The organism is Pseudemcibacter sp. (genome assembly GCF_965661635.1).
Lineage (GTDB): Bacteria > Pseudomonadota > Alphaproteobacteria > Sphingomonadales > Emcibacteraceae > Pseudemcibacter.
Genome location: NZ_CBFIEP010000100.1, coordinates 1 through 43,556 on the forward strand (window position 1 = coordinate 1; position 43,556 = coordinate 43,556).

42 protein-coding genes, 1 tRNA gene and 1 other RNA gene are annotated in these 43,556 nt (G+C 39.1%); 13 read left to right on the forward strand and 31 right to left on the reverse strand.

Features of this window, described 5'->3' with window-relative positions:
* Nucleotides 1–117: 117 nt before the first annotated feature.
* From mraY to ACTF6W_RS06895, 12 genes are all read right to left on the reverse strand, one after another.
* Nucleotides 118–1,206 (reverse strand): phospho-N-acetylmuramoyl-pentapeptide-transferase, encoded by a 1,089-nt coding sequence (mraY, locus tag ACTF6W_RS06840; RefSeq protein ID WP_438993796.1) that lies wholly within the window; start codon nt 1,204–1,206, stop codon nt 118–120.
* Between the two features lie 15 nt (nt 1,207–1,221).
* Nucleotides 1,222–2,664, reverse strand: coding sequence for a UDP-N-acetylmuramoyl-tripeptide--D-alanyl-D-alanine ligase (locus tag ACTF6W_RS06845; RefSeq protein ID WP_438993797.1), 1,443 nt, complete (start codon nt 2,662–2,664; stop codon nt 1,222–1,224).
* 14 nt (nt 2,665–2,678) lie between these two features.
* Complete coding sequence (locus tag ACTF6W_RS06850; RefSeq protein ID WP_438993798.1) at nt 2,679–4,151, reverse strand: UDP-N-acetylmuramoyl-L-alanyl-D-glutamate--2,6-diaminopimelate ligase; 1,473 nt, start codon at nt 4,149–4,151, stop codon at nt 2,679–2,681.
* Nucleotides 4,148–5,857 carry a peptidoglycan D,D-transpeptidase FtsI family protein gene (locus ACTF6W_RS06855; protein WP_438993799.1) on the reverse strand — a complete coding sequence of 570 codons (1,710 nt, stop codon included), beginning with the start codon at nt 5,855–5,857 and terminating at the stop codon, nt 4,148–4,150. Before ACTF6W_RS06855 ends, ACTF6W_RS06850 begins: the two co-directional genes overlap by 4 nt.
* 13 nt (nt 5,858–5,870) lie before the next feature.
* On the reverse strand, nt 5,871–6,371 hold the full coding sequence (gene ftsL / locus ACTF6W_RS06860) for a cell division protein FtsL (RefSeq protein ID WP_438993800.1): 501 nt from the start codon (nt 6,369–6,371) through the stop codon (nt 5,871–5,873).
* Nucleotides 6,368–7,378 (reverse strand): 16S rRNA (cytosine(1402)-N(4))-methyltransferase RsmH, encoded by a 1,011-nt coding sequence (gene rsmH, locus ACTF6W_RS06865; protein WP_438993801.1) that lies wholly within the window; start codon nt 7,376–7,378, stop codon nt 6,368–6,370. The genes ftsL and rsmH overlap by 4 nt, the downstream gene beginning before the upstream one ends.
* A complete protein-coding gene (locus ACTF6W_RS06870) occupies nt 7,365–7,847 on the reverse strand; it encodes a division/cell wall cluster transcriptional repressor MraZ (RefSeq protein ID WP_438993802.1) in 483 nt (160 codons plus the stop codon). The genes rsmH and ACTF6W_RS06870 overlap by 14 nt, the downstream gene beginning before the upstream one ends.
* Nucleotides 7,848–8,208: 361 nt before the next feature.
* Nucleotides 8,209–8,511 carry a PilZ domain-containing protein gene (locus ACTF6W_RS06875; RefSeq protein ID WP_438993835.1) on the reverse strand — a complete coding sequence of 101 codons (303 nt, stop codon included), beginning with the start codon at nt 8,509–8,511 and terminating at the stop codon, nt 8,209–8,211.
* A 95-nt stretch (nt 8,512–8,606) separates the two neighbouring features.
* On the reverse strand, nt 8,607–8,924 hold the full coding sequence (locus ACTF6W_RS06880; protein WP_438993803.1) for a PilZ domain-containing protein: 318 nt from the start codon (nt 8,922–8,924) through the stop codon (nt 8,607–8,609).
* Between the two features lie 75 nt (nt 8,925–8,999).
* Complete coding sequence (locus ACTF6W_RS06885; RefSeq protein WP_438993804.1) at nt 9,000–11,228, reverse strand: DPP IV N-terminal domain-containing protein; 2,229 nt, start codon at nt 11,226–11,228, stop codon at nt 9,000–9,002.
* Between the two features lie 86 nt (nt 11,229–11,314).
* An RNA gene (gene rnpB, locus ACTF6W_RS06890) (RNase P RNA component class A) lies at nt 11,315–11,678 on the reverse strand.
* 58 nt (nt 11,679–11,736) lie between these two features.
* The gene (locus tag ACTF6W_RS06895; RefSeq protein ID WP_438993805.1) at nt 11,737–12,135 is read right to left on the reverse strand and encodes a PilZ domain-containing protein; all 399 of its coding nucleotides are present in this window, start codon (nt 12,133–12,135) and stop codon (nt 11,737–11,739) included.
* Between the two features lie 134 nt (nt 12,136–12,269).
* Between ACTF6W_RS06895 and ACTF6W_RS06900 the strand changes: the two genes are divergently transcribed.
* Nucleotides 12,270–12,479: a hypothetical protein gene (locus ACTF6W_RS06900; protein WP_438993806.1), complete on the forward strand. Its 210-nt coding sequence runs from the start codon at nt 12,270–12,272 to the stop codon at nt 12,477–12,479.
* On the opposite strand, the gene ACTF6W_RS06905 is transcribed toward ACTF6W_RS06900, so the two are convergent.
* Genes ACTF6W_RS06905 through ACTF6W_RS06915 form a run of 3 tightly spaced genes read right to left on the reverse strand, consistent with a single transcriptional unit; the run spans nt 12,469 to nt 14,800 of the window.
* Nucleotides 12,469–13,179, reverse strand: a complete 711-nt coding sequence (locus ACTF6W_RS06905; protein ID WP_438993807.1) for an N-acetylmuramoyl-L-alanine amidase — start codon at nt 13,177–13,179, stop codon at nt 12,469–12,471. The genes ACTF6W_RS06900 and ACTF6W_RS06905 overlap by 11 nt on opposite strands.
* Nucleotides 13,166–14,056, reverse strand: coding sequence for a DMT family transporter (locus ACTF6W_RS06910; RefSeq protein WP_438993808.1), 891 nt, complete (start codon nt 14,054–14,056; stop codon nt 13,166–13,168). The genes ACTF6W_RS06905 and ACTF6W_RS06910 overlap by 14 nt, the downstream gene beginning before the upstream one ends.
* A gap of 12 nt (nt 14,057–14,068) precedes the next feature.
* Entirely contained in the window at nt 14,069–14,800 is a 732-nt protein-coding gene (locus ACTF6W_RS06915; RefSeq protein WP_438993809.1) for a TerB family tellurite resistance protein, read from the reverse strand.
* 217 nt (nt 14,801–15,017) lie between these two features.
* Here ACTF6W_RS06915 and ACTF6W_RS06920 point away from each other — a divergent pair, with 217 nt between their 5' ends.
* Nucleotides 15,018–18,590, forward strand: a complete 3,573-nt coding sequence (locus ACTF6W_RS06920; protein WP_438993810.1) for a hydantoinase B/oxoprolinase family protein — start codon at nt 15,018–15,020, stop codon at nt 18,588–18,590.
* 22 nt (nt 18,591–18,612) lie between these two features.
* Here ACTF6W_RS06920 and ACTF6W_RS06925 read toward each other — a convergent pair whose 3' ends face one another.
* On the reverse strand, nt 18,613–19,242 hold the full coding sequence (locus ACTF6W_RS06925) for a transglycosylase SLT domain-containing protein (protein WP_438993811.1): 630 nt from the start codon (nt 19,240–19,242) through the stop codon (nt 18,613–18,615).
* Nucleotides 19,243–19,290: 48 nt separating this feature from the next.
* Entirely contained in the window at nt 19,291–20,439 is a 1,149-nt protein-coding gene (locus ACTF6W_RS06930; protein ID WP_438993812.1) for a DNA recombination protein RmuC, read from the reverse strand.
* 85 nt (nt 20,440–20,524) lie between these two features.
* Here ACTF6W_RS06930 and def point away from each other — a divergent pair, with 85 nt between their 5' ends.
* From def to truA, 3 genes are read left to right on the forward strand one after another with little or no spacing between them, the layout of a single operon-like run.
* On the forward strand, nt 20,525–21,040 hold the full coding sequence (def, locus tag ACTF6W_RS06935; protein WP_438993813.1) for a peptide deformylase: 516 nt from the start codon (nt 20,525–20,527) through the stop codon (nt 21,038–21,040).
* Nucleotides 21,041–21,051: 11 nt separating this feature from the next.
* Nucleotides 21,052–21,960: a methionyl-tRNA formyltransferase gene (gene fmt / locus ACTF6W_RS06940; RefSeq protein ID WP_438993814.1), complete on the forward strand. Its 909-nt coding sequence runs from the start codon at nt 21,052–21,054 to the stop codon at nt 21,958–21,960.
* A complete protein-coding gene (gene truA, locus ACTF6W_RS06945; protein WP_438993815.1) occupies nt 21,957–22,694 on the forward strand; it encodes a tRNA pseudouridine(38-40) synthase TruA in 738 nt (245 codons plus the stop codon). Before fmt ends, truA begins: the two co-directional genes overlap by 4 nt.
* On the opposite strand, the gene ACTF6W_RS06950 is transcribed toward truA, so the two are convergent.
* Together ACTF6W_RS06950 and ACTF6W_RS06955 are read right to left on the reverse strand one after the other, a co-directional pair.
* A complete protein-coding gene (locus tag ACTF6W_RS06950) occupies nt 22,675–23,325 on the reverse strand; it encodes a hypothetical protein (RefSeq protein ID WP_438993816.1) in 651 nt (216 codons plus the stop codon). The two genes, truA and ACTF6W_RS06950, sit on opposite strands and share 20 nt — an antisense overlap.
* A 4-nt stretch (nt 23,326–23,329) precedes the next feature.
* The gene (locus tag ACTF6W_RS06955) at nt 23,330–24,019 is read right to left on the reverse strand and encodes a pyrimidine 5'-nucleotidase (protein WP_438993817.1); all 690 of its coding nucleotides are present in this window, start codon (nt 24,017–24,019) and stop codon (nt 23,330–23,332) included.
* Between the two features lie 115 nt (nt 24,020–24,134).
* Between ACTF6W_RS06955 and ACTF6W_RS06960 the strand changes: the two genes are divergently transcribed.
* Both ACTF6W_RS06960 and ACTF6W_RS06965 read left to right on the forward strand, forming a co-directional pair.
* Nucleotides 24,135–25,877, forward strand: a complete 1,743-nt coding sequence (locus ACTF6W_RS06960) for a sensor domain-containing diguanylate cyclase (RefSeq protein ID WP_438993818.1) — start codon at nt 24,135–24,137, stop codon at nt 25,875–25,877.
* Nucleotides 25,878–25,936: 59 nt separating this feature from the next.
* Nucleotides 25,937–27,193, forward strand: a complete 1,257-nt coding sequence (locus ACTF6W_RS06965; RefSeq protein ID WP_438993819.1) for a DUF2336 domain-containing protein — start codon at nt 25,937–25,939, stop codon at nt 27,191–27,193.
* Between the two features lie 6 nt (nt 27,194–27,199).
* Here the strand turns inward: ACTF6W_RS06965 and ACTF6W_RS06970 are convergent, their stop codons facing one another.
* Both ACTF6W_RS06970 and ACTF6W_RS06975 read right to left on the reverse strand, forming a co-directional pair.
* A complete protein-coding gene (locus ACTF6W_RS06970; RefSeq protein ID WP_438993820.1) occupies nt 27,200–27,673 on the reverse strand; it encodes a YbhB/YbcL family Raf kinase inhibitor-like protein in 474 nt (157 codons plus the stop codon).
* 126 nt (nt 27,674–27,799) lie between these two features.
* A complete protein-coding gene (locus ACTF6W_RS06975; RefSeq protein ID WP_438993821.1) occupies nt 27,800–28,813 on the reverse strand; it encodes a 1-aminocyclopropane-1-carboxylate deaminase in 1,014 nt (337 codons plus the stop codon).
* 155 nt (nt 28,814–28,968) lie between these two features.
* Here ACTF6W_RS06975 and ACTF6W_RS06980 point away from each other — a divergent pair, with 155 nt between their 5' ends.
* Together ACTF6W_RS06980 and ACTF6W_RS06985 are read left to right on the forward strand one after the other, a co-directional pair.
* The gene (locus tag ACTF6W_RS06980; protein ID WP_438993822.1) at nt 28,969–29,433 is read left to right on the forward strand and encodes an Lrp/AsnC family transcriptional regulator; all 465 of its coding nucleotides are present in this window, start codon (nt 28,969–28,971) and stop codon (nt 29,431–29,433) included.
* Between the two features lie 113 nt (nt 29,434–29,546).
* Nucleotides 29,547–30,404 (forward strand): hypothetical protein, encoded by an 858-nt coding sequence (locus tag ACTF6W_RS06985; protein ID WP_438993823.1) that lies wholly within the window; start codon nt 29,547–29,549, stop codon nt 30,402–30,404.
* 57 nt (nt 30,405–30,461) lie between these two features.
* Here ACTF6W_RS06985 and ACTF6W_RS06990 read toward each other — a convergent pair whose 3' ends face one another.
* From ACTF6W_RS06990 to rpmH, 8 genes are all read right to left on the reverse strand, one after another.
* Nucleotides 30,462–31,697 (reverse strand): NRAMP family divalent metal transporter, encoded by a 1,236-nt coding sequence (locus ACTF6W_RS06990; protein WP_438993824.1) that lies wholly within the window; start codon nt 31,695–31,697, stop codon nt 30,462–30,464.
* 60 nt (nt 31,698–31,757) lie between these two features.
* Nucleotides 31,758–32,606 carry a YncE family protein gene (locus ACTF6W_RS06995; protein ID WP_438993825.1) on the reverse strand — a complete coding sequence of 283 codons (849 nt, stop codon included), beginning with the start codon at nt 32,604–32,606 and terminating at the stop codon, nt 31,758–31,760.
* Between the two features lie 10 nt (nt 32,607–32,616).
* Nucleotides 32,617–33,519 (reverse strand): acetylglutamate kinase, encoded by a 903-nt coding sequence (argB, locus tag ACTF6W_RS07000; protein WP_438993826.1) that lies wholly within the window; start codon nt 33,517–33,519, stop codon nt 32,617–32,619.
* Nucleotides 33,520–33,533: 14 nt separating this feature from the next.
* Complete coding sequence (gene yihA, locus ACTF6W_RS07005) at nt 33,534–34,196, reverse strand: ribosome biogenesis GTP-binding protein YihA/YsxC (protein WP_438993836.1); 663 nt, start codon at nt 34,194–34,196, stop codon at nt 33,534–33,536.
* 9 nt (nt 34,197–34,205) lie between these two features.
* On the reverse strand, nt 34,206–35,945 hold the full coding sequence (yidC, locus tag ACTF6W_RS07010; protein ID WP_438993827.1) for a membrane protein insertase YidC: 1,740 nt from the start codon (nt 35,943–35,945) through the stop codon (nt 34,206–34,208).
* A 1-nt stretch (nt 35,946) separates the two neighbouring features.
* Nucleotides 35,947–36,264, reverse strand: coding sequence for a membrane protein insertion efficiency factor YidD (yidD, locus tag ACTF6W_RS07015; protein WP_438993828.1), 318 nt, complete (start codon nt 36,262–36,264; stop codon nt 35,947–35,949).
* Nucleotides 36,261–36,653 (reverse strand): ribonuclease P protein component, encoded by a 393-nt coding sequence (gene rnpA, locus ACTF6W_RS07020; protein WP_438993829.1) that lies wholly within the window; start codon nt 36,651–36,653, stop codon nt 36,261–36,263. The genes yidD and rnpA overlap by 4 nt, the downstream gene beginning before the upstream one ends.
* A gap of 80 nt (nt 36,654–36,733) precedes the next feature.
* On the reverse strand, nt 36,734–36,868 hold the full coding sequence (gene rpmH / locus ACTF6W_RS07025) for a 50S ribosomal protein L34 (RefSeq protein WP_249035898.1): 135 nt from the start codon (nt 36,866–36,868) through the stop codon (nt 36,734–36,736).
* A gap of 303 nt (nt 36,869–37,171) precedes the next feature.
* On the opposite strand from rpmH, the gene ACTF6W_RS07030 reads away from it, so the two are divergent.
* From ACTF6W_RS07030 to ACTF6W_RS07040, 3 genes are read left to right on the forward strand one after another with little or no spacing between them, the layout of a single operon-like run.
* Nucleotides 37,172–37,870 carry a TVP38/TMEM64 family protein gene (locus tag ACTF6W_RS07030; RefSeq protein WP_438993830.1) on the forward strand — a complete coding sequence of 233 codons (699 nt, stop codon included), beginning with the start codon at nt 37,172–37,174 and terminating at the stop codon, nt 37,868–37,870.
* Nucleotides 37,867–39,282 carry a dihydrolipoyl dehydrogenase family protein gene (locus ACTF6W_RS07035; protein WP_438993831.1) on the forward strand — a complete coding sequence of 472 codons (1,416 nt, stop codon included), beginning with the start codon at nt 37,867–37,869 and terminating at the stop codon, nt 39,280–39,282. The genes ACTF6W_RS07030 and ACTF6W_RS07035 overlap by 4 nt, the downstream gene beginning before the upstream one ends.
* 4 nt (nt 39,283–39,286) lie before the next feature.
* The gene (locus ACTF6W_RS07040) at nt 39,287–40,690 is read left to right on the forward strand and encodes an ATP-binding protein (RefSeq protein WP_438993832.1); all 1,404 of its coding nucleotides are present in this window, start codon (nt 39,287–39,289) and stop codon (nt 40,688–40,690) included.
* A gap of 6 nt (nt 40,691–40,696) precedes the next feature.
* On the opposite strand, the gene ACTF6W_RS07045 is transcribed toward ACTF6W_RS07040, so the two are convergent.
* Nucleotides 40,697–41,089 carry a cupin domain-containing protein gene (locus ACTF6W_RS07045; RefSeq protein ID WP_438993833.1) on the reverse strand — a complete coding sequence of 131 codons (393 nt, stop codon included), beginning with the start codon at nt 41,087–41,089 and terminating at the stop codon, nt 40,697–40,699.
* Nucleotides 41,086–43,299, reverse strand: coding sequence for a gamma-glutamyltransferase (ggt, locus tag ACTF6W_RS07050; RefSeq protein WP_438993834.1), 2,214 nt, complete (start codon nt 43,297–43,299; stop codon nt 41,086–41,088). The genes ACTF6W_RS07045 and ggt overlap by 4 nt, the downstream gene beginning before the upstream one ends.
* A 176-nt stretch (nt 43,300–43,475) precedes the next feature.
* Here ggt and ACTF6W_RS07055 point away from each other — a divergent pair.
* A tRNA-Arg gene (locus ACTF6W_RS07055) sits at nt 43,476–43,552 on the forward strand.
* Nucleotides 43,553–43,556 lie beyond the last annotated feature (4 nt).

Here is a 43,556-nt window from a genome sequence, read left to right on the forward strand (position 1 = left end):
AACAATTCCGATTGTAATAAGTAATGCAATCGACATTAAAAGCCATCTATCGACTGTCCACCACCATGTGCTCAATACACTATTATCTGTCCTTGAAAATGTTGACATTTTTCCCTCTTATCTCAACTTCAATGTTGCGAGCCCAACAAGCGCAAGCAAAACTGCAATGATCCAAAACCGAATAACAATTGTCGGTTCTGCCCATCCTTTTTTCTCATAATGATGATGTATTGGCGCCATTCTGAAAACACGCTTTCCAGTCAGTTTGAATGACGCAACTTGAACAATGACGGAAACCGTTTCTAAAACAAAAAGCCCCCCGACGATCGCTAATACAATTTCATGTTTTGTAATGACACTAACGGCACCTAATGCACCACCGAGTGACAGGCTTCCAGTGTCACCCATAAATACCATCGCGGGCGGAGCGTTATACCAAAGAAAGCCTAATCCTGCGCCAATGGTAGCAGCCAAAAATACTGCAAGTTCACCCGTTCCCTGAATATAGGTCAGATTTAAATAATCTGTATAAACAACATTTCCGACGACATACGCAATAATTGCAAAGGTTCCAGAAGCAATAATCACAGGAACAATAGCAAGACCATCAAGGCCATCCGTTAAATTGACGCTATTGGATGCGCCAACCAAAACGAATATTGCAAATGGTATCATAAACCACCCAAGATCAACCATCACGTCTTTTAAGAATGGTAATGCAAGTTTACTGCCATATTCTTCACCAGCCGTATTCATAATAATCAAAACAGCCCCTAAAGATATTGCAATTTCCAATAATAATTTAACCTTACCTGAAACACCTGCTGTGCTTGAACGCGTTATTTTTGCATAATCGTCAAGAAACCCTATAAAACCAAGACCCGTTGTCACCAACAAACAGGCCCAAATATAAGGGTTTGATAAATCAGCCCATAAAAGCGTCCCTGCACTTAAGCCTAGCAATATCAAAAAACCACCCATCGTTGGCGTGCCTTGCTTAGTCAAAATGTGACTTTCAGGGCCATCATCACGAATGGGTTGGCCTTTTTTTTGTTTGGCTTTCAACATAAATATAACGCGCGGCCCAAGCAGAAAACTTATAAGAAAGGCAGTAAATAACGATATCCCGGTTCTGAATGTTAAATAATTAAACACATTCAGAGTACCGTAATCATCACTCATAGATGTTAGTAATTCATAGAGCATCTATTTTACCTTTTCTTATCCGTTCATTGCCTGTTTATCTTGGTTGATATCCAAGCATTTTAATTTTTTGACAACATCAAACATTCCACTTGAATTTGACCCTTTAACCATAATGATATCGTGATCATGCAAATCACTTAATAAAGCACGCTCTAGGGCCGCCTTATCATTAAAATAACTCACATAGATTTCTGGATATTGATTATTAACCTGATCAGCCAATTTCTTCATGTGACTGCCGACAAGAAATATACGGTCAACTTCTGCTTCATATAATGTAGATGCTAAACCAATATGCATTTCATCAGCCTGTTCACCAAGCTCTGCCATATCACCAAGAACAGCGATTTTACGCCCTTCCTCGGAACTTTCGCATTCACCAAGTGTTTTAATGGCTGCCTTCATACTTGCTGGATTGGCGTTATAGCTTTCATCTATAAGTAATAATGAAGCATCCGTTGCAATATCATAATAAATACGGTCCCGACGACCACGTCCCGCGAGTGGTGTCAATTCAGCAAGTCCAAGCCCACTTAAACCAAGGTCGGCACCAACCGCATCAACTGCAGCCAATACGGCCATTGAATTCATTACCCAATGATATCCAAGCATGCCAACTTTATAACTCATCGTTCTGCCAGAAATGTCCGCAATAACGCAGCTGCAAGTATCATGAAAATAATGACGCAATACTTTTACATCTGCTTCCTTATGGCTACCAAATGAAATAATCTCACCCACATTTGCCTCAATGGCTCTTGTTTTCAATCTTTCATAATGTGGGTTGTCACGATTAATGATCGCGGTGCCTTTACCATTCAATGTCGTGAATATCTCGGCTTTCGCGTCGGCAATTTCCTCCACATTTTCAAAAAATTCACTATGCGCAAGTTCTACCGTTGTTATAATGCATACGTCCGGACGGACAAGCTTGACGAGTTCACGGATTTCACCGCTATGGTTCATTCCGAGTTCAAAAATACCATATTCCACGTCATAAGGCATACGGGCCAATGACAACGGAACACCAACATCATTGTTGTAACTTAATACGCTCGCATGAGTTTTTTTATAACGTGACAATGCAGCCTTTAAAGCTTCTTTTGTACCAGTTTTACCTACGCTACCTGTTACAGCGATAATCGGAACATCTACACGCGCACGTCCCGCTTTACCAAGGGCAACAAGCGCCTCCATTACATCTGAAACAATGACAAGTTTATCAGGGTCTACACCTTCAACTTTTTTGCTGACGATGGCGCCAGCAGCACCAGAATCAAGTGCGACCTTTACATAAGCATGACCATCAAAATTATCCCCCGTTAACCCAAAAAAGAGATCCCCTTTTTCTATAGAACGACTATCAATGGAAACCCCGTATGAATTCCAACGCGCATTAATGCTCACGTTGAAAACGGCTTCCAATTCTTGTGATGTCCATAGTGGCAATAAACTCATGCCTGACTGCCTTTCTAATTTGCTCTTCTGGTTTCTAAATTATTCTGCTGTTCAGCGGCGACAATCGCCGATCTTACGACGGTGACGTCATCGAATTCATATACGGTATCGCCAATGGTTTGCCCTTGTTCATGACCTTTACCGGCGACCAATAAAATGTCGCCTTCTTCCATTTCAAGTACAGCCCGACGAATGGCGCCAGCACGCTCGCCTGCGTCAATACCTTTAGGGCAGCCCTTCATAATCTCTCGTCTAATTTCAATTGGAAATTCTGAACGAGGGTTGTCGTCTGTTACATAAGCTTTATCGGCAAATTTTTCTGCGATCTCACCCATCACTTTTCTCTTGGCTCGATCACGATCGCCACCGCAGCCAAAGACAACAGATAAATTCCCTCTCACATGGGGTTTCAATGATTTTAACACCGTTTCAAGTGCATCTGGTGTATGGGCATAATCCACATAAATGCGTCCGCCATTCGGATGACGACCAGCTTGTTCCATTCGGCCTCGCACAGGCCTTAAATAAGCTAGCGCCTTAAATGCTTCTTTAACATTGCCACCGCATCCTATAACAAGCCCTAAAGCCATCAGAGCGTTGGATGCTTGAAAATTGCCCACGAGCGGCAGCAAAATATCATGTATTTCTGACTTATAACTCACTGTTATTTCTTGACCTGATGGTGATGATCTTTGATCAAGCAATCTAATATCACCATCATGTCGCCCAACCGTGATAATACGATGGCCACGTTCTTCACAAATTTGCTGCACATCTTTTACCAGTGGGCAATCTACATTAAGAACAGCGGTTCTTTGAGAAGGAAGCAGTTCCGAAAATAAACGTTTTTTTGCCTTAAAATATTCTTCAACCGTTTCATGATAGTCAAGATGGTCATGTGTTAAGTTGGTAAATGCCGCCGCAGAAATATCCACACCTTCAAGTCTATATTGATCTAATCCATGACTTGATGCTTCAAAAACCACATGACTAACATCAAGATCACTTAATTCTTTTAACGCTTGATGAATGACAACAGGATCTGGTGTCGTAAGTCCAGTTCTTTGATCATATCCATCCGCATGGATCCCCAATGTTCCAACGGAGGCCGCCTTAATGCCCATATGGCTCCAAATTTGCTGCGTGAAGAATGCAACCGATGTTTTACCATTCGTACCTGTAACAGCAGCAATATTTGACGGTTGGTCTTGGAAAAAACGAGAAACATATTTTGGGAAGACTTGTGCCGGATTTTCGTGGGTTAACCAAATAACATCTTGATTTTGGGTTCTTGCGTCTTCAATGCAAAGTATTGCAATCGCTCCCGCTGCGATGGCATTATCGATGAAATCCGCACCATTAAATTTTAATCCAGGCAGCGCAACGAACATAAACCCTTTTTCAACCTTACGGCTATCAGCAGTAATGCCTTTAATATCGACATCATAGAGTTCATCATTATTATTTAAAATTTCTTTTAAATTCATTCTTCCGTTCCGGACACTAGCATCATTTCTTCAAATTCAATGTCGTTCGTTTGTGCTGGCTTAATCCCCATTAATGGGCCTACTTTTCTGATAATATTGCCAACCATGGGTGCGGCGGTCCAACCGCCAGACGCCATATTAAATGTCTCTTTAATGCCGTGAGGTTCATCAAGCATTGCAAAAATTACATACTGCGGATCATTAATTGGAAAGGCCGCAACAAAAGAAGAAATAATCTCTTTTTTATAACCTCTAAAGCCATCGCCTTTTTCAGCTGCTTTATTGGCTGTTCCCGTTTTACCGCCAATCAAATATCCGTCTACTTTTGCGCTTTTTCCGGTACCAAACTCCACCACCAAATGCATAAGGTTTCTCATAACTTCACTAGTTTCTGGTGAAATGACCTGGAACTCATCCTGCTCATAAGACACTGTTTGAACTTGTTTTGCATCTTTTCTGATTAAGGTGGCAGGATTAAGGCGTCCGCCATTAATCATGGCCGCAACACCACTGGCTAAATGAAGTGGCGTAACCGCTATACCGTGCCCATAAGACGTGGTAACAAGCTCTGTAGGGCCCCATTGGTAAGGTAGTATGGGGTTCCCTTTTTCATGAATTTCAATATCAGTTTTTCTAAATAAACCTAATTTCTCGAAGAATTCTTTTTGCCCATCCACACCAATTTCTTGTGCCATTTTGAGTGTACCAATGTTAGATGAATAAACATAAATTTCAGGTACGCTTAACCATCTATTTTTAGCATGGTCATCATGGATGGTAAAACCTGATACGCGCACAGGTTTTGACGCATCATAACCACCCCCTAAGTCAACAACATTACTTTCTAGTCCAGATGCAATAGTAAAGGTTTTAAAACCGGAACCTAATTCATAAACCCCTTGCAGGATTTGATTAAACCGACTTGGGTCAGTCGGGTCATTATTTTCATTTGGATCAAAATCAGGCAATGACGACAGGGCCAAAACTTCACCCGTTTTTGCATCTAAGATTAATCCCGCTCCGCCTTTGGCAGAGAATTTTTCCATATAATTATTTAGTTCCTGATTTAAAATATGTTGAAGTCTAATATCAATCGAAAGCTCTAATGGCTCTTCGGAACATAGCGGATCAGAAAGACGTTCATTAAAATACAATTCTACACCCGCAGAAGGCTGATTATCAACACCAACAGAACCTAAAACGTGTGATACAAGACTTCCATGAGGGTAAATTCTTTTTTCTGCATCCGAAAATACTAAACCAGGCTCACCAAGCTTATTGATTTCAAACATTTGCTTCGGCGTTAGTTTTCTTTTTATCCAGGCATGGCGGCGTTCGGAAGTTAATGTTGCTAGAATATCATCGCGTTTAAGGCTCGGAAGCACCTCTTTTATCCGATATGATAATAATTCTGGATCATTAATTTTATGAGGATTAACACCTAATGATGGCGTCTTTAAATTTGTAGCAAGAACAACACCATTTCTATCAACAATATCTGCTCTCGCCATCAACAGGGCATTATTCGCACTAGCTGTTCTGTAGCCAATTTCTTTATTTGCTTGAAAAACACCGACTGAAACCAACTTGAAACTTAATGTGACAAAGCCAAGCGCAAATAAAGCCATCACAATAATCATGCGATTTCGAACAACCTCTATTGCTCCCTGGCGTACGCCTTCCACTCGCAAGTCAATTGGTTTCACTTTTCTTATCCTTTTAATTACCTATTTTGGCTAAAATTCGATCATAGAGACTCAATGTCTCAGGCACATCTCTCTTAACTTCTTCTTTTTCTTTTGTTGCATCAAAATCTATCGCCACAACTTGCTCACCATTTGACGGGTAAATAGGAGCTTTACTTACAGCAGAAGGGTCTGGTTTTGGGCGCGGTAAAAATGGTTTAAAGTTATCTATAGGCAAGCTAACCAATTGAACATTTTCTCTTTCGCTTAATTCCTTAACATCAGAAACCATTTGTTCATTCGTTGTGGATGCAAGAACCAGATGTCTTTTGCTTAAACGTTCTATACGTTCTGGCCGTGACAAATATGCCATCTCGGCCTTCAGAACTTTTATTGCCTCTCGGTCTTTAAGTATTTTAGAGCTAATTGTGCGCTTTTCTTCTTCAAGGTCGTATGTTCCCTGCTTTAAATTATAAACAGCAGCTGTAGAAATAATGACTGTCAAAACTGTAAATAGTGCGAATAATTTTATCATGCCGCAAATTCCTTTTGCCAAACTGGCGCATCTGTTCTGATGGCCGCTCTTAATTTTGCTGAACGGGAACGTGTATTATTTTTGATTTCTTCTTGAGATGCTTTTTTTCCACCGCGGAACAACATTTCAAATGAAGGTGGGTTTTGCTCCAATTCCCCTGCCGGCATATGACGTGAACCTCGCGATGCTTCACCACTTCTAATTTTGAAAAATTCTTTTACTATTCGGTCCTCTAATGAATGAAATGTAACAACACATAAACGACCGCCCGGTGATAAAATATTTTCAGCTGCAACTAGCGCCCTCTTTAATTCACCAAGCTCATCATTGACAAAAATTCTTAACGCTTGAAATGTTCTAGTTGCGCCATGAATTTGCTTTTTACCTTTTTTATACTTAGGTCCACCAACCGCAGCTTCAACCACTTTTGAAAGTTCTAAAGTTCTTGTGAAATTCTTCTCTTCACGAGCTTTAACGATTGCTTTTGCTACACGTCTTGACGCTCTTTCTTCACCATATTGATAAATTATATTGGCCAACTCTTCTTCTTCAGTATTGTTAACAACATCTGCTGCCGTCATGCCATGGTCACTCATGCGCATATCAAGAGGTCCATCTTGCATGAATGAAAAACCACGCTCCGCCTGGTCAAGCTGCATTGAAGAAACGCCAATATCCAATACTATGCCGTCCACATAATTTTGACCTTGTGCTTCAAGTAAAGATTTCATTTCCGAAAAACACCCTTGAAGAAGATCAAACTTTCCAGGGTACATGCTTTTTAATTTATTTGCAGTCGCAACAACATTTGAATCTCTGTCTATTGCCCAAAGCATTGAAACATTTTTTTCTAAGATCGCTCGACTATACCCCCCTGCACCAAATGTGCCGTCAACATATGTCTTATCTTTTTCAAGTGAAAGCGCCTCTAACACTTCATTAAGCATTACAGATATATGATCAGAACTTTGATAATCGCGCAGAGCATCATGCTTATCGGCGACCATGATCTCCTCCATCATCCTTATCCACACGAAAACGTAACATAGATCTTTTTTCTTTGACCTTATGACGCGCTTTATCCAATTCTTGCTTGAACGCTTCCGGTTCCCAAATTTGAAAAGTTTTTCCTTTGCCGGCAAAAGTGGCATATTCTGTAATGCCCGCAAACTCCATTAATTCTTGTGGCAATATAATTCTGCCATTTCCATCGAACGTTAATTCAACCAACCCTGACATAAGGGCAAGACTAAATTCTTCATGTTCATCTGAATAAGGAGCAAATCCATCTAAGCTATCATTTACTTTTTCTATGTGAAGAAGGTCACAACACTCAATCGCATCGTGATTAACGGCCTGATAAGCGACAATCGATTTCTGAAACCCACTAGGAAGAGCTGCGCGGAATTGTGCAGGCACAGAAACGCGCCCTTTCCGGTCCACCTTATTGGTGTATTTAGACATAAATAATGGCATTTAGTCGTCCAGCAAATCTTAATTTGTTTTTAATTTGATTGCAGTGGAAATTTCGCCCCATTGCTACCCTTAAATGGAATATCATGGGATATTATGCCCGTCAATGGGATTTAATATGAATTAAATGGGATTAAAAAATTATTAATTGCGGAAATTAAATATAAAAGTACTTATTTTTCAAATACTTAAATAAATATACGCCCTCGCATATAAACGTAAATGCAAACACAACAAAAATGCCATAAATGGGTTTTTATGGGATAAAGGATAAAAAAGCACTTAAATGTGCATAAAATAGGACTAAGACTCGGGTTTTCATAGAGAATCGGGGAAAGTGGGAAAATATTTGATGTGACTTAAATTATAATCGGTCGCCGAGCGATCCAAAGATCGTTTTCACGCGGTCAGGTGGGTATTTAAATTCTAAGCCGATAAAGCCATTCTCAGCCCAAGATACTTTAGAAGGTATTTTAGGGTTACCTTTAATTTCAATGTCAAAATCTGCCCCTCTTTCGAGAGGAATGTTTAATTTAATTTTAGCACCATAAAGTGAAAGGTCATAAGTAACAGCATCAAATAAGTAGCTGCCTACATCAATACTTGATTTCAAAAGAACATTTTGTCTTTTGCTTTTACGCTGCTTAAATTCAGAATTATCGTTAATAACTAAATTCCCATCTTCTTAACCATTTTTAACCCCTTACTTTTTTATAAGACAATCTTTTTAAAAGTCATAGCAAAAAAGTAAGCGCTACTATCTTATGATAAATTTGTTGTGATGCCGCTTAGATGCTCTTTTATTTTTTGCGGTCTATCATTGAAATTTAATCCAACGTATCCAGCTGAAACCCATACGACCTTCGCTATGTGTTGAAGGTTATCTTCGAAATTAATACTTACATTTTCATTTTCAAATATTGGAGCATCAACTTTCAAACGCACACCACCTAATGAAACATCATATGCAGTACAAGAAAATAATTTACCGTTCACATCAACTGAAACATTAAGCTTAACAGCACGTCTTTTATGCTTACGAACGGCCTTAGACGCTTTTTTCATATCATCAAAAGTCATACTAATCCTTTTCAGGTTTTACCCTTTAAGGATATATTCAATCCGTTAACAAAAATTTAACGTTTTTTTTCAGCACTATTTTAGATGGTCATCAAAATAACGTTTCATCGTTTCATAGACATGCCTGCGGCGCATTCGGTCGCTTCCCAAACGATGTGTTTGACCAGGGTACGCCATAAAGTCAAACTGGATTGCTTTTTGCTGCATTTCATCAAGTAACATACTGGTATGGTTAAATAAAACATTATCATCCGCCATACCATGAAGGACTAAAAGTTTACCTTTTAAACCTTCTACATATGGGAAGACGCTGCTTTTATCATAGACATCTTTCCCACCTTCAGTATGACCTAGAAAACGTTCAGTATAATGCGTATCATATAAACGCCAATCGGTAACAGGAGCACCAGAAACACCCGCCTTAAATACATTGGGTGCCGTAAACATGCTCATTAAAACCATATATCCACCGTAACTATGTCCCTGCACACCGACATTTTCCATATCAATAAAATCAAGTGTTTTTAAATACTCTGCACCCGCAACTTGATCTTCAACTTCGTATTTACCCATATGACGATACACTGCCCCAGCAAACTTAGTTCCCTTGTTCGACGTCCCTCTATTATCAAGTGTGAAGACAACATATCCATCCTGCGCCCATACTTGATGTAATAAATTTCCCCAAGATTTCCGAACCAGTTGCGATCCAGGACCACCATATAGCGCAAAGATAACCGGGTATTTCTTACCCTTTTCCATATTCGCAGGTTTATACATTTGGTAATGTAGTTCATCTCCATCATTATTTTCGATTACGCCAAACTCAGGATAAATATGACTTTGCTTGTACGCATAATATGGGTGCCCTTGCTTCAATTGATTTTCTTCAATCCACATCAACCGAGAGCCATCCATATTGTGGATAGACACTTGAGGTGGCGTTTCTGGATTAGAAAAATTATCAATATAACTCTGACCACCCCCGGCGATAGAAACTGTATGCCAGCCCGCTCTTTTTGAAATCTTTTTAGGTTTTTTTTCCTTATTACTATTTAAAGGCACACTATATAAATGCCTTTCAAGATAATCGGTGGCGTTACCAATAAAATAAACCTCACCCTTTTCTTCATTCGCAGCGATAGACCCATTAACAACCCAATCACCATCGGTTAATTGGTTAATTAATGACCCATCGTTCTTATAGTGATAAATGTGGCTAAAGCCGCTGCGCTCAGATTGCCATAAGAACTCATAACCATTTTTTAAAAATGTTAAGCCATGATTTAAATTTATCCAAGTATCAGATGTTTCCATTATCACTGAGCGCGTACTTGCCGTGTTCGCATCAGCAAAAATAAGCTCTAGCTTTGTTTGTCCTCTATTTTCTTTCTGAAAAAAAACTCCACTACTATCAGGTACCCATTTCACTCGCGGTAAATAAACATCTTCTTCATCACCAAGGTCCACCCATTTCGTTTCACCCGATGAAAGCTCAAGGATACCCAATTTAACGGTTACGTTTTTACTACCTGCACGTGGATAACGTTCCCTAAGAACATTAAACCCGTCACGCACTATTTCATATCTGCCACGCTCATCGATATTTTTTTCATCAAATTGAATATAAGCGATATACTTTTCATCATTTGACCACCAATAACCAGTGTCACGGTCCATTTCTTCCATTGCAATAAACTCAGCAACACCATTTTTTATGGTCGGAGAATTAGACATAGTTAAGGTTTTGTGGGACTTCGTTTTTACATCAACAACGTGAATATTATCGTTTTCAATGTAAGACACATAATTTCCATTAGGTGAAAAACGACTGTCTAATTCATATTCTGGATTGTTCGTTAGCCTGTTTGTTTTTCTATCATTTAAGGAATATTCATATAAATCACCACCAAGCGGGAAAAGCAATTTATCGCCCTCTCTAGACCATGAAAAATCTACGATTCCTAAATTTGTGATCCGCATTCTTTCACGGCGCCCGCGTTCTTCTTCGGAAAGTTCTTCTTCTCCCCCTGTTATGTCACTCGCCTTTACAAGTAACTGTGCTTTTTTCTCGGCTAGATTATATTCCCATAAATCTAACACACGAGCATCTTCATCACTGCTTTTTAAAAATGTAACTCGTGCGCCGTCCGGTGAAAATTTTAAGCCTCTAGGAACAGAGCCATTTAAACTACCGTTTTCAGTAATTTCTTTAATCGTAAGACCATCACTCGCTTTTGCAGAAAAAGCAGCGAATGAAGCTGAAATAAATACGATTTTTAAAAATATTCTCATGGCTGACATCAGTTGTTCCCTATTAATTGATTAAAACTCATGGATGTTAGCAATGATAAAAAATCAAATCCACTGAAATAAATAAGAAAAAGAAAAATGTCAGATGGCCTATAAGCCGGGTTCTGTCCAATGGTTGCCCATTTGTAAGATCATTCATCTAGAACTTTTGTTACCAAAAGCTTCATGCAATCAACCCGAACGACACTTCAGAAGAAAGCGGCCGAAGCCTGTCGTTCCTATTCGATTTTGCACCTGGTGGGGTTTACCATGCCCTTTTTGTCACCAAAAAGGCGGTGCGCTCTTACCGCACCCTTTCACCCTTACCTGCCGAGCAGGCGGTTTACTTTCTGTGGCACTATCCCTGAAGTTACCTTCGCTGGCCATTAACCAGCACCATTCTTCTGTGGTGCCCGGACTTTCCTCTCCTGCTCATGCAGCAGCGATCTTCCAGCCATCTGACAGGTACTTCTATCCTTTTTTTGATTAAACATGCAAGAGAAACGACTTAAAAAGTCATCTATTTCAGTCTCTCCGCATAATCCCCAAACATATTTTCAATATATGAAACGTCTTCTACGAACTTTAATCCAACAAATGCATCCGCATGCCAAGATACAAGTGCTTCGGTAAATTCAAAATCTTTAATTTTAATATTTACTTTGGCCCCTGTCGCTAAAGGCAGATCAAGCTTTAATCTTACGCCACCAAGTGAAATATCATAAAGCATACACTTGAATTCAAACTCATTCACAATCAATACGGCAGGCCACACAACAGTGCGCCTTTTAAACGATCGCAATGATACCAAACCGTCCTTGACATTATTAGCATTAGCGGCTTTCGTTTCCTTGGCTTTTTTATTTTTACGTGCCATTTTTCGAGCTTCCATTTTCTCTAACTCTCTACGATCACTCACTTGTTTACTGAAAACTTACTCGATTATATTCAAATAAAGTTACTAAAATATCAATATTTAATATTTTTTTACTGGAAATTACCTTACATCTCGGGCAGATTGGGCAAAATTAGTCTTTAAATAGAAGAAATCCTATGAATAAAAGAAATATTTTCCTAATTCCAATGATTACAATATGCTCATTATTTTTAATCAGCGGTTGTGGAAAAAAAGGGATTGTTATTAAAAATGGTCCCGCTGGCCCTAACACTGGCGATTTAATTGACCCTTTGCCGGATAGTTTAGTAGGTGATAAAGAAAACTCTCGTCATAGCAACGAAACACTAAAGCCAGTTATAAATTAGATTTCTGCTCTAGTAAATTTTCTAATATTTTATATGTTTCTCTATCGATATTACCATCAATGTTGCTTGGACGAAAATGACGCTGAAAAGCAGTCGTTATTTCACTTGTGTTTCCGTCAACACCATCAATATCATAACCATATTTCGACAAGTTTTTAAGAAAATCATTTGCATTTTCTTTTTCAATTAATATGTCTTTATCTTTGGTAACCCAAACGCCAATGCCTTCCTTAGACAAGCTCTCCCAATCAAATAACTCACCTGGATCGATTTTTCTTCGCCACGCAATGTCGCTGTGGCCCAAAACATGCCAGGGTTTAATTTGATGTCTTTTTATAATGTCCTTTGAAAGCGATATAACGGATTTCATTTGCGCTTCTGGGAAAGGCTTATAAACACTCTCATATCCCGGATAAGGGTGCCCCGAATTAACAATTTCAATCCCAATGGAAAGATCGTTTAGTCCAACATCATCTTCCCATTTGGATATCCCCGCATGCCATGCTCTTTTTTCTTCATTAACCAATAAGAATATTTCACCATCTTCTTCTATAAGATAATGTGCACTTACCTTTGCTTCTTTTGAACAAAGCCTCTCTAATGCTTCTTTACCGGTTGCCATTCCCGTATAATGCAGTATCAAATATTTGATTTTACCATTCTGACGTTCATCGAAATTTGGTGATTTAACAACCTTCATTTGCTATCACCTTTGAACGTCTTTTTAATTGCCAATCACGATAATGAATTATACCTAATCCGCTAAGTGTAACCGCAGCTCCCGCAATAAATTTAAGTGTTATGACTTCATCTAAGAAAATCACGGCTGAAATCGTTGCAAAAACAGGAACGCTGACCATAGAGGGGGAAATCAATGTTACAGGATACCGTCTTAATAAATAATTCATTCCGCCATATCCAACAATTGTCGAAAGAATTGACGTATATAAGACCATGGAAATACCAACAATATCAAGATTTTCAATTTGTGAGATATGGTTTTCTTCAAAAATTAATGTCATGAGCAAAAACACCGGTACGCTATAAAATGAAACCCAAGCTTGTGTTTGAAAAACCGGAATAGCTGTCATTTTTCGCATTAGAATAACACCTAATGAATATAATATCGTGGCGGCTAATATGACTAATACGGCCGACCCTTCTTCTAAAATTGCGGGCTCTAATGTTATAATCAAGACACCTATAAATGAAACAACAACCCCACCGGAACGCCAGTAGCTCATCTTTTCAGATAAGAAAAAATGAGCCAGAATTAACGTTATTGGAATATTCATTTGAACCACAACAGACATTGCAGAAACATGATTGGTTAAATCCATACCCAAAAATACAAGAGCAAATTGAAACCCACCAATAAAATTACCAAGTACGAATAATTTGAACATAGAACCGGGTAATATTTTTAACCACGGCAATAAGCATACCAAAACAATCGCAAACCTAATGAGACCGAAAAGATATGGGTCCAGCTGCTCTAATCCGATTTTCATCACGGCGAAATTCACGCCCCATATAAAGCAAACAAATAATGCAAATAGTGCAAATCGGATTGGCATCAAATATTTCCTTTAGTTAATACCGCGAATTTTACAAATCTTATCATACGCATCATTGATCGCCGACATTTTCTCATTTGCCACGTCAATTAATTCTTCCGGCACACCTTGAGCCATCAATAAATCGGGATGATGTTCTTTAATTTGTTTACGGTAAGCGGCCTTTACGGCGGCATCATCGGCATTGTGATCAATACCAAGAATAGTATATGGGTCGCTCTGATCAGGACCCATATGGCTTTCGCGAATACGTACAAATTCATTTTCAGGAAAATTGAAAATTTTTGCAACCTGCTGCAAATATTCCATCTCTGCCGGATGCATGACACCATCGGCCATCGCAATATGAAAAAGCAAGTCAATGACCTGCTCCAGAACTGCCGGTTGATTATGAAATTGTCTATAAAGTTGTGTCGCATATCCTTCAAAGCCGGTGACTTCTTTTTTCGCCATATCAAAGAACCAACCGACTTTTTTTGCTTCACTTGGAGAAACATGAAATGATTTTTTAAAAACATCAATTTCATCGCGTGTGACAACGCCATCGGCCTTGGCCATTTTTGCACATAATGCAATAAATCCAGCTGCAAAAACAGCCTGCTCTTGCGAGGCCCCTATTTGTTCTCGGGTTGCCTTACTCGCTTTGCCAGCATAATGAACAGCAGCAGCCCCTAGTAAAGCACCAATTGGCCCTCCTAAGGCCATGCCTGCAGCACCGCCTAGAATTGTTCCCCATATAGACATTTTTAATTCCTTGAATTTAATACTTGAAAGACAGTATCAACATATGTGCCATTTGATAAAAGTCACATATAAGTCGATAATTCAACATAATTCTGCGATGAAATGAAAAAAAGAAAATGAAGTGAAAATCTATATTTAAAATTGGCATTATAATTTGATTGAAAATCATTATGATGTAAACTTAATATCTTTAGCATTTACAAAAATTAATTTTCCTATGAATGATAACAATAAATGGCAGTTTTGGATTGATCGAGGGGGTACTTTTACGGATGTTGTGGCCCGTGACCCTAATGCTCAAGTAGCATCCTTAAAATTACTTTCCGAAAATACGGCTCAATATGATGATGCCGCCGTAGAAGCAATAAAAAGGCTTACAGGAACTGACGCGGATCAACAAATTGATCCTAATAATATTGAATCAATCAAAATGGGAACAACTGTCGCCACCAACGCTTTATTGGAACGAAAAGGTGATCCTACCTTACTCTTGATAACAAAAGGATTTAAAGACGCTTTAAGAATTGGCTATCAAGCGCGACCCCGCCTATTTGATTTAAATGTCGAACTTCCAGAACAGCTATACGAGCAGGTCATAGAAGTTGATGAAAGAATTGGACCGGATGGTGACATCATCACGCCTTTAAACCTTGAAAATATCCGTAAAGATTTAGAAACGGCCTTACGCAACGGAATAACATCAATTGCAATCGTGACCATGCATGGATATCGATATCCAAACCATGAAAATAAGCTCGCTGATTTAGCGGAAGAAATTGGCTTTAAGCAAATTTCTACGAGCCATAAAACAAGCCCGCTTATGAAATTGGTGGGGCGCGGCGATACAACTGTGGTAGATGCCTATTTAAGTCCAATTTTAAAAAGGTACATTGAAAAGATAGAAGATAAAGTCGGAAATATCCCCCTTTATTTTATGCAATCAAATGGCGGCTTAGCAAATTCAAAACATTTCCATGGCAAGGATGCCATACTTTCTGGTCCAGCCGGCGGTATTGTCGGTGCCGTTAGAACAGCAAGCCACAGTGGATATGATAAAATCATCGGTTTTGATATGGGCGGCACATCAACAGATGTTAGCCATTATAACGGTGAATATGAACGTGCCTATGAAACCGTCGTTGCAGGTGTTCGAATGCGAACCCCTATGATGAATATTCATACTGTGGCCGCCGGCGGCGGATCCATTTTGCATTATGATGATCAGCGTTTTCGCGTTGGACCGGATAGCGCGGGTGCATATCCAGGGCCGGCCTGTTACCGAAATGATGGACCACTAACTGTAACTGATTGCAATCTTTTACTTGGGTTTATTCTGTCTGAATATTTTCCAAAATCATTTGGTGAAAATTCTGACCAAGGTGTCGATATTGATATTGTTAAAGCGAAATTTAATGAGTTCAAAAGCGCGACTGATAACAATATTGAAGAAGTCGCCGATGGGTTTCTTAATATCGCTATAGAGAATATGGCAGCAGCAATCAAAAAAATATCTACGGAAAAAGGATATGATGTACGTGATTATACACTTGTCAGCTTCGGAGGTGCAGGGGGCCAGCATGCCTGTAAAATTGCCGACACCCTTGGGATCAAAAGAATATTCCTCCACCGTTTTGCCGGTGTTTTAAGTGCTTTTGGCATGGGGCTCGCTGACTTACGCACCATTAAAGAAGAAACGATCGAAAAAAGACTTTCCGATGAAAGTGAAAAAATCATTGAAGAAACAGCGACACGATTAACAAGAGAAACGAAAGCAAAACTAATTGATCAAAATGTGAAAGAAATAAATTTCTCAAGCAAAGCTCACATTAAATATAACGGTAGTGATAGTACAATTGAAGTGGACATCGCATCGACACAATCGATGAAAGCACAATTCGAGAACCTCCATAAAAAACAATTTGGGTTTATATCACCAGATAAAGAATTAATAATTGAAAAATTGACTATAGAAGCATTTGGTGGCGCCAGTGATGTTAAACTTGAAAAGCAAAACCCAGATGGAAAACTTAGCATTGAAAGAACAAAAGTTTACAGTAAAGGAGAATGGCTGGAAGCCAGTGTTATTCATAGAAATGAAATAGGTACACGATTAAAAGAAATTACAGGTCCAGCCATCATTCGTGAAGATCATGGTACTAACTATCTCGAGTTAGGATGGAAAGCCCATAATGATCAGGAAAATAATCTTATATTTGAAAGAGTAGAAGAATTAGAAAGAAATCATGCCATTGGGACCGATGTTGATCCCATACAATTAGAAATATTCAATAATTTATTTATGTCAATTGCCGAACAAATGGGGGCAGTTTTAGAAAATGTTGCCCATTCCGTTAATATGAAAGAACGTCTTGATTTTTCGTGCGCCTTATTTGATAAAAATGGAAACCTTGTCGCCAACGCCCCACATATGCCTGTACACCTTGGATCTATGGGTAAGAGTATACAAACCATAATTCATAACCGAAATGGTGTTATGTCGCGTGGTGATGTTTATATGTTAAATGACCCATATAACGGAGGAACCCATTTACCGGATATTACAGTGATATCTCCTTGGTTTGAAAAAGATGCAGATTTTCCCTCGTATTATGTTGCCACTCGAGGGCATCATGCAGATATTGGCGGAATAACGCCCGGGTCGATGCCGCCCACGTCCAAAAATATTAATGAAGAAGGCATTTTATTTGACGACTTTCTACTTGCCGAAAATGGTGTCTTTAAAGAAAAAGAATTAAAAGATGCTTTACTGTCATCCGAATATCCTGCACGAAATCCTGAACAAAATATTGCAGATTTAAAAGGACAAATTGCCGCCAACGAAAAGGGGTTAAGTGAGCTTGACCGCATCACAAGTCATTACGGCGAAGAAACCGTCACAGCTTATATGAACCATGTACAAAATAATGCGGAAGAAGCCGTAAGGCGTGTCATCTATAAATTAAATAATGCCGAATATGATTATCCATTAGATAACGGTGCCCACATTCGAGTAAAAGTGACGGTTGATAAAACCAATAGAAGCGCAAAATTAAATTTTAACGGCACCAGCCCAGAACTTGATAATAATTTTAATGCCCCATTGGCCATCTGTCACGCCGCCGTTCTATATGTATTAAGATGCATGGTTGACGATGATATTCCATTAAATCAGGGATGCTTAAAACCAGTTGAAATAATTGTGCCTGATAAAACACTTTTAAATCCATCACCTCCCCATGCCGTTGTCGCTGGAAACGTTGAAACGTCACAGGCAATTGTCAATTGTCTGTTCCTTGCCTTTGGTGCTATGGCGGCATCACAAGGAACAATGAATAATTTTACATTTGGCAATGATGATATCCAATATTATGAAACCATTGCCGGTGGCATGGGCGCAACCGACAAAAACAATGGCGCAAGCGCCATTCAAAGTCATATGACAAATAGTCGTTTAACTGACCCTGAAGTGTTAGAATGGCGATATCCTGTTATTTTGAAAGAGTTTAAAATCAGAGAGAATAGTGGTGGCAAGGGTAATTTTAATGGTGGTGATGGCGTTGAACGTCGAATTCAATTTTTAGAAGATATGCAGGCAGCCATTATTTCAAACAACCGTAACATATCACCAATGGGCCTTAACGGAGGCGAAGATGCCGCACGCGGTGAAAATTGGCTTTATACAGCAGACGGTAATATTAAATCACTCGGCAGTGCAGAAGAAGTTACTGTCAATAAAGGTGATGTATTTATTATTAAAACGCCCGGCGGTGGGGGCTATGGTAGTTCATAAAAAGTAAAATGAATGACTATTATTAAAACGGCCAAAGAGAGAAACCACTACCTAAATCTTCTTCGCAACCTTGAAGCTGTGCGGCGTAGGTTTTAGAATAACCATCTACTTTTTTTGCCACACCCATCAACCATTTTTTCTTTAAATATGTTTTACGTTTAAAACCGCCATGTCCTTCGTGATAAGCAAGATATTGATTATAGGCATCCCATTTGGAAATTCCGAGTGTACGCTGGGAAATAGTACTATACCAGCCAACAAAATCTGCCGCATCTTCAAAACGGTCACGGTCGGCGCCATGATTGCCAGTTTGATCCATATACCATTCCCATGTGGAATCTTTCACTTGAGCATATCCGTAGGCGCTGGACTTACGGCCCCATGGAATTACCCATAAAAGATAATTACGGCCCGGTTTAGCATCATGCTGAAAACTACTTTCCTGACGTATTATTGCCAGTTGCACATGAATTGGCGTACCGTATTTTTCACGAACACGTTTAGTTGCTTTATACCAGTCGCTTTTTTCATCAAGAATAGAGCAACTATTGGCAACATTTTTAGGGGGCGTGGTCGCACATCCCGCCACGGCGAGTATCACTGCCGCTATGATCGCTTTGCTTTTCATAGTGTCTAAAGAATCAAAAGTCATAATAGAAGTCAAGTTATATAACCATTAAGCCGAAATAATGACGCTAAATTAATCAATCAACAATTTGATCTGTGGTGCTGATTTTGGTTCGATCGAATCTTCGACATCATCTATATCTTCAAGCTGTATTTTTTCAATAATATCAGCTTTTGATTGAATTTTACGGCTTGATGTTTCAATTAAATCGATATCTTTTTCCGCTTGGGAAAAATGATTACGAAGACTGGAAACACGTTTATCCAAACGGTCCATATCATCCGATAACGTTGAAACATGTTTTTGAATGACCCCTGCTTGATCACGAATACGTGCATCTTTTAGCACAGCACGAACCGTATTTAAGGTTGCCATCAAAGTGGTCGGGCTGACAATCCAAACTTTTGCTTTATATGATTTTTCAACAACATCTGTAAAATTACTATGGAGTTCCGCATAAACCGCTTCGCTCGGCAAAAACATAAGTGCAGATTCAGCCGTAACACCCGGTAAAATATATTTTGCTGCGATATCATTCACATGTTTCATCATATCGGTTTTAAAAGCGGCTTTCGCTTGCTTTTTATCATTATCAGTTTCAGCGGCTCCTAATCGATGATAACTTTCAAGCGGAAACTTCGCATCAACAACAATTGACCCTGGTGGATTTGGAAGTTTGATTAAACAGTCCGCTCTGCTTTTATTTTCCAGAGTAGCTTGAAATTCATAAGCATTCGGCGGAAGGATCGAAGATACAAGATCGTTAAGCTGTATTTCACCAAAAGCACCACGCGCTTGTTTGTTTGATAAAATATCCTGCAAACCAACCATCTGTCCTGATAAATCTGTGATGTTTTTTTGTGCCTCATCAATAACAGCTAGACGTTCTTTTAATTTCTCTAGGCTTTCGCCTGTTTTTTCATTGGATTGAACCAAACTATCGCCAACACGTTTACTAACCGCATCAAGTCTTTCATGCATGGTTCGTTTCATTTCTTCTTGTTGTAAAGAATGGCTTTCAGACATGGTTTTAATGCGGGCTTCAAGTCCAGCATTCATTTGCAATACCGATAGAAGGTGCCGCTCAGCATTATCCGCCGCAATCTGCCTCTCTTCACTATCCATACGAGCACGATTATTAATGAAGTAAAGAACCGCACATAATAATAAGGCAATCACGCCCATACCGGCTAATATTACGACATTTTGATCGATGATCACGTTTTCCGTCTCCTTATGGTCTTGACCTTATCGTCAACACATATTACCTACCATTTGTAAGATTAAAAGGATAAGATGAAAAATTATGGCTATTTTACCGATTGTAACAGTTCCGGACCCGCTTCTTAAAAAAGTGTCTGAACCCGTTGAAAAAGTGGATGACAAGGTACGCGCCTTTTTGGATGATATGCTTGAAACCATGTATGCTGCGCCAGGTATCGGACTTGCCGCCGTTCAAGTTGGTAAATTATGGCGCATTTTGGTCATTGATATAGCATCAGACGATGAAGAGCCAAACCCAATGTATTTCATCAATCCAGTTATCACGTGGACTTCAGAAGAATTCAACACCTATAACGAAGGATGTCTTTCAATACCAGAGCAATATGCAGATGTTGAGCGGCCCGCAGAATGTAAAGTCGATTTCATCGATTATAATGGTGATGAAAAGGAAATTCATGCGGACGGTCTTCTAGCGACCTGTATTCAACACGAAATGGACCATTTAAACGGCGTGGTTTTTATTGATTATCTTTCCAAAATCAAACGCGGTATCTATGTCCGAAAAGTCAAGAAGCTCGTAAGAGAAAAAGAAGAGTAAGGGATAACAATATGCGCATTGCTTTTATGGGGACACCTGATTTTTCGGTCAGTGCGCTTAAATCCATTATTAAAGCAGGCCACGAGGTTGTTGCCGTCTATAGCCAACCACCCCGCCCCGCAGGAAGAGGGAAAAAAGAACGTCCCTCGCCTGTGCACGCATATGCACTTGCGCAGAATATCCCCGTTCACACCCCGCTAAATTTTAAAGAAGAAAAAGACCGTGTTGATTTTAACAATTTAAATTTGGATGTGGCCATAGTTGTTGCCTATGGATTGATTCTCCCTCAAGAAATTTTAGACACACCAAAATTTGGCTGTCTTAATATTCATGCATCACTTCTTCCGCGCTGGCGAGGAGCGGCACCAATCCACCGCGCCATTATGGCAGGTGATAGTGAAACTGGTGTAGGTATTATGCAAATGGAAGCAGGACTTGATACGGGGCCAGTTCATCTTGAAAAAAGAATTCCCATTGAACACTCTGATACCACGGGAACCCTTCATAATAAACTTAGTTTGTTAGGTGCGGATGCAATAGTCGAAGTCTTAAAAAATATAGAAACGAGCTCTCCTGCCCCACAATCATTCGAGGGCGTTACTTATGCAAAAAAAATTGATAAATCTGAAGCGCATATTGATTGGCAAAAATCAGCACGTGATTTAAGAAATCATATCCATGGCCTGTCACCTTTCCCAGGTGCTTGGTGCGAAATGAATGGGGAACGAATAAAAATTCATAATGTCGGCATCTCAGAGAATAACGGTAATCCGGGCATTATGATAGGCACTCCACTTACCATCGCATGTGGTGATGGTTCAATAGAAGTAAAACGTGCACAACGTGCAGGAAAAGGCCCGATGGATATAATGGCATTAATGAACGGTTTTGATGTCAAAATCGGGACCAAATTTTCATGAACCGCTTCAAACTAACCATCGAATATAATGGTGCTAATTACCATGGTTGGCAATTGCAAAATAGTGCTCCTAGCATCCAAGAAGAGCTTGAAATGGCTGCATTTAAACTTTGTCAAACGGAATGCCGTTTCTTTGCGGCAGGAAGAACCGACGCGGGCGTTCACGCAAAAGGAATGGTCGCTCACGTTGACATCCCACGCGACATGGAAGCCTTCAAATTCATGGAAGCTATGAATTATCATTTAAAAGATGTTCCAATATCTATTTTACATTCAGAAGAAGTAGATGAAGATTTTCATGCACGTTTTTCCGCAAAGAAAAGATATTACCGTTATCACATTATCAATCGCCGCGCGAAATTAAGCTTACAGCGCGGACTTGCTTGGCAAATCAAAGAACCACTTGATGTTCAGGCAATGCAAGATGCCGCACAAGTGTTAGTCGGCAAACATGATTTTACCACATTTAGAAGTGTTCAATGCCAATCAAAATCGCCTTTAAAGACATTAGAGAGCTTGAATGTCAGCCGAGAAGGTGAAAGTATTTATGTTGATACTTCTGCTATCTCATATCTTCACCATCAAGTACGCTCAATGGTCGGTTGCCTTTATTATGTGGGCAAAGGGAAATGGACTAAAGATGATATGAAAAATGCTTTAAAGGCAGCTGATCGACATGCTCTTGGCTTTAATGCACCACCTGATGGATTATATTTTATGAAGGTTGAGTATTAAAAGCCTGCATCATCATTTCAAAATATTCAGGATCAAATATTTTAAACAATATAACGATTAATGACGCATCAAGAAGTTTAACAAAGATAAGTACCCCAATAGCCAATGCACCACTTATTTGCAAACCGACTTTAAACGTAAACCAATGAATATAAATACTAAAATAAAACCCAATTACGGTTAAAATTATACCAGAAATATTATTACTAAAAAGCCCTGACCCTAAAATCACTGTCATCACGGCCATAATTAAATATACAAGTGCACTCATCCAATTATATGCAACTACCATCGGCGCATAGTGCTGTTCAATTTTCATAAACTTCGTAAAATAAGCCATTACAAATGCTGTAAAGGGTAACGCTAAAAAGAAAAAAACAACATTTGATAAAAAAGGGTACGCCAATGTTTCATCGGGTGATGCGCCATCAACAATACCTTGATACTGGAAAACGGAAACCAGAATTAATCCGGGAACCATAACAGCAATAGCCAAAAAACTTTTCCAAAATCCATCTGATGATAGATCAAAATATTCCATAGAATTCGGATTAAGTTTAACGAGCTTTAAAGCAGCCTTTAACGAGTATTGGATATAAGGAACAATTGTTATTTGATTATCATTGGACATAAAATTATTCCATATTCTTTGTAACATGCGAAAGCCATGACGATAAATCAGGCGCTGTGTGATCAATTCTCGTCTCTTTTACCCCATTATCAGACCAATGAACACCCGTATTTACCCAAACGGTCGCCATACCTAACTCTGCGGCTGGCTTTAAATTCCCTGCTATATCTTCAACCATAATGGAACTATTGGGATCAATATCAAATTTATCAATCATCTTATGATAACTAGCCTCATGTGGCTTTGGTAAAAAATCAGCATCATGAATATCAAAAAAGTCCTGAAAAAAGCCATTTAAACCTATATGACTAAGAACATTCTTTGCATATTCGGTCGACGCATTTGTATAAATATATTTTTCACCTGGAAGTTTATGTAATGCTTCGTTTAAAGCTGTGTCTACCTTAAGGACCGAGAAATCAATATCATGAACAAACTTCAAATAATCATATGGTTCTATGCCTTGCTCCGACATGAGCCCCCTCAAAGTGGTTCCATGTTCCATAAAATATTTCTTTTGCATTACCTTCGCATCAGCATAAGAAACATCAAACATGGATTGAATAAATTCACCCATTTTACGATCGATCTGACTGAATAAATTTGCCCCGTGAGGATAAAGCGTATTATCAAGATCAAAGACCCAGTGGTTTATCTGATTAAGTTTTTTATAATCCACATCATTTTTTTGCATAATTAGTCTACGCCCGCTCATTTCTTAAAGGAATTGTTAATACTCATTCATTAAACTGTTTGCCAAGAGAATTCTAATAGTAACTGCAATTCAACTTAGATCGATTTTGGGCACCATGGATAATAATATCGCACGTTTTATCAATAATTCCAATGCTTCCGAGCAAGGTAAAACCATCGATAAATCCTCTGAAGAATTATCATTCCAAAATAAATTAATCGATAATCTGAATGGCCCGGCGATTTTAACTGACGAATCGCTCAATATAATTCATCAAAATATTTACTCTGAAAATTTGGTTCAAGCATTACAAAATCGTAATCCTATTATTCATGGCATAATCATAAGGTGCATGACAAACGATTGTCCCGAAAATCAAAAATTTTCAATCGAAGATGAAACAGGAACTAGACATTATGATCTATTTGCATTTCCGGTGAATATTTCTAAGAATTCGAAAAAGCCATGTGTCCTTCTATTTGGAAAAGACACAACCGTTGAACAACATTTAACAAAAGCGCTTGTTGAATCGAGAAAAATGTTTAAAGATCTCGTTTCCTGTTCTACTGATTTTGCATGGGAAACCGATAATAAAGGTCGTTTTAATTATGTATCTTCAAACGGCATTCTAGGTTATTCAGCATATGAGTTAAATGAGAAAAAAGCGGCTGACTTAATCGTCGGAGCAGATGGTCTTAACCCTTTCGATACACTTGACGCCATTAATGATGTTGAAATATGGCTTCAACGCAGTGACGGTGAATTCGCTTGCGTACAGGTATCTGCCAACCCAATTATCGACAACAACTCAACTTGGCAAGGTGCACGAGGCGTTTGTCGTGATGTTACCGAGGTGAGGGAAAGAGAAGCATCCTTAAGACGCATTAGAAAAAATGAGCAAGTCTTAAAAAGAATTATTTCAACTATACGTGATGAAATTGATCCAACAAGAATGTTGCATACAACCGCAAAAGCCGCGCTTGACGGATTATCTGCGAAGCACTGTCATATTGCAAGCCTATCAAAAAATTCTGAAGACAAGTTTGAAGCCAAATTAAAGGCAGATGCAGGTGGCATAAATAATGGTGATTTTATTGATAAATTAATTTCAAAAGCTTTAAACATTTGTAACGACAGAAGCAAACCAATGCCGCCCTCTTATGTCGAGGAAGCGATAGACGGTAAACAGACACTAATCGGTTTTACAAAACATCATAATGAAATAAATGGAGCTATCTTCGTAACCGTCCAAGAAGAAAATAAAAAATGGAATAAGGATGAAAAGTCATTATTCATCGGTGTCTCTAGCCACCTTGGCATCGCATTTGAGCAAATTAAAAATTACGAAAAGTTAGAAGAATTATCCAAGACGGATGAATTAACGTCTCTTCTTAATCGCCGTGCTTTCACTGAAATGGCCAATAAACGACTTGTCATTCAAAAACGGCAAAGACAAAACTGCGCCCTTCTTTATATTGATTTGGATAATTTCAAACAAGTTAATGACACCTACGGGCATGCGGTTGGTGATGACGTGCTGGTCACGCTCTCATCAATATTAAAGCGCACCACACGAACAGAAGACCTATGTTGTCGGCTTGGTGGTGATGAATTTGCCGTTTGGCTTGAAAATGTTGATGAAAAAAGTGCAGTACATTTAGCAAATCGCATTCTTGAATGCACTACCGAATTACAGAAGTTAGCCGAAAATGATACAAATCCCGTATCGTTATCAATAGGCATAGCCATAAGCGATGCTAAATCAAATTATGCATTAGAGACATTAATGGAACATGCCGATAATGCCTTATATGATGTAAAGAAAAACGGTAAATCAGGTATCGTGTTAAACCAATAGAAACTTTTATAGTGTAGCTTTCTCTTAGCACAAATAAAATACAGGTTTGAATATCAAATATGATTTTTAATTTATTCAAGAATAAAGAGAAAAGAGCTTCTGAGCTCGCAAGCTATGAAAAAGCCAAAAAAGCATTGGAAGAAAAGAAACCCAATGACAAGATGATTTTGGCTGAACAAGATACAACACCACCTGAAGTCTTATATTATTTAGCCGAAGATAAATCTTCCGATATTAGCTTAAAAGTTGCCGCTAACGCAAATACCCCCATACAAGCCGATAAAATATTGGCAAATGATGAAGACGAAGAAGTTAAACACGAATTAACTCGTAAAATTGCTAGATTGTTTCCCGATATTAATGAAGACGGAAAAGCAGAAATTTGTGAAAAAGCACTTGAAATGATCGAAGTTCTGGCCAACGATCAATTACCTTCTGTAAGAAAAATACTCGCAGAAGAACTAAAATCTTCAAATAGCATCCCTAAACATATTGCTTTGAAATTAGCAACGGATCAGGTTCCGGCCGTTAGTGCAGCAATATTAGAGTATTCCCCCCTATTAAGTGATGCTGACCTAAAAGAAATTATTGCGGCAACAACACTATCTGGTGCATTGGAAGCAATCGCAAAAAGAAATATACTAAGTGGTGATGTCTGCGAGGCCATTGCACAAACGCTGGAAATTCCTGCTGTTACCAATATGCTCGCAAATAAAAATGCGCAGATCCGTGAAGAAACACTCGATTCTATTATTGAAGAAGCACAGAACCAAGATATCACGCAGTGGCACGAGCCACTCGCAAAAAGACCCAATCTTTCAATTCGTGCAATGAAACGCATCGCAACTTTTGTTGCCTCTTCACTCGTTGAAGTCATGATAACAGATAATCATCTAGATCAAGATCAAGGCGAAGAACTGCTGGTTAGAGTAAGAGAACGTATCAGTGATGAAACACCTGATAGCGATGATAAACGCACCCTCGCTGAGCAAGCATCCGATTTATATGAGCGCGGCGTGATTGATGACGAATTTATTCAAAACGCCATTAAAAACAAACAACGTGAACTGGTCATTCAAGCATTAATTTTAATGTCAAAATTGCCCGATCAATCGGTTAGAACAATGATCACTAAGAAAAAGGGTAATCTTGTAGTGGCCCTCGCTTGGAAGGCTGGACTTAGTATGCGCACAGCACTTCAAATGCAAAGCGATCTTGCCCATGTTCCCCCTACGGAATTCATTAACGCCAAAAACGGCGTTGATTACCCCTTCTCAAATCAACAACTTGAATATGATATCGCCTTATTTGAATAAGGCCTATTATCGTCCGTAGAGCAATGTAGATGTCGCCGTTGAAATTGCCTGTGCATTTAATTGAAAACCCATAAGGCCCGGTTGCGCAGCGGGATTAGCATCAAGCTTATTTTCTAATGCATAAACTTTAAAAACATACCTATGCGGGGTGTAGCCTTCAGGGGGACATGGTCCGCCATATCCGGCTTGACCAAATGATGTGATCGATTCAATGGCACCGCTTTTAACAACATCAGCATAATTGTCTGCACTAATGCCCTTAAAAATTGCAGCAGGAATATTCGTGATGACCCAATGCCACCATCCCCCACCTGTTGGCGCATCAGGATCATAAACTGTAATAGAAATATATTTCGCTTTTTCAGGAATATCAGACCAACTGATTTCAGGGATTAAATTCCCACCACTACATCCAAACCCATTAAAGACGTGTTTTTCTTGTAAATATGAATTCTTGCCATCGTTAATTTCTACATTCATGGCATATGCTGCAGAGGAATATATGAATAACAAAACAGTTATGAAACATTTCACTTTAATTCTCCAATTTTATAAATCGATTAAACCAATATATAAAATCAAATTACATAGAACAATAAAATAACCTTACCCGTTTCTAAAAGTATAACCATATCCGTTGATTGCAGGCACACCCCCTAAATGCGCGTAAAGCACTTTCGAACCTTTAGGGAAATAACCTTTCTGAACCAGGTCCATCATGCCTTGCATAGATTTTCCTTCATATACGGGATCAGTCATCATTCCTTCTAATCTTGCGCATGTTCTGATGGCCTCCTTAGTTTCCTCGGAAGGCACACCATAAACCGGATATGCATAATCCTCATGGAGTATCACATCATCTTCGGTGATTTCTTTATCTAATTCGACAAGTTCAGCCGTTTTTTGCGCAATATCAAGCACCTGAGCCTTAGTTTGCTTAGGTGTACATGACGCATCGATGCCGATTACATTTTGCTCTCTACCGTCTTTCGCAAATCCAACCAGCATTCCGGCATGTGTAGAACCAGTGACTGTGCAAACGACAATATAATCGAATTTAAATCCTAGGTCTTCTTCTTGTGTGCGCACCTCTTCAGCAAACCCTACAAAACCAAGACCACCATATTTATGAACAGAAGCCCCTGCAGGAATTGCATAGGGCTTACCACCCTTATCCTTTACATCTTGAAGTGCATTTTCCCAACTTTCACGAATGCCAATATCAAATCCCTTATCAACCAGCTCAACATCAGCGCCCATCACTCTACTGAGCAATATATTACCCACACGGTCATATACGGCATCTTCATGTGGCACCCAACTTTCTTGAACCAAACGGCATTTCATTCCAATTTTCGCGGCCGTTGCTGCGACGAGACGGGTATGGTTTGATTGAACGCCACCAATAGATACTAGAGTATCCGCACCAGAAGCAATTGCGTCCGGAACGATATATTCAAGTTTACGCAATTTATTGCCACCAAAGGCTAAACCGCTATTGCAATCTTCTCTCTTTGCGTAAAGTTCAACAGCTCCGCCCAAATGTTCCGTTAAACTATCAAGTTTTTCAATTGGCGTTGGGCCGAATGTCAGAGGATACCGTTCAAATTTTTCAAGCATGTTAAAATCCATAATGTTAAATATCTGCTTACTATAGCTCACATGCAATGAAAGGTGCTCTCTAAGTTATGTATAATAATTACTATTTATTCAAATATATTGTGATATATTAATAATTATACATTATTTTTTTATAAAATATGGAAGATTTTTTCATGGATCAATTAACAGATAAAATTGATATCAATATATTACGTCACTTACAAAAGGATGGACGCCTTACAAATGCGGAACTTTCAGAAAAGGTCAATATAAGTGCCGCCACATGTCACCGAAGAACACAAAGATTATTCAAAGATGGGTATATTTCATCGGTTCAAGCAAACATTAATCCTGAAAGTGTTGGCCATGGTGCCCTCGTAATGGTCGGCGTTGTGCTTGATCGGTCAACAAAAGAAAGTTTTAGAAACTTTGAAGCGGCGATTGTGAAATTACCATTCGTTCTTGATTGTCATTTAACAGCGGGTGATTTTGATTATTTATTAAAGATCCGTGTCCGTGATTTAAAAGATTTTAGTAAACTTCATGGTGACAAATTATTAGGCTTACCAGGCGTTAGTCAAACCAGAACATTCTTTGTCATGAAAGAAGTAATCGATAACGCAAGACTTAGTTTTTAGAACCGACTTCATGAGCACCTAAGACCCTAATTTCTTTTATGATAAATATCATTGTCCCGTCATAATTCGAGCACTAGGCTTAGTGAATGGCTTTAATATAAGGAGAAGACTGCATGAAACGTCGAGATACTCTAAAATTAATAGGGGCCACTGCAATGGCTGCGGCAACATCAAAAGCATGTCTTTCTCATTCTCAAGAAAACCGATTGATTTTAGACCCAGCCAAAGCAGAAGACCTTCATTATATTCACCGGAAGCTTGCTTTTAGCATCGATGAGAGACTGACATATTGGTATATACGCGCCGTTAGATATGGGTTTAAAGAAGGCGTATTCACACCTTTTTGGAATATGCATGTGGGCATCATCTATAAATTAGAGAACTTAGATAAACATAAATATATGGCTAAAGCCGCCCTTAAAATATTTTATTCGGATCTTGAAACGGGTGAATTGATTGAAACTTTTGATAATCCTTATACCGGCGCAACAAGAGACGTATTACAGCCAAAGCTAGCAAAAGTAAGCCGTAAATTTAATCTTCATGGCGTTGAACAACCCGCATTTGATATTAACAGTGAAAAGAAAACTGGCCCCGTAACCAGAAACGGCAATATAGGGCCAGCATGGATCATTGGCGATGACATATGGGTGAACGGTGATGTCATATACCGTGCAGAAATGCCAAACGACCTTGGGCAATTAATTCAGGTCAACGATTGGTCAACCTATCAAGGATCAATGAAACAAGTCTCTGACCCAAATCTAATGACTGCCGATGCAACACATACATTTAATGACATCAACACTTTTAATCACCCATGGATTGGTATGGAGGGCGTGAACGCATGGTCTATCTCCCGAGGTTTCGGCAGAAAATCCCATTCAGTCGACGGAATGCCCGACACCTGGCGGAAACTTACTGAAAAGACACATCCTGAACTTCTAGACGATAATCTAGATATTTTTTAGCAAAACTAACATTCTCGGGAAAAAAGTTAAACACATGTAATCCGTTATTCAATGAGACTAACCATTAACACCAAATAGGTTTAAAAAATAATAAATTCCGATCACAAAAAGTACACCTGCCGAAATGAAGTTCCATATACGTAAATATGGCCGCGGTTTGGCTTCGTCAGGAATATCATCGTTCATGATTGCCCTGTAATTATAGATCGCAATAAATGGTGCCGTGGCAAATGCCGTGCTGGTTGCAAAATTAATAAACGTTGAAAAGGAAGAACCGAAAAAATAAACAATCGATATAACACCTATGGCTTGTAATATTAGAAACCCGAGAAACGCTTTTTTATTTGTTTCTGAAAATCCGAATAACTGCCTCATAACACGAGGGGCGCCATCAAATAATGTCAACATTGTTGAGAACATAACCACAATAGCGGCACCACCTACAATAGGTATTGCCCAACTTCCATAGCTTTCGGAAAATAGGCTCATCAAAATTGCCGCAAATGAAACCGCAGAATCCGTTTCAGCGTTTATATTATTTAGATAAAGTAAAACCGCGCCCAATAAAACAAAAGCAAACGCAATAATAAGGGTCAGGGCGTAACCAAAGTTAAAATCAAATAAAATCATTTTTAACGTAAGTTGGTCTTTTAATTTTTGACGCCTTTTCGCGGACCACGCCGACAAGAAAAATGATGCACTTGGTGGTGTCGGCATCCAACCGGCCATCGCAATTAAAAAGACAATAAATGCAGGTGACCAATTAAGATCCGGCATAATATTAGTACTTTCTCTAATGGCAGTCGGCACGGCCATCCCTAAGGCCGCAATCGACATTAAAGTAAATAATATCACCATGCATATGACGAGCTTTTCAAAAAAACTATACCCAAAGGCAGCAAGCAGAAAAAAAGCACCAAGAATTAAGACTGTTATGACCAACAGTGTGGATACATCTATACCAAAAACATTTTTAACAATCCCCGCCGTCACCAATGAAACAGCCGCTGTTGCTATAAACATGTCTATTACGACAGATAAAATTAATATAAAAACGGCGAAGTGCCCATCTTTACGATACGCATCAAGCAAGGTTTTTCCTGATACAGCGGAATAAGTAGATGCAAATCGAAATAAAGGATATTTAAGCGCCGTTATTAAAAAAATAAGCAATAACAGCGAAAGACCATATCCCGCGCCTGCTCTCGTTGATTGCACCAAATGAGATACACCAACGGCATTGGCAGCGAAAATTACACCGGGCCCAAATTTAAGAAACAACCCTCTAGTCACGTTTAATCCTAGCTAGAATACTACTAAAACTAATAACTCTATTTTTAAAAATGCTAATGATTAATTGACTTTCCATGCGGTGATAGAAGCGTTCCCCATATTGGCAACATATAAATGACCGCCAAAATAATAGGCATCATTTTGAGAAATTTTTTCCGGCTTTGAATCAAGTAATTGATCTGTTTCAGTCATAGACTTGATGTGATAAATTTCACGCGTGAAAGAAGTAATGATATATGAACCATCCTCCAAAATACCAATGCCGTCCCCGCTAATAATACCATTTCCAACAACATCAATGTTTTTTGTTTCAATATCTATTGAAAGCAATTCACCAGTTCTCATGCGCGTCACTAACAATTTACCATCTTGCGGAAGAAGTACGTTAGGTGCCTTAACATCTTCACCGCTCAGGAAAACTTCAACGCCATTTTCTTCTGTATAAACCAAAAGAGTATCTTTCCCAGTATCAGAAATAAATACTTTATCACCTACAATATTCACATCATTAAGAAATCCTGCATCTTGAAAAGCAACGCGTTTAATAATCTTTTTTGAATTGATATCTACCATGACAAGTTCATCTATATCGGCGATATAAAGTGTGTTGCCCTTAACAGTAAAGCCTTTGGGCCCGTTAAGTCCCGTAATCCAGTCTTTTTCAATAATCTCACCTGTAAGAGAAACACGTGAAATATATCCGTTACCGTCTTTAGCTCTGCTATCACCATTGACATTTGATACATATATCTCACTGTGGTCAGAACTTGGGTGAAGACTTTCAGGACGGTCAAAACCTTCCAGTTTCCATTTCATTTCTAATGACTTTGATTGCGCAAATGAGATTGAATGTCCCATCATTAAAGAAAGAAGAAATACTATCATACTTAATATAGATAATTTTCGCATTAGATTTCCTTTATTTTTGGATGAGAGTCCCCGCCCCATGTTCTGTGAATAGCTCAAGTAGTAACGCATGCTCAACCCGTCCGTCAATAATAACAGATGCGCCTACATTATCATGAATGGCTTTAATGCATGTTTCTATTTTAGGGATCATGCCGCCAATGATTGTTCCATCTTCGATCATCTCATTCGCTTTCTGTTCATCCATTTCAGCGATAAGATTTTTTTCTTTATCCAACACACCTGCAATATCCGTTAGAAGCAACAAACGTTCCGCATTTAATGCCCCTGCAATCGCACCCGCCATCGTATCCGCATTGATATTATATGTATCACCATCTTCACCAAGACCAATGGGGGCAATAACCGGAATAATATCGCTCTCTTCGAACATACGCAGAAAATCAGCATTGACATTTTTTGGATGACCAACAAAACCAAGATCTAAAAATTGTTCAATTTGTGAATCTGGGTCTTTCTTTGTGCGCCTCAATGGCTCCGCAATAACCAAATTGCTGTCTTTTCCTGAAAGTCCGACCCCTTTACCGCCAACTTTGTTGATCGCCCCAACGATTGATTTATTGATGCTGCCTGACAGAACCATTTCAACGACTTCTATCGTTGCTTTATCCGTCACTCTTAAACCATCAATAAATGAGCTTTCGATTTTAAGACGTTCTAACATTTTCCCGATTTGTGGGCCGCCACCATGAACAACTATGGGGTTCATCCCTACCTGTTTCATTAAAACGATATCACGGGCAAAATTATCAGCAAGGTCCTGATCGCCCATAGCGTGACCGCCATATTTTATGACAAATGTCTTACCTGCATGGCGACGCATATAGGGTAACGCTTCGGTTAAAGTTCCTGCTTTTCTAAGCAACGCATCCTTATCTACAGCACCAGAATTCATAATTATTCCTTTGATTAAGCCAAATCGGCAATAACACCGCGTAATTCATCAAGACCATATCCTTTAACAGAACTTGTGATCAAGACTTTTGGATGAGCGGCGACGTTTTTTGCAATTGCTTTCTGCGTATTAGTGATAAGCTTTTCTTGTTCCGATATTTTAACTTTATCACATTTTGTCAAAACCACCTGATAGGATACGGCCGTTTCATCCAGCATTGACATAAGTTCTTTATCACTTTCTTTAAGGCCATGACGCCCATCAACAAGCACAAATACGCGTCGTAAATTTGGACGTCCACGTAAATATTCACGCATCAACTTTACCCAATCTTTAACAAGTGATTTTGATACCTTCGCATATCCATAACCTGGTAAATCCACAATATAAAGGCCAAGTTTCTTTCTCTCTCCAAGAAAAAAGAAATTTAATTGTTGGGTTCTGCCCGGTGTATTTGACGTACGAGCGAGATTATTACGTCCCGTAAGCGCATTCATAAGACTTGATTTTCCAACATTAGACCGTCCAGCAAAGGCAATCTCAGTCGCATTTGGTTCCGGTAATTGACTAAGTGCTGCGGCGCCTAATAAAAACTCACATTTATCACGAAAAAGCAGGCGCCCTTTTTCAAGGAATGCCACCTGCGCTTCTTCTGATATTTCTTCGTCTAACACAATGGTTCCTGACTATTTATTATCCAATGCAGCAACCCGGCGCATGATGAACCATTGCTGACAAATGGTAAGAATATTATTCCATGTCCAATAGATCACCAACCCAACAGAGAACCCAGCCAAAATGAAGGTAAAGATAATCGGCATAAATGCGAATACTTTTTGCTGAATTGGATCAGTCATTGGTGGGTTAAGTTTTTGTTGAAAATACATCGTTAAACCCATAAAGACCGGCAGAATACCAATCGCGATAAAGCTTGGTGGATCCCATGGAATAAGCCCGAATAAGTTTGTAACTAACAATGGGTCCGGCGCGCTAAGATCTTTAATCCAACCAAAGAATGGTGCGTGACGCATATCAATTGTCACATAGAGTACTTTATAAAGGGAAAAGAAAATCGGTATCTGGATAAAAATCGGCAAACAGCTTGCAAGCGGATTTACTTTCTCTTCTTGATACATTTTCATGGTTTCTTGTTGCATACGTGCACGGTCATCACCGTACTTTTCTTTAAGCTTCGCCATTTTAGGTTGAAGCTTTTTCATACGTGCCATGCTTTCATATTGTTTATTAGCCATCGGGAATAATAGCCCCTTAACAACCATAGTAAGAAGAATAATGGCAATTCCGAAATTACCAACGATGCCATAGAAGAAATGAAGGCCGAAATAAATAGGTTTCGTAATGAAATAGAACCAACCCCAATCAATGGCATAATCAAACATTTTGATACCACCGTCTTCGGTATATTTTTCTAATAAATCAACTTCTTTAGCGCCAGCAAAAAATTGTGACGTTCTCTCTGCTGTGGCGCCTGCGGGAATAGAAATTCCATTTGTGGCAAAATTCACGTGAAATTGTTCACCGCCATTTTGCTCAGTACGTGATACGTTGCTTACAAAATCCTGGGATTGATCAGGAATGACTGCAACCATCCAGTCTTTATCGGTAATACCGACCCAGCCGCCGCCAGATACTTCTTCTTTTTCATATGTATCATCTTCCAGATCTTCATAACCGATTTCTTCTTTGCCGTCTTCACCAACACGAATTGGACCTTCATGAAGAATAAATAAAGGTTGTTCACTGCTACGCCCTTCGCGGTAGACGCGACCATATGTCGCCATAGCAACTGTCGAAGATGAATTGTTTTGAACAGATTGTTTAATCGTAAACATATAATCCTGATCTAAAGACACATCACGTGTGAATATTAAACCTTCTCCATTGTCCCATGTAAAATTTATAGTATCGTCAGATGAAAGAGCCGTTTTATTAGCCGTCCAAACTGAATTTACATCAGGTCTTTTACCATCACCGATCCAGCCGAAATCAGCGAAATATGCATTAAATGAATCAGATGGGTTTAAAAGAGTAATTTCAGGTGAGTTTGGATCTACTTCTTCACGGTAATCAATAAGCGTTAAATCATCAAATCTAAGACCTTTAAGATTTATCGTTCCTTTAACGCGACCACCAGAAATCAAAATATTCTGACGTTCACCGATAACTTCATTGCGGTTGGTTGCTATTTCTTTTACGACTGGCGCGGCCATTCCCGGAATGCCTCCGGCCTCAACTGCCCCTGCTGACATTTCTGGGACGCCTGCTTGTTCCGCCGTTACCGCTTGTTCAGATGCAGCTTGCTCTGCTTCTTCGCGCATTGGTGCACCATAAAAATACTCCCACCCAAAAAGGATGACCATAGTCAACACAATTGCCAAAATAAAGTTACGATTTTCTTCCATCATACTATCTCAATTTTTCGCCGTTCGTTGCGGCATTACAATTACAATTTTCTGATCCCTTGTTCCTTTTATCAGGAACTGGATCATACCCGCTGCCGCCCCATGGGTGACATCTTAATATCCTCTTTATCCCCAACCAACTTCCCATAAATGGCCCATGTTTTTCTATTGCCTCCATCGTATAGGATGAACAAGTTGGCAGATATCGACATTTTGGCCCCAGAAGAGGTGAAAAGACATACTTATAGACAGTGATCAATGCTTTCAAGATATAAGAGACAATCAAGTCGAAAAACCTAAAAAGAGAAGTAAATATGGTCATCTATTCGCCTTTTTATCTTTTGAAGTCCCGTGCAATCTTTTTATCGCCCATTTTAAATCGCGAATCAATTGATCAAATGAACATGACAATATTTCCTGCCTTGCAATTAATACATAGGCATGTTTTTGCGAACCGCAACCTATAAGAACTTTTTTTGCAACTTCACGCAAACGCCTTTTAGCCCTGCTGCGTGCGACAGCATTGCCAACTTTTTTACTCGCCGTATATCCAACTTGAATGATATCGCCATCATCACAAAGACTATCCGATATTTGTATAACCATTGCAGGTGTGACCCATTTTTTTCGCGTTGATGCGACACGAAGAAAATCTGACCTCTTCTTCAATGTATCTAATTTTATGCCTTTATTTACAACAACTTCGCTCATTCAAATTGTTCCACAAAAAAACCGGTCTCTTCTTTCAAAGGACCGGTTTCAAATTCGTGTTTTCGTCGTCAATCAGACTTCTATGCTGATAAACGCTTACGTCCTTTCGCACGACGGGCAGCAAGAACACGTCTTCCACCAACTGTCGCAGAGCGCGAACGGAAACCATGACGGCGTTTACGAACCAGAACACTTGGTTGATATGTACGTTTCACTGGACTTCTCCAACTGCCTTTAAGGCGCTAAATTAATTTCTCTGTCAGGCTCACTCTCTGACCAATGATTATGAAACCGAGTGTATAATGGGTATAGTAATATAAGTCAATGCCTCTAACGCGATTAATATAATAAAAAAAAATAAAAAAACTATTATAAAACATAGCCTTTCATGACCATTCATATTCACTTTACGATCACGCTCTCGTGAATGGATTTTATTTCTAAACAAGCGTATAGATGATTATTGTATTTTCAGTTAAGTTTAAAATCAAATATTATGACACCGGATTATATATAGTATGAATGTAAAAAAATATCTTCCCATCGCTTTGCTTGTTAGCGGATTGCTTCTTGCGATATATTTTGATGTCCATAAATTATTATCATTTGAAGTCATTGGCGAAAATTATTCATTGATTAAAAATTATATTGATGAACAATTTCTATTAAGCATCATCATTTTTGCTGCTGGTTATGCCCTGATTGTTGCCTTTTCAATACCTGGTGCTTCAGTTCTATCACTCATGTATGGGGCGTTGCTTGGAACAGTTGTTTCGGGCTTTGTGGTCGTAATTTCCGCGACTATTGGCGCCAGCATGATCTTTCTAGCGGCGCGCTATGCTTTTGCAGATACTTTAAAAGAACGTGCCGGCCCTTGGTTATCTAAAATGCAAGACGGATTTAATAAAAACGCAGTCAGTTATCTGTTGTTTTTAAGGTTAGTACCAGCATTTCCTTTTTTTGTCGTAAATATCGTTCCTGCTTTTATGGGCGTAACGCTTCGAACTTATGTTATTACAACGTTTTTTGGTATTATGCCTGGAACCTTTGTATTTGCGAGTATCGGAAATGGCATTGGTTACGTTTTAGAACAAGGAAAAACGCCAGACTTATCGATTTTAAGTTCACCGGAAATTCTTCTACCACTAGCGGCTCTTGGCTTGCTTTCATTAATTCCGATTGCCTATAAAAAGATAAAAGCAGGAAAAGCCGCATGAGTAATACAATTAAAGCAGACATATGTGTAATTGGTGCCGGAAGTGGCGGATTAAGTGTTGCTGCGGGTGCTGCGCAACTAGGGAAAAATGTTGTTTTGCTCGAAGGTGGTAAAATGGGTGGTGACTGCCTAAATTATGGATGTGTTCCATCAAAAGCACTTATCGCAGCGGGCAATGCAGCTCAAAAATTTAGATCACCAGAAAAATTTGGTGTTACTCCTCAAAACCCAGACATTAATTATGAAAAAGTTCACGACCATATTCACAGCGTAATCGCTGAGATTGAGCCACACGATTCAGTTGAACGGTTTGAAGGGCTCGGTGTAAATGTTATTCAAAGGTATGGTGAGTTCGAAGATCCAAATACAGTGAGAGCTGGAGACACTCTCATTAAAGCAAAACGTTTTATTATTGCGACAGGATCATCACCGAGTGTTCCACCGCTACCCAATATAGATAAAGTGCCTTATCTAACAAATGAAAGTATTTTCGATTTAAAAGAAACACCTAAGCATTTAATTGTTATCGGTGGCGGACCTATTGGTCTTGAACTCGCTCAATCATATAAAAGACTCGGCAGTGCAGTAACCGTTATCGCACTTGGCTTTCTTGAAAATGAAGACCCAGAATTAAAAGACATACTTCTAAAATCTTTAAAAAAAGAAGGCATAAACTTTAAAGAAAATGCGGCCATAAAAGATATTTTACAAAATGAAAAAGGTATCAATATAAACCTTGAAACTGAAGTTGTAACAGGCAGCCATTTATTAATTGCAACTGGCCGTAAGCCCAACATTGAAAAGTTAAGTCTTGAAAAAGCGAACGTTGAATTTTCTAAGCATGGAATTAAAGTTGGTGAGAATTTAAGAACGTCCAATAAATCTATTTATGCTATCGGTGATGTCACAGGATGGGCCGGTTTCACCCATAAAGCAGGATATGATGCAGGCATTATCATTAGACGAATTGTTTTTGGCATGTTTTGGGCAAAGGCAAATTATAAAGCTTTACCCCATGCAACCTACACATCACCTTCACTAGCAGGTGTTGGTTTAAGTGAAAAAGAGGCCCGCGCAAAACACGGTGATCAAATCACCGTATTAAGATGGGATTTTGCAGAAAACGACCGCGCCAAAGCTATGGGCATTAAGGATGGCCTAATTAAAGTAATTACGTCTAAAAAAGGACTTATTCTTGGGGTTTCTATTGTTGGCGAGAATGCAGATGAATTGCTTGCAACTTGGACACTCGCTATAAATGAAGGATTAAAAATAGGATCAATGGCAAACGTTATTAGTCCTTATCCAACATTAGGTGAAGTGAGCAAGCGAGCCGCATCAAGTTATTACACTGAATCATTATTTAGTGATAGAACTAAGAAAATTGTTAAGTGGCTATCATTTATGGGATAATTAAATGGCGGGGATATTAAAAAAAATATCGATTAAGGAAAGTCTCTCCGCAAGACTTCTTCTCTTTACGATTTGTTTTGTGCTTATTGCAGAAGTCTTGATTTATGTTCCATCTATTGCGAATTTTAGAGAGAACTGGATTGAGCAAAAAATAGCGGAAGCGAATATTGCTATTCTAGTTTTGGAAGCGGCACCTGATTATATCGTAAGCCGAATGCTTACTGATGAGCTTCTAATATCGACCGAAAATTATTCTATAATGCGCCGCTTTGATGATGGAATGGATCCTCAAGTATTAAGAGCTATGGAACCGTACAATGTTTCAGCAAGATTTGATATTCGCAACGTACCTTGGACAGAATCCGTGAGAGATGCATTTGAAACATTAATTTTCATGAATAGAGAAAATTATTTAATGGAAGTTACCGGTAACGCATCTGGTGAATATGGAGGTGAAATTGTCGTTGTCTTTGATGAAATTCTTCTTTGTCACGATATGCTAATTTATTCACGCAATATCGTACTGTTAACAATTGTCATATCCTTGTTTACTGCAATGCTGGTATATTACAGTCTTTCTAACCTTCTCGTTCGTCCCGTTCAAAAAATTACTGATAACATGATTGCCTTTAGACATGCACCCGAAGACTTAACCAAAAAATTTATCCCAGAAGACAGAGAAGATGAAATTGGCTTAGTGATGCAGGAACTAGCAAGAATGCAGGACGATGTTAGGAAAGCTTTAAACCAAAAAGACCATCTCGCTAAACTGGGGGGCGCCATTAGCAATATTAATCACGATCTACGAAATATGCTTTCAAGTGCTCAGCTCGTTTCTGATCATTTAAGTACTATTGATGATCCCGTAGTTCAGCAACTCGCGCCTAGGTTTGTTAAAGCAATCGACCGCGCCATAAGACTTTGTGAAAACACACTCCAATATGGCGGCAGTGAGGTTGAAGAACTTAATGTAAAAACATTTAATCTACATAATTTGGTTGATGATGTGACCACTTCTCTCGGTTTATATGAAAATGAAAATATTAAACTACAAAATAACATAGCGACAGAGGAGAAAATTAAAGCGGATAATGATCAGCTTTTCAGAGTATTGATGAATATTTGTCGCAATGCCGTTCAAGCCATCGGCGAGACAGGAAATATTACTATAAATGGCATAGTTGAAAATAGCCAAATAACCGTCGACATTTCTGATGATGCACTTGGCATCCCTGAAAAAATTAAAGAGAACCTTTTCCAGCCTTTTAAAACCGGTAGTAGAGGTGGAACGGGCCTAGGTCTCGCCATATCAAAAGAAATTATTACCGCTCATGGTGGGACATTAGACCTGCTTAAAAGTGATGCTTCAGGAACGACCTTTAGAATTATACTGCCGCTTAATAATTAAAAGAAATTATCGAGGATCAATTTCATTAGAATGATCAGTTGGGTGCGGTGTCGCCGTCAAAACAGTAACACCCTTTGGTGCCTTAAAACGGTGCCATAAACCCTTTGGCACCACCGTTAACGTTCCAGCCTTCATATTCAATATTTCCGGTCCATCATTTGTCATGATTGTTAATTCAGTCTCACCTTTTAATATATATACCAATTCATCACCCATTGTATGACGTTCCCATGGACTTTCTCCAACAAAACTTCCTGTAAAAATACCACCCGTATCAAAAGCCCCAAGTGTGGCAAAAACTCCTTCCATTTCTTCTTCAGATGTTTGCGGTGTTCTTCCTTTTAGAACTTTTAATTTATTAAGTTCCTCTTCAATCTTTGCTACTCTTATTCCATTCATTGGGCTATATACCCTTCACGGCGGTGATCTGCGCCTCCCTCAAGTATACGACGACCATTATCATCATAAATCAATTTTATTCCATGAAGGCCACTCATCAATGTGACCGCCTCTACTTCGTGACCTAATGCTTTTAATGGCTCAATCAGTTTTTCGGCATCCGTTTCTTTCTCCACAAGTGCAGGACCATTTCGGCTAATAATATGGGGAGCGTTAATCGCTGATTGCATATCCATATTCCAATCAAGAACATTAATCATAGTCTGCGTTACATAATTTATAATGCTCGAGCCTCCAGGCGACCCGATAATAAGTGCCGGTCTATTCTTCTCATCAAAAACGATACTTGGTGTCTGAGAACTCATCGGTCGCTTACCACCCTCAACACGGTTAGCAACCATTTTTCCATCAGCATCTCGCGGGATTAGTGAGAAATCAGTGAGTTCATTATTTAACATAAACCCTTCAACCATAAGACGGCTTCCGAACATACTTTCCACGGTCGCCGTCATGGAAACGACATGCCCCCATTGGTCCGTGATACTAAAATGGGTTGTTGAGGGTATTTCAAGAACTTTACCTTCGCCGTAATTTAACGTCATTTCCATTGGCGGGGTTCCATAAGGTGCCTTCCCCATTGAAAAACCCGGTTTAATCAATCCTGCACGTTCTTTAAGATAATCAGAATTGATCATACCATTCACTGGGACATCAATAAAATCTGTATCTCCCGTATATTGATTACGGTCAGCATAAGCGAGGCTTTCTGCCTCAAGAATAATATTATAAGCTTCCGCCGAATGCGGCACCATTTGGTCAATATTAAATCCCTCAAGCAAACCTAATGTCGCTATCATCGTATGCCCTCCTGATGAAGGCGGCGGGATTGAACATACTTTATAGGTTCTGTAATTCCCGCAAATTACGTCTCTCCCTTTAGCGTGATAATTCTCAAGATCACTCAGCTCCATTAAACCGGGATTATTGGGTGCATTTTTAATCGCATCAACAATTTTTTCTGCAATATCACCCTTATAAAAGGCGGATATGCCCTCAGTGGCAATTCGTTTTAATACGGCCGCTTGTTTTGGGTTTTTCAGCAAATGTCCCGCTTTCCAAGGATCTCCATTTTCATCATAAAAATAATCACGAGACGCCGGTACCAACATTAATTTTTCATCTATTGTGATATAACGTTCCAAACGCGGCGAGACAATGAACCCTTCTTCCGCAAGCCTTATGGCTGGCTCAAGCACTTCTGACCATGAGAGAACCCCATGCTTATCATGAGCCATCTTTAAAGCTGCGAGTGCGCCCGGAACCCCTACTGATAATCCACCGTAAACCGCATCAAGTTTAACATAACCATCAACATCAGTGACGGATTTGAAGTGATCGGGCGTTGCGGCCATTGGCGCCGCTTCACGGCCATCATAAAAATTAAGCTGCTCACTTAATGACGCTTCCGGATCAAAATGTAATAGGAATGCGCCACCACCAATACCCGATGATTGCGGCTCAACCAGACTAAGTGTCGTTTCAACGGCGATCGCAGCATCAACCGCACTTCCACCCCGCTTTAATATTTCAAGGCCCGCCTTCGCGGCATATGGGTTTGCCGCAACCACCATCTGATTTTCAAAATTAGCATTCCCATTTTCTAAATTTTGCAGTGAAGACAGATTTAAATCACTAGGTGTGACGGGTATGATATTTTCGGCTTTTTCAAGTAATCTCGTTATCAATTGTTTTTCTAGAGTGGCATGGCTATTATTTTCAAACTTATACTCTAATAATCGCAATCTACTCGCTATGTCATTAATACGTGATTTTTCAATTTCTACCCCACGCCAGAAACTGGCTTTATCCGCAGCAGACGCATCGAAATAATCATTTAATGCTTTACTCACAGCTGCTTCTCGTTGCGGTAAAAGAAATTCTATGTCACGGAGCTCTTTTTTGACTTCTTCTAATGATATAACAACATCGTCAAAAGATGGTTTAGAGGGACTCGCGATATTAGTGACGTTATCATTAATCGCCTCCTTAGCATCATTAGGATTAGTTTCTTCAAGTTCCTGCCACAAATTATCCGCATGTAATTCTGGCCATTCATCCGAATTATTACTTGAGCATGATATGATCGAAACCATAGATATTAGTACGCTAAATAACTTTAAACCTTTGTTAAATAAACTTTTTTTAGACATAATATCTTCCGTGGATTTTAAATTGAAAATCATTTAACGCTTACATTAGATCATGACAAATTTAAGAACAAGCATCACATTCGAAGATTTTTCAAAAAAAAGTGACAATAATGTTAAATGAAGCTTGCATTCACTGTCTGTTATGAGTAGTTTGCCATTCACATTTTGAATAAGAAGCGCTTGTAGCTCAGCTGGATAGAGTACTTGACTACGAATCAAGGGGTCGGGAGTTCGAATCTTCCCAAGCGCGCCATTCA

Bases quoted from the DNA above. Each gene is read 5' to 3' on its own strand.
- mraY (WP_438993796.1), bottom strand. From the start codon at position 1,206: ATGCTCTATGAATTACTAACATCTATGAGTGATGATTACGGTACTCTG.
- ACTF6W_RS06845 (WP_438993797.1), bottom strand. From the start codon at position 2,664: ATGAGTTTATTGCCACTATGGACATCACAAGAATTGGAAGCCGTTTTC.
- ACTF6W_RS06850 (WP_438993798.1), bottom strand. From the start codon at position 4,151: ATGAATTTAAAAGAAATTTTAAATAATAATGATGAACTCTATGATGTC.
- ftsL (WP_438993800.1), bottom strand. From the start codon at position 6,371: ATGATAAAATTATTCGCACTATTTACAGTTTTGACAGTCATTATTTCT.
- rsmH (WP_438993801.1), bottom strand. From the start codon at position 7,378: ATGGTCGCCGATAAGCATGATGCTCTGCGCGATTATCAAAGTTCTGAT.
- ACTF6W_RS06870 (WP_438993802.1), bottom strand. From the start codon at position 7,847: ATGCCATTATTTATGTCTAAATACACCAATAAGGTGGACCGGAAAGGG.
- ACTF6W_RS06880 (WP_438993803.1), bottom strand. From the start codon at position 8,924: ATGACTTTTGATGATATGAAAAAAGCGTCTAAGGCCGTTCGTAAGCAT.
- ACTF6W_RS06885 (WP_438993804.1), bottom strand. From the start codon at position 11,228: ATGTCAGCCATGAGAATATTTTTAAAAATCGTATTTATTTCAGCTTCA.
- ACTF6W_RS06900 (WP_438993806.1), top strand. From the start codon at position 12,270: ATGAATAAAAGAAATATTTTCCTAATTCCAATGATTACAATATGCTCA.
- ACTF6W_RS06905 (WP_438993807.1), bottom strand. From the start codon at position 13,179: ATGAAGGTTGTTAAATCACCAAATTTCGATGAACGTCAGAATGGTAAA.
- ACTF6W_RS06910 (WP_438993808.1), bottom strand. From the start codon at position 14,056: ATGCCAATCCGATTTGCACTATTTGCATTATTTGTTTGCTTTATATGG.
- ACTF6W_RS06915 (WP_438993809.1), bottom strand. From the start codon at position 14,800: ATGTCTATATGGGGAACAATTCTAGGCGGTGCTGCAGGCATGGCCTTA.
- ACTF6W_RS06920 (WP_438993810.1), top strand. From the start codon at position 15,018: ATGAATGATAACAATAAATGGCAGTTTTGGATTGATCGAGGGGGTACT.
- ACTF6W_RS06925 (WP_438993811.1), bottom strand. From the start codon at position 19,242: ATGACTTTTGATTCTTTAGACACTATGAAAAGCAAAGCGATCATAGCG.
- def (WP_438993813.1), top strand. From the start codon at position 20,525: ATGGCTATTTTACCGATTGTAACAGTTCCGGACCCGCTTCTTAAAAAA.
- fmt (WP_438993814.1), top strand. From the start codon at position 21,052: ATGCGCATTGCTTTTATGGGGACACCTGATTTTTCGGTCAGTGCGCTT.
- truA (WP_438993815.1), top strand. From the start codon at position 21,957: ATGAACCGCTTCAAACTAACCATCGAATATAATGGTGCTAATTACCAT.
- ACTF6W_RS06950 (WP_438993816.1), bottom strand. From the start codon at position 23,325: ATGTCCAATGATAATCAAATAACAATTGTTCCTTATATCCAATACTCG.
- ACTF6W_RS06955 (WP_438993817.1), bottom strand. From the start codon at position 24,019: ATGCAAAAAAATGATGTGGATTATAAAAAACTTAATCAGATAAACCAC.
- ACTF6W_RS06960 (WP_438993818.1), top strand. From the start codon at position 24,135: ATGGATAATAATATCGCACGTTTTATCAATAATTCCAATGCTTCCGAG.
- ACTF6W_RS06965 (WP_438993819.1), top strand. From the start codon at position 25,937: ATGATTTTTAATTTATTCAAGAATAAAGAGAAAAGAGCTTCTGAGCTC.
- ACTF6W_RS06970 (WP_438993820.1), bottom strand. From the start codon at position 27,673: ATGAATGTAGAAATTAACGATGGCAAGAATTCATATTTACAAGAAAAA.
- ACTF6W_RS06975 (WP_438993821.1), bottom strand. From the start codon at position 28,813: ATGCTTGAAAAATTTGAACGGTATCCTCTGACATTCGGCCCAACGCCA.
- ACTF6W_RS06980 (WP_438993822.1), top strand. From the start codon at position 28,969: ATGGATCAATTAACAGATAAAATTGATATCAATATATTACGTCACTTA.
- ACTF6W_RS06985 (WP_438993823.1), top strand. From the start codon at position 29,547: ATGAAACGTCGAGATACTCTAAAATTAATAGGGGCCACTGCAATGGCT.
- ACTF6W_RS06995 (WP_438993825.1), bottom strand. From the start codon at position 32,606: ATGCGAAAATTATCTATATTAAGTATGATAGTATTTCTTCTTTCTTTA.
- argB (WP_438993826.1), bottom strand. From the start codon at position 33,519: ATGAATTCTGGTGCTGTAGATAAGGATGCGTTGCTTAGAAAAGCAGGA.
- yidC (WP_438993827.1), bottom strand. From the start codon at position 35,945: ATGATGGAAGAAAATCGTAACTTTATTTTGGCAATTGTGTTGACTATG.
- yidD (WP_438993828.1), bottom strand. From the start codon at position 36,264: ATGACCATATTTACTTCTCTTTTTAGGTTTTTCGACTTGATTGTCTCT.
- rnpA (WP_438993829.1), bottom strand. From the start codon at position 36,653: ATGAGCGAAGTTGTTGTAAATAAAGGCATAAAATTAGATACATTGAAG.
- ACTF6W_RS07030 (WP_438993830.1), top strand. From the start codon at position 37,172: ATGAATGTAAAAAAATATCTTCCCATCGCTTTGCTTGTTAGCGGATTG.
- ACTF6W_RS07035 (WP_438993831.1), top strand. From the start codon at position 37,867: ATGAGTAATACAATTAAAGCAGACATATGTGTAATTGGTGCCGGAAGT.
- ACTF6W_RS07040 (WP_438993832.1), top strand. From the start codon at position 39,287: ATGGCGGGGATATTAAAAAAAATATCGATTAAGGAAAGTCTCTCCGCA.
- ACTF6W_RS07045 (WP_438993833.1), bottom strand. From the start codon at position 41,089: ATGAATGGAATAAGAGTAGCAAAGATTGAAGAGGAACTTAATAAATTA.
- ggt (WP_438993834.1), bottom strand. From the start codon at position 43,299: ATGTCTAAAAAAAGTTTATTTAACAAAGGTTTAAAGTTATTTAGCGTA.